Origin of the sequence: Bradyrhizobium macuxiense (genome assembly GCF_007993935.1) — a bacterium.
Lineage (GTDB): Bacteria > Pseudomonadota > Alphaproteobacteria > Rhizobiales > Xanthobacteraceae > Bradyrhizobium > Bradyrhizobium macuxiense_A.
The window spans coordinates 114,526-171,989 of record NZ_VITY01000010.1 but is presented as its reverse complement, the minus strand read 5'-3'; the positions used below and the strand labels follow the sequence as shown (position 1 = coordinate 171,989).

The window sequence follows — 57,464 nt, the reverse complement described above, 5'->3', positions numbered from 1 at the left end:
CGCGACCAACATCGCGAGCTCGGTCGAGCAGCAGAGCGCGGCAACGCAGGAGATCGCGCGCAGCGTGCAGAACGTCGCGCAAGGCACCCAGGAAGCGGCATCCAGCGTCACCCAGGTCAATCGCGGCGCGACCGAGACGGGCGCCGCCTCCGAAGAGGTGCTGAATTCGGCCCGCTCGCTGTCGGTCGAAAGCTCGCGGTTGCGCGAGGAGCTCGACCGCTTCATGGCGAACATCCGCGCGGCGTAAGCTCGCCGCGCTACGCAATCTCAGCTCCGTCGTCCTGGCGAAAGCCAGGACCCATACGCTGCGGCCCTCGAAAGGGGCAAGCGGCGAGTTGTCCCTACACCAATAGACAGTAGTGGTAATGGGTCCTGGCTTTCGCCAGGACGACGGCAGTCGGGACGACAAAATCAGTCGCGCCCGAACTGATGCTTCAATTCGGCCTTGGCGCGCTCCAGCCGTGACCGTTCGGTCTTCGGCAGCGTCTTGCCGGCGCGGTTGATGTAGAAGGTCAGCATCGACAGCGCGGAACGATAGGCGCCGCTCTTGCGCCGCGTGCTGTGCTCGGCGGATTGTTTCAGCGAGGCCGCGATCTTCTTCGCACTGGTTTGCTTGAACACGCCGCGCTTGAGGTCGAGCGCGTCGCTCTCTTTTGTCACCCGTTGCGACCAGCGCTTCGAGGTTTTTGTCTTCGCTCCACGCTTGCGGCGTGCGGTGCTCGTGGATCGCGCGGTCGATTTTCGTGCCGATTTTCTCGCCGTCTTGCGGGTTGCTTTCTTGTGTGCGGCCATCGATAGCTCCGTGGATTTTCAGCCGAGAACAGTCCGCCGCGGTCGCGGTTCCTATCCCGCATTGCGGGAACCCTTGCCGGCCTGCGGCGTTGACATCGCGTGGCGGGCACTCCGTTTGCCGCAATCCTGGGAGGGAGAACCTTGGAACGCACCGTTCCGGGGATTTTCTCATTGGTCCAATCTGATGAATTTGCAGCAGACACAGGTAAGCTCTGCGACTACGGCGGGCAGGACGGCGTCGCTGGATGCAGGGAATGACGACCGCATCATCGAGACCTCGATCCCGGTCCGGCTCGACAATCTCAGCTGGAGCGGTTTTCACACCCGCGTCGTGCTGGCGCTCGGCATCACCTGGATTCTCGACGGGCTCGAAGTGACGCTGGCCGGCGCGTTGTCGGGTGCGCTGAAGGAGAGCTCGACAATGAGCTTCTCCAACGCAGATGTCGGGCTCGCCAGCAGCGCCTATCTCGCCGGCGCCGTGCTCGGCGCGCTCGGCTTCGGCTGGCTCACCGACCGGATCGGCCGCAAGAAGCTGTTCTTCATCACACTCGCGGTGTATCTCTCGGCGACGGCTGCGACCGCGCTGTCGTGGAATATCGCAAGCTATGCGCTGTTTCGTTTCCTTACCGGCGCCGGCATCGGCGGCGAATACACCGCGATCAATTCGACTATCCAGGAGCTGGTGCCGGCGCGCTATCGCGGCTGGACCGATCTCGTCATCAACGGCAGCTTCTGGATCGGTGCGGCGATCGGTGCGGTGAGCGCGATCGTGCTGCTCGATCCCGCGTTCCTTGCGCCTGACCATGGCTGGCGGATTGCTTACTTCACCGGCGCGGTCCTCGGCCTCGTCGTGCTGTTGATGCGGATGTGGATCCCGGAAAGCCCGCGCTGGCTGATGATCCATGGCCGTCCCGACGAGGCCCACAAGATCGTCGCCGGTATCGAGACTTCCGTGCTCGGCCACGAACAGTCGAGTGAAGACTTTGACAAGATCAAGCTTCGGATGCGCGATCACACGCCGCTGCGCGAGGTCGCGGTGACGCTGTTCTCCACCTACCGGCAGCGCTCGCTGGTCGGGCTGACGCTGATGGCCGCGCAGGCATTCTTCTACAATGCGATCTTCTTCACCTTCGCGCTGATCCTGACCGATTTCTTCGGTATCGCCGCCAGCAATGTCGGCTGGTACATCCTCCCCTTCGCCGCCGGCAACTTCCTCGGGCCGCTGCTGCTCGGCCGCCTGTTCGACACGCTGGGCCGCCGCACCATGATCGTGCTGACCTACGCCGTGTCGGGCGTGCTGCTCGCGTTGTCCGGCTATCTGTTCTCGATCGGCGTGTTCAGTGCGCAGACCCAGACCATCGCCTGGATGGTGATCTTCTTCTTCGCTTCGCCTGCGGCAAGCGCCGCCTATCTCACCGTCAGCGAGACGTTTCCGCTGGAGGTCCGCGCGCTTGCCATCGCCGTCTTCTATGCCGTCGGCACCGGCATCGGCGGCGTGATTGGACCGGCGCTGTTCGGCGTGCTGATCGACACCGGATCGCGCAACAGCGTCTTCGCCGGCTACCTCCTGGGGTCGGCACTCATGTTGGTCGCCGCAGCCGTCGCATGGCGCTATGCCGTCGCGGCCGAGCGAAAATCGCTCGAATCCGTCGCGCGGCCTTTGGCATTTGTGGAGTAGACTATGACGAAGCATGACGTAGCTGAAATGCCCCTGGATGATGACATCACCCCTGACGCGACGACCGGCAGCGTGCCGGCGCCGGCGTCGCTGATTCCGCCGCTGGATCGGACCGCGGTGCTGCTCGACATCGACGGCACCCTGCTCGATCTCGCACCGACCCCGCGCGAGGTGTGGGTGCCGCCGGAGCTCGCGACCACGCTGAGGCAACTGCATGAGCGCACGGGCGGCGCGCTGGCGCTCGTCAGCGGGCGCTCGCTCAATGACATCGACCTGATCTTCGCACCGGAAGTATTCCCCGCGATCGGCGGCCATGGCGCCGAGATGCGGCTGCAGCCGGATAGCGAGGCGGTCGCCGCGCACGCGCCGCCGCTCGACAAGGAATTGAAGCGGCGCCTTGCCGCGATCGCAAAGCTCAGCCCCGGCATTCTGCTCGAAGACAAGGGTTACTCGCTGGCGCTGCATTATCGGCTAGCGCCGCAAGCAGAGAAGGCGATCTATGAAGCGGTGTCGCTGATCCGCGCCGAGTTGCCGAACGCGCCGATCGAGGTGCTGCCGGGCAAGAGTGTCTGCGAGATCAAGCATTCCGGCTTCACCAAGGCAACCGGCGTGCTCGAGCTGATGACGCATGAGCCGTTCAGGGGACGCCGTCCGTTCTTCATCGGCGACGACGTCACCGACGAGACGGTGTTCGCGATCATGCCTGACTATGAGGGGCTCGCATTCTCCGTTGGGCGTCGTGCGACCGGTGTCGCCGGACATTTCGACGGGCCGAGCGATGTGCGCGCGTTTCTCGCGCGGCTGCTCGAAGATGATAGGGACGCGAGTCTGTCCTAACGAGTCACTTTCATTGCAGCCGAATCGAATGCGGTGCTTTTGCGTCGCGTGCGCGATCTCGCGCGCATTTTTCTTTTCGCGAGTTCCCGCGAGTTCCGCAGGTGTTTGCCAGAATTTGGTTTCAATTGGGAGATTTTTTGATCCGGAACCATCTTGATGAATGGTTGTTAATACGCGAGTTGACCAACAGGAGGGGACCTGGTGAACCTCGTCGTCGTATCGAACCGCGTCTCGCGCGGAAAACCCAATGAACCCATGACGGGGGGGCTTGCAGCGGCATTGTTGCCGGTGGTGGAGAAGACAGGGGCAATATGGGTTGGTTCCAGCGGACGGGTCCGCGACGGGAACCTGAAGGAACCTTTTGCAGAGGTCGAAGCTCTCGGTGCAGGTGCGCTGGCGATGCTCGATCTGCCGGCCGCGCATTATGGCGGCTACTATGAAGGCTTTGCCAATTCGGCGCTGTGGCCCGCGATGCATTCGCGCGCCGATCTGATTCGTGCCTCGCACGAGGATTACACGAGCTACCGCGAAGTGAACGCGTTCATGGCGCGGGCGCTGCTGCGCTTCCGCAAGCCGGATTCCGTGTTCTGGATCCAGGACTATCATTTCCTCGCGCTCGGCGCGGAGCTGCGCGATCTCGGCGTCACGCAGCCGATCGGCTTCTTCCTGCACACGCCGTGGCCGGCGCGCGCGGTGATCGCAGGCGTGCCCAATCATCGTGAGCTGATCGAGGCGATGCTGTCCTATGACCTGATCGGCTTCCAGACCGATGAGGACTGCGACAACTTCCTGAGCTATGTGCAGCACGATCTCGATTTCGAGGTGCGCGACGGCGTGATCAATTCGCCGTTCGGCCGCACCCGCGCCGCGGTGTTTCCGATCGGCATCGATCCCGACAAGTTCGCGCAGCAGGCCACCAAGGCGATGACGCATCCCGACGTGATGCGGCTGCGGCGCAGCCTCAACGGCGAGAAGCTTGCGATCGGCGTCGACCGGCTCGACTATTCCAAGGGTCTGGTCAACCGCATCAAGGCGTTCGACAAGATGTGGACGCTGCACCCGACGCTGAAGCGTTCGGTGTCGCTGCTGCAGATCGCAACGCCCTCGCGCGGCGCGATCGAGGCCTATGGCAATCTCGCGAGCGAGGTGGCGAAACTCGTCACCGACGTCAACGGCGTGCATGGCGAGGTGGACTGGACGCCGATCCGCTATCTCAACAAGGGCTTTGGCCAAGGCGTGCTCGCGGGGCTCTATCGCACCGCGCAGGTCGGCGTGGTGACGCCGCTGCAGGACGGCATGAACCTCGTCGCCAAGGAATATGTCGCCGCGCAGAATCCGGCCGATCCCGGCGTGCTGGTGCTGTCGAAATTCGCAGGCGCGGCGAACGAGCTCGACGCCGCACTGCTGGTCAATCCGCACGACATCGACGGCATGGCGCGCACGCTGGCGACCGCGCTCGCGATGCCGCTGACCGAGCGGCGGATGCGCTGGGAAGCGATGATGGAGAAGCTCAACAGCGGCACCATCCAGCAATGGTTCGCCGATTTCATCGAGGCGCTGCAGGATACGCACAATGCGGGTGCCGCGGCGCTGCCGGAGCCACCAACCCTGTGGCCGCGCCGCACGGCGGATTTTGCCGCGCGCTATCACTGAGCGAGCGCCGGGTCGCGATCGCATCGCAGGATGGGCGTGTCAGCGGCTGTCCTGCGCGCTGCATCGTCGGCTGCCGTCCGTTCACCTGTCAGACAGCTTGCTCGGTGCCATCGAGCTAGGCGATGACGTCGGAGTGCGCGCTCAACCCTTCACGCGAGCCGTCCTGGCGAAAGCCAGGACCCATAACCACCGTGTCGGATTGTGAAAGGGATCGCGGCCCCGGCGTCGCGTAGCAGCGACCGGCTGGGGTAATGGGTCCTGGCTTTCGCCAGGACGACGCCGAATGCGTCGCGCTGGTGACTGATAGATCAGCATTCCCGTGACAGGTGTAACCGGAGCAGTCCGGCTTTCACTACGGAGCATTCGGCCGCATCGCCTGATTTGTGCCTGCCTCTGGCCGGCCACCCTCCAAAATCGAACAAATAAGACCGCGAGGCGGCCGGGCACGGCCGCGACCAGCGCGGATTTACCCAATATTTTCAATCAATTGGGGAAATTTCGCGCTCCGGCCCCGCGCTCCCTTGCAAAATCCGCCTCAGCCCTTCAAGAGAGGCCTCCCGGAGAGATGGCCGAGTGGCTTAAGGCGCACGCTTGGAAAGCGTGTGTGCGGGAAACCGTACCGTGGGTTCGAATCCCACTCTCTCCGCCATAAGAATTGATTCTATTATATTTTTTTGGTTCTTCGCCCTCGCATTAGCTCCTCATCCACGCCCTTTCCTTCGTTTCTCTCGCCATCAGGTACAGCGCGCAGATCAATTGGCACAGATCGAACCGATGCGCGTCGTAAGATCGGATATCGGGGCGAGCAAAGCGGACTCTCGGCGCGGCCCAAGCGGGCGCAAGAGACAAACTGTGCCCGCACAAGGGTCGCGGCTACTGAAGACCGATGTTTGGCTCGGCCACGGCTCCGCCGCGATGAGTTCAGCAGGCCCAAGAACTGCCTCGCTACTCGGTTGCGACTTGTGTTGGCCAGAGCGCCTCCGAACGCTTGGTGCGTAATTCGAGCAGTCCGAGCAGAATGTCGTCTCGCTCGGCCTCAAGCTCTCCGATGGTCCGCGGTCCGACTTCGGCGTACACGCTGTCGATGAGCTTCCTTTGTACCGCGGGAGTCATCTCGGGGGACCCTAGGGTCTTCCACCAGGCTGTCATCGGTCCAGTGAACTGCTCGAGGAATTGCTCGATGCCGCCCGGACCACCGCCGAGATGATTGAGCATCATGTTGCCCATGATACCCCAGCGCAGGCCAGGCCCCCAGCACAGGGCGGTGTCGACGTCGGCGGCGCTGACGATCCCCTCGGCAACGAGGTGATAGACCTCGCGCCCAAGCGCCGCTTGCAAGCGATTCGCAACATGTCCCGGCATTTCCTTGTTGAGGCGCACCGGTCGCTGTCCGATCGATGCATAAAATTCCGCGGCGCGCCGGATCGTCTCTTCGGAGGTCTTGGCTCCGCCGACGATTTCCACCAGCGGAATCAGGTGCGGCGGATTGAACGGATGGGCGATGACACAACGCTCGGGGTAGGATACGGCGCCCTTTTGGATTTCGCTCATTGTGAGTCCCGACGAGCTCGATGCGATGATCACGCCGGGCGGCAGCAGCTCGTCGAACTGTGCATAAAGCTTCTGCTTGAAATCAATCCGCTCGGGGCCATTCTCCTGCACGAGATCAACGCCGGCGAGCGCTTCGGCGAGATCCGCGGTGAACTTGAGATTGGTTTGCGACGCTCTGGCCGAGAGGCCCAATCGCTTGAGAGCTGGCCAGGCTGTCTCGACGAACTTGCGGAGCGACGCTTCAGCGTTCGGCGCGATGTCCGTCGCGACGACGTGCAGTCCCCTCGCCAGAAACAGCGCGGTCCAGCTCGCGCCGATCACGCCCGTACCGAAGATGGCGACGCGGTTAATGGGGTTAGCGTTGGTCATGTTATTTTCTCCACTGTTTGGTCGGACTTCGGCGCACGAGACGCCGTTTAAGATCGAGAAAATTGCACTGCCCGCCTAATCAACCGCAGCCGGCTGAAGCTGCACGTCGTCGCGTCGGTGCGGACCGCGAGGTCCGTAGTCGAGTTCGGCGCCCTTGTTGCTGCTGACGATGACCGGAGCGAGAGCATCGCCGGAGTCCATGATCGATTCGACGAAGATCATCGTATCGTTAGGCGCACGAAGGGCATCCTGCAGGTCACCGCAAGTCTTGACGACGAACGAGCGTGCGGAAGTGTCAGGACAGAGCACCTTGGGTAGAGCGGCATAGGCCCAGTTGGCGACGTCGTTGTAGGACTCGGTCTTGCCGAGATAGCCGCGTTCGATGGTGTACCCGCCGTTGTTGATCAGGAAGATCACCGGCTTGTGGTCGTGGCGCAGAATGGTCGATAGCTCCTGCGCCGTGACCTGGAAAGAGCCGTCGCCAAGGAACAGCAGGTGACGACGGTGCGGCGCCGCCGTGAGTGCGCCGAGCAAGGCTCCGACCGAGTAGCCGATTGATCCCCAGTTGATCGAGCCGATGAAAGTGCAATCGGCCGGAAGCTTCAGGCCGAGAAGAACGAATGACGTCCCATTGTCGACGTACAGGACGTCCCCAGGCCGCAGATAGCTCTGGATGGCCTGCCAGTAGGCAGCCTGAGAGAGCTTGGCGGAGCCGTAGGCCTGCTTGCCTTCCATCGCTGGGGCAGCGTCACGTGGAGCGCGGCTCGCGACTGACGGAACCGCGTCGATGACGCCGCGCAGGACTTCCTTGAGCGTCACCGCCTGATAGTTGTCATTGCCTACATCGACCGAATGGCCGCGCGCTTGGATCGTACCGGCAGGCAACACGGCGGTGAAGTCGCCGGTCGTCACCTCGATCGGTCGATAGCCGATCGAGAGCAGGCAGTCGCTGCCCTCGATTGCCTCGCGGACTCCCGGCGCGCTTGCCTCGCCGCCGTAGATGCCGAGGTAATGAGGGAACGTCTCGTCGATCACAGCCTTTGCTGCGTTGACGACGGCCACCGGAGCCCGCAACTTGTCGGCCAGCTCCATCAGCTCGGGCGCGACGCCGAACCGGTCCGCGTCGGCGTCGATGAGGATCGCCGGAGACGTGGCGGCGGCCAATCGCCCCGCGACAGCGGTGATGCACGAGCGCAGCCGTTCAGGATCACTCGGCGGCTCGGACAGCACGAGCGGAGCTGTGGGAACCTCGATATCGAGGTAGGCGATGTCGGACGGCAACTCCATGTACACCGGAAGCTTCTCCCGCCATGCGGTGAGGATCAGCCGATCGATCTCGGTCGCCGCGTTGCGTGGGGTGAGCCTCGTCCGCGCAACGGTCACCGGCGCGTAGGCATCGAGGAAGTGATCGAAAGTCCCGTCAGCCATCGTGTGATGCATTCCGAGCCCACGGTCGATGGAGCGGAGCGGTATCGATCCGCAGATACAGATGACCGGCACGTGCTCGCTGTATGAGCCACCGATGCCATTGATTGCACTCAGCGCCCCAACGCCGTTCGTCACCAGCAGCGCGCCCAGACCGTTGAGCCGTGCATAACCATCCGCCGCATAGGACGCGTTCAACTCGCCGGTCGTGCCGATCCATTCCAGCGGGCCGGCGTCGTAGAGCTGCTGCAACAGCGGCAGATTGTAGTCGCCGGGCACACCGAACAAATGTCGGATGCCGGCCTCTCCAAGACGACGAAGCAGGAAGTCACCGATTGTCATGCGCAGGGTAGGGATGCTGGACATTGCTTTTCTCCTTGAGTTGCTGATGTTGGTGGAATCGGGGCCTCATGACGGATTAGGAATGCAGCCAGGCCGCGCCGGATCTCCGCCGAACAATCCCGCAAAGCTCCGCTGAAGGTCGGCGCTCGCCCTCTGAAGCCGCGTTTTGCTCTCGTCGTCCTTGCCGTCACGGATCGTGACCGTCGCGGTCAGGCCGGACACCAGCGGCACGCCGGGCGGAACCTTGTCGATCACGATGCGAACCGGTACTCGCTGCGCGAGACGCACCCAGGTGTAAACAGGATCGACGTTGGGCAAGCCTTGCGTAGCGGCCGTAGCATTGGACACGCTGACACCGCGCGTCACTGTTGCGATGTGACCGATGATCGGCGCCGAGTAACCCATCAGCTTCGCCTCGGCGCGGTCACCCACGCATAGTCGGGCCAGCTTTGTCTCCTCGAAATAGCCGTCGATCCAGAAGCTGTCTGTGTCGACAATTGAGATATTGCTGGTCCCCTGTACCGCGTAGTTTCCCACCCGGAGCAAGAGGTTGGTCACGTATCCGTCCACCGGGCTGCGCACCTCGGTGCGCTGCAGGTTGATCTCCGCCTGCTTCACCTGCTCCTGAGCCGAGTCAACGACGGCTGCCGCCTGGACGGCATTTGCCTGATAGGTCTGCTTCTCCTCAGTGCTTACCGCAAGATCGGTCAAGCGCTGCCGTCGCTCGGACTGCAAATTTTTGACGTCCCGATCAGCCATCTTTTGCTGGAGCGACGCCTTGTAAGCGCGCAGCGCGACCTGGAAGTCGAAGGGCTCGATGACATAAAGAATATCGCCCTTGCGAACGAATTGATTGTCGACGACCCGAATCTCCGCGATCTGACCGGAAATCTGCGGTGCCACGTTCGCGACTTGAACGCGCACGCTGCCATCACGCGTCCAGGGCGCGGCATTGTACAAATCCCAGGCCATGACTGCTCCTAGCACTGCACCAGTCGCGATACTGGCGGTCGCCAATCCGCGAAGCAGGAGCCGCATCGCTCGTGAGCCGTTGGCTCTTCGCCGCGGCACCGATTTTGTTGGAGGCGAGGCGGTCTGTTCGTCGTCCGGACAACCTTCCGAGACTCTTCGCGCGAACTCGCTTGCTCCTCGATCCGACACCGGCGAAAAGCGCCCGACGCGTGACCGCGCCTCATCTTCAACAGCCTCATCACGAACCATCGCATCCATGGCACTCTCCTCTAGAACAACAGCAGCAACAGGCACAGGATCGTCACAAAGAGACTGAGCTGTGCGATCGGAACGTGACTGAAAATCTTCGCGAACCCTGCAACAGTCAGCAGCGGTCGAAGAACCACGAGAACAGCAATGGCTGCCACCAGGTAGGTTACGAAGGGTGCGAACAGAACGCCTCCGACGACCAACTCTCCGAAGGTGTGTGCCATCAGGTTGCCTCCCGAGACGAAGCGTCGACGAGTTGCGTCGGTTCCGCGTTGCAGCGCCGTAGCATTGCCGATTGGTCGAAGCAGGAGAGCAGTTCTGCGAGACCGCGGCTGTCCTGCGCTCCGTCAGCAGAAAGAAATTGTCCGATGCGCGATGCGTCGCGGAACATTGCTTCCTCCGGACTTTCGCTGTTCCCGTTGTCAGCCCCCAGCGCGCCACGAGCTTCGCTGAGCAGCCGCATCCTCTGTTTGTCATCGGAGACGGGCGGAATGAGCATCTGTGCCGCCAGCAGGACCGCTGCGGCCGCAATGACAAAGAGAGACGTGAAAAGGAACGCCTCAGGGTTGTATGACTGGGGATTGCTAGGCGCGAGGATCGTCGGGATGGCGATGAGATTGATGCGGCCAATTCCCGACCAAACCGGATTTTCCGAGGTAGTGAGAAGAGCCGCACCGATCATGAAAGGAGCCAGCGCGATCGTCAGTACCGGAAAGCCGTCGGCGCCGTCGAGCACGATGAACTCGAGTATGCCTGCCAGCACGACCGCGATCGGCGCGCCCAGAAGCGCTATCGCGGTGTAACCGCGTGGGTTGGGCGTCGTAACGCCCAGTGCACCGATCGCGGCGACTAGGTACAACGACGCGCTTGCCGCGGACCAGCCGGCCCAGACAAAGAACATCGAGGCAATTGCAAACCACAGAACGGCGCGCACGGCAGTTTCGGCCGCAATTCCATAAGAGCGGTACAAGGGGACGCGCTGTGATCGTGATGGCCATCTCGTCGACCGCAGGGCTAACAAATCCCGACAAACGTCGTCGTCCCGCCGCAGCAACTCTCGCATTTTCGATGCGGAAGCGTCGGTCTCGACATCGGCGGAAGCGGTATTCAAGGCTCGGGCTGCTTGCAATTCAGCGACGAGGTTGACGGCAGCGCTGCGGGCGGCGGCGCTGCTGACGGGACCGCTACTCGACTCGATAGCGACGCTTGCTATGTCAGGTCTGAGCCCAACGATGTCCCGCACCAGGGTCAGGAAGGTCGCTAAGTTGTCCCTATCGCCACGGAAGGCAGCGCTTGCGTAATCGCGCACGCGACGATGAATTGCTGTCAATTGCGTGGCAAGTCGCGGATGCCGGTCGGGAGCGGATAGCAATACATTTACGACGGCTATCGAGATGATGCCGATCGCAATCGCCGCGCCACGCTCCATGCCAGCGTCGAACACGCGCTGCGGACTGTCGATCTGCTGTATCGCGACGTTTGCAACGGTGTAGCCGGTCAGCACGGCTGCATAGGCGCGATAACCATCCAGAAGTTTTGCCGCAAAGACGCAAAGGCCGAGCCACACTGCAGACGCCGCCAGCATCAGATCTCTTGTCTGCGAGAAGAGCCCGGTGATCGCGACTGAGGCTATCACCCCCACAACGGTGCCGGTCATTCGAAAGGCAGCTTTTTCTAATGCTTGACCGCGGGTCGGCTCCGCGAGAATGGCGACCGTCACTGCCGCCGTGAACGGCGCTTCGAGCTGCAGCCAGAAGCTTACAAACAACGCCAGGATGATGGCCAGCCAAACGCGGATGGCGAAGGTCCATGAGCTAATTGGAATACACGACATGCCGATCTCAACTCGGTTTGCGGAGGATGAAGGCAAACAGGACTACGAAGAGTTCTTCGCCGAGATCGTCGTTGACGTGCAGAATCCAGCGGCGCCAATCCTCACGACTTCGTGCGGTCGTGAGCGAGCGCACGACCGAGGCCGCGCGATCACGTGCCTTTCCAAGGTCTTCCACAATGGCGCCGCAGCGATCGATCAGCACCTCGTTGGCATTGGAGCAATGGAAATATACCTGCGTCATCTTCGGCCTCCTTCAAAAGAGACGGTTAGCGACGAGGCGGCAGAGCCGCAGATATCTTCGAGCGACAGCTGGAACTCGTAGCGGCGGGGACACCCGCAAGTAGGTCCAAGCCGCTATGAGGAAAAAGATCATCTGTACACCTACAGTCCCTTCGTGGATTTACACGTAGAGAATGCGGGCGACCGAGGACTGCCGCATCTGTCAGATGACCAGTCCGATGGCAGACAGGATCAGGTTGGCGGGCCGTTGGCCGTGGAGAGGATGGTCCCCAGGCCGGACCGGGAGGTGATCCCGGTCTTGGAAAAGATGTGATGCAAATGATAACCGACGGTGCGGTGTGACAGATACAGTCTTGCTCCGATCACCTTGTTCGAAAGCCCTTGAGCCGCGAGTTGGGCGATGTGCAACTCTTGCGGAGTCAGCCTCTCCCAAATTTGCCCGGTTCGGCGATGGCTGGTTTCGCCGGCTGCTCGCAACTCCTCCCGCGCGCGATCGCTCCAGGGCGAAGCGCCGAGCGCGTCGAAAATGCCGCGAGCCTCGCGCAGTGGAGCCCGCGCATCGGCGGGCCTGCGCTGCCGGCGCAGCCACACGCCGTAGCCGAGCAGGAGGCGCCCGCGCAGGAAAGGCCAATTCTTTGCAGCCGGGCCAAGGCCCTGCAAAAAGAAGCCTTCCGCATCCTCATTGGCCGCGACCAGCGCCTTGCTGTAGGACAACATTGTCTTGACCCACGGCACCGGCCTCGGGGTCGAGACGCGCTCGATCTCATCGATCACGGTACGCGCAGCTTGCGAGCGATTGGAGTAGACCGCCGCCTCTACGAAATCGGCGAGCGCAAAGAACTGCAGACCGAAGTTGAAGGCGGGATCGGCTGGCACAAACAGGCGGCGAAGGTGCTCTAATGCCTCCAAATGCCGGCCGGCGCCGATGGCGGCTATGCCTCGCGCCAACTGCAGAAGCGCTGGCAAGAAACTGGCGCCGGTTGATAAAACCAGGCGCTCCGCTTGAGCCGCGTGCGCCTCGGATTGTTCGAGTTCGCCTTGCATGCCCGCCAGCCTCGCCTTCACGATCGTGGCCGCCGCGGCCCATAAGGCGCCTCGACCTCTTCGGCAAGGCGGACTGCTTCTTCGGCCTCTCTCATTGCTCCCACCCAATCGCCCACTTCCATTTCGGACCAGGCTTGAGCAAAGAGCACACGCGGGAGGTTGCCAATGCGGGCTTGTTTGCGCAGCTCTGCGTTGGATTCGGCGAGAAAGCTTACACCGAGATCGAACGCGCCGATGATGTTTGCAGCGCTCCCCAGGATGCGCCCAATATGGGGGTCGCCGAGTCTTCCTGCGGAAAGCGCTTGCAGCTTCACGTACACCTCGCCGCCTTGTTGAAGCGGCTCTACATAGGCGGATATTGCAATCAAGCGAGGGTCGAGTTCCGGCAACTCCAGTTGGCTTGCCGCGGCGAGGACGCTAGCGCGAACGTCGCTGCTCGCGTTGCTCCACAAACAGCGTTGCGCCGCTCGCACGAGAAGACTGCTTGCCAGATCCTTCGCGCCAGCGCCGTGTGCCTGATCGGCAAACCCGATCAGGGCGGAGATCTTCCTGGGATCATTGGCCATCTGAGGCTCGCCTACTTCGCGACACCACCCGACCCGAGCGGCGCTCAGTCTATCCGACCCATCCACCTCGGCCCCCCGCAACAGATGCTCGACCAGAGTTGGCCGCCCGAGATCAACTGCTGCAAATTCGGCGGCCCGCAAAAGTCGCTCCCTTCTCGCCTTTTTCGTGCTGCTCAGCTTTGCCGCGATCTGGAGGATTTCGACGACCGTCGTGAGCGCGCCCCGCCGCAGCACACGAGTTGCCATGAGATCGTGTTCCACGGCCAGTTCATCATCCGGGCCGATGGTCGCTGCCGCGCGATGCCAAAGCCGGCGATCCTGATCTTCGATGATCGCCGCGAGCGCGGCATGAACCTTTTTGCGTGTTGCAACGTCGGTTACTTGATGAATTGCGGATCGCACAAGCGGGTGCCGAAACCGTACCTCTGTTGCATCGAACTCGATCAGCCTTGCCGAGATGGCGGGCGCGAATACGTCAACTCCGATGCTCCCATCCAGCAGCACTTCACTGGCGCGCATGATTTCGTGGGGGGACGTCCCATCGTTTTCCGCGGCTACGGACAGGAGTGTGCGTGTAACATCGGGAAGTTCGGACAAGCGACTGCAAAAGGCGCGTTCCAGGCGCTCCGTCAACGGAAGCCACCGGCCCTCACCGTGATCGGCCGCCTGTATTGCGCGCGGCAACTCCACTAGGGCCAGCGGATTGCCGGCAGCTTCTCTCAGGAAGCGGCAGTGGAGGTCCCTGGAGAGGCCGGGCGCCTGGAGGTCCAGCAAGCGTGCCGCATCGACATTGCCGAGAGGCGGAACGACGTGGCGCAAAGTGCCAGCATCTCCAAACGGGAGATCGAAGCCCTCTCGTACTGCCAGGAGCAGAACTATGGGATCCGAACTCAATCGCCTGGAGACGAAGGACAGCACGTCGCGGGTCGCCTCATCGAGCCACTGGGCGTCGTCAGCGATGAGCAAGATAGGCTTGTGACCCGCACCCTCCGTCAGAAGCGAAAGTGTCGCCAGAGCGACCAGCCAAATATCCGGCGATGCAGCGGCATCATCGCTCATGCGAAAGGCGTTCAGCAGAGCAGACCGCTGGCGAGAAGCCAAGGACTTCGCCTGTTTCATGAGCGGGCGTAGCGCCTGCTCAAGTCCAGCGAACGCAATATGAACTTCAGCCAGGACGCCCGTCATGCCGAGCACGGTGATGCCGCACTCGCGTGCCCGGCTTTTCGCCTCGTCTAGAATCGCTGACTTTCCGATCCCGGTTGCCCCGCTGACAACGAGATTCGAGCCACCCTGGTCGATACGATCGAGAAGTTGATCGATCAGGGCGATTTCTGTTTCTCGCCCCTGCAAAGATGTCGATCGCGGGACGCCCTCGCGCTGCTTTGGCCGCGGTAACGCAGTCTTTTTCAGCCGTTTCGCCATCCTGCGTCCGTGGCGCTTCGCCATGGGGATTTCCAGCCGGAACTCTGATCACAGCGTATCATGCGGCGCCGCCGGCGGACATTGCCCGGTCGGCGGCCGCGTTCAGATCGACGGAAGATCGCGCAGAGGGCTTGGGGCGCGGCGGCGCGCGGGATGGGCTAATTGCTGGTAGCCAGGACCGTGGGTTGCTGCCCGTCGGAAGGAAAAACGCCTTATACATCAATGGGGATTGACTGAAACTCTCTCCGCCATTTCTACGCTACAGCTCTCTCCAGTATCCGGTTGTCCGAATCTGCTGCGAGACGACCGAAGAATTCCGCGATTTTGCGCTAATTCCTCGCGCGAGCTGTAGGTTTTTCGCCGTGGGTTCGGAGGACGGTTCTTCCGCCACTATACTACTCCCCCAGCATCTCCTTGTTCGAAGCGACAGCAAAAACAATGGGCAGCGCGGCAGGGCCCTTGTGGCTACATCCACGCTTTTAGTCCTAGTCCTTGCGCAAACCGTGGGTTTGACCGTGGGTTCGGAGGACGGATTCACGAGGGAGTAAGCGAGCAGACGCGCCAGACAGTTCAAACCGCTTGACGTCGGACTCAAAATTCGGCTTCGCAGATTCTGCACCAAATTGAAGGGCGTAACGAACGGTGCACCGAACGCGCGAATTCTAGCGGAGGTAGGCAGCACCTCAGCTGCGCGAGGAGAAAGTCATTGAGTGCGGGCGCACGCTGAGGGGAGCCGTGTCCGATGCGGTCAAACAGCTTCACCTCTCGACGTGTCCATCCAGGATCGGGCCGAATAACTCCCACCACTCGCCGGTGAAGCGCATCATTCGGAACTGCTCGATCGGATAAAAGTCCGTCGTGCTGGTCTTGATACGAATGCCGGGAACGAGCGTATCGATCTCAAAGTCAAGGTCGGTCACTACCTTCATGACGTTTTCACGCGTGACATTGTCGCCGCAACGCTTGAGCACCTCGACGAGCGCGCTCGACGCGTTGAAGGCGACCATCGGACCGCCCTCAGAACGATCTGCTTCGGGATAGTATCTTGCCATGAAGGTCCGAAAGCGCTGCATGCCTGGCTGACCATCCCACTGCGGATCCGTGACATCCATCTGAAAACCCGCGCTGAGAATGCCTTTGGCGTTGTCAAGCCCAGCGGGTCTCAGCACTGCTCCAACGGAAACCGATATATTCGTCAAGATATGGATGGGGTGCCAATTGAGCTCGGCAATCTTCTTGATTGCCTGCGCTGCAAATTTCGACGTCGCGATATTGAGGAAGATGTCGGGATTAGCGGTCTTGATCGCGACGACTAGCGAGTCCACCGTTGGCGTACTGGTTTCGTAGGGCGTACTGGCAATGACCATCCTGTCGTACTTGTCCCGCAGCACGTCCTTCAATCCCGCCATGTAGTCCCTTCCGAAATCATCGTTCTGATAGAGGATGCCGATTTTAGCATTGGGATATTGCTCGAGAATATATGTTGCATAGACCCGTGCTTCTGCGCGGTAGTTGGGCTGCAAGCCAATCGTCCAGGGAAAATGCTCGGGTTCACCCCAGCGCGAGGCGCCGCTCAAAACGAAGAGTTGCGGCACGCGCATCGTATTCATGTACTTTTGAATGGCGGCATTGGACGCAGTACCAAGTGGCGCAAAGACCAGAAGCACTTCATCGCTCTCGACCAACCTTCGTGCCTGCTCCACGGCCTTTGGCGGACTGTAACCGTCATCATAGGAGATGAAGTTGATCTTGCGGCCGTTGATGCCGCCGTTATCGTTAATCATGCGAAAGTAAGCGCTCATGGTCTTGCCGATGATGCCATAGGCCGAAGCTGGACCGCTGTATGGCATGATGTTGCCGATCTTGATCTCGGTGTCGCTCACGCCGGGACCGTATAGCTTCTGCGCAGATGCGCTGCCTACAAACAACATGAGTGCACCGGATAATATCGCCAATTGTCTGATGATAAGGGCCATTTGGCTTCCTTTGGCAGTTACAGAGTATTCCGGGGAATCAAGCGGAGGCAGCCATCAGCGCCGTTACCCGACCGACGATCCGGGGATCGCGCAGAGCGCTGGACGGCTTCACGAGGTGGATCACCTCGCTCATGATCTGATGCACTGCGGCATCCTCGCTCGCGAGGCGCTGCAGGGCCGCATTGAAACTCATTCGCTCGCTGAAGTCATGCGGGCGCTGCCCGCGTGTCTTCTCATAGATGAAGTCGCTCTCCGCCGTCGCCCACGGCGCATCCAGAAGGCCCTGTATCGCTGCGAAGAAAGATCGCGCGAGTCCCTTGAGCGGTTGCGCATCCAAGGCCCGCGCTTCAATCAGCCGTTTCAGGACAGCGGCTTCCTGCGCGGCTACGCTCATGCCCTGGCCAGACGCGGGATTGAAGCGGCAGATCGCATCGCCGAGCGGCAGCAGACGATCCGGAAAACGCTCAAGGACCTCGAATCGCCGGCGAATGCTGCACGGAAAGACAAATCGGTGGATTGGACCGATGGGCACGGCATCCTTGATCGCGGCATAAATCGTCTGCGTCCGCAACGTCCTGACCGATGCGATGAAGTCCCCGACGTTTTCAGGTACGGCTGCGCCATGCATATGGTTGACATGGACTTGCCAGCAGTTGTTCTCGATTGGAATAAGCAAACCGCCGCGGCCGCTCTGGGGGGCGGGCCGGTGTAGCACGGCGCGCCAATCAGGGGGCGCCCGAGGCGGAATCTCGAACATCGCGGTTGCATAGCGCAGGTCGATGCCGATTTCCGTTTCTTCCGGCGGCGGCGCGCCGATCCTGTTCAGCAAATCCAGCGTCAGCGCGCCGCGCGACGACGCGTCGACGACCAAGTCAGCCGCGAGCTCGTGGCTCTGTCCGCCCTCGCGTTCGTAGCGTACGCCCGCCACCGCGTCCTTGCCGGGCGCTTCCAGAAACCTTGTGACACGGCAACGTGGGTTCAGCGCGATGTTGCCCACTCGCTGGACACGGCGCCTCGCCACGAATTCCAGAAGCGGCCGCGTCATGTTGAGACAGTCGAATCCGAGATCGCGCCGCGGAAACGGATCAAAGCCTGGCAATTCGAGACGAAATTGAGAGCCGACCCGCACCCGAACGGCCCCAGCGCGCTCAACCTCCGTTTCAAAATCCGGCAAGAGCTCGTTCAGCGCGTCGAGGCCGCCTCTAAGTAGGACGTGGACTTGTCGTGCTTGGGGCGTGCCACTGCGGGCGACCGGCGCTGACGGCAGCGCGTCACGCTCCAGCACGGTGACGGTGTCGAAGAACGACGACAGGGCTTTCGCGGCAGCGAGCCCCGCCATGCCGGCTCCGACAACGATTGCGTGCCGGCCGATTGGTCTTGACATGTTCATTGCCTGCCAAATTGCGCCGAACCTTCACCGGTAACGAACTTGCGCCGTCACGGCCAAGCGGTCTTGGACAGGAGGGAAGACGGGCTTGGACTAAAGTGCCCTGTTTGCTAGACTGTACAGATCGGTCCACGTGCTCTTGCAGCCGGACGGCAGATGGTGACGTTGACGCCAGACTACAAAGTCGTTCGGTTCTCGAGCCGCGCCTTGCCGGAAGAGGGACGAGGCAAAACGCTCGAAGAGCTGCATGAGCGCGGCCTCCTGCCGACCAGATTTGTTCGCTATGGCAACGCTGTGCCGAGGGTTGATCTTGTCAATCGCATAATGCCGGCGCTTCGCATCCTGACGGCTAGTTGTACGAGCATCCGCCGCGAGGGTGTGCGGCAAGAAGGTGACCTCGTCTATCTCTGTATGACCCTGACCGGGACGACCGTGGGAAGCCGGAGGGGGCGGGAGATAGTTCTCAGTGACGGGGACGCCGTGCTGATGACGAACGAGGAGGCCAGCTGGACCATGACCTCGCCCTCGTCCGCCAACATCGCCGGAATACGCGTGCCCCGATCTGCAATTGCGCCGCTTGTTCCCAAGCTCGGAAATATAACGATGCGACGCATCGCGAGGGACACCAGCGGGCTGAGACTCCTGAGCAAATATCTCGACATCGTAGCCGACGATGAGGCGTTAGCGACACCCGCCTCGCAGCGCCTTATCATCAGCCACTTCTATGATCTCGTCGCGCTGGCGCTTGGGGCAAGCGGCGACGCCACGGCGCTTGCCGTGGACAGAACGGTGGGCGCGGTCCGGCTGGCCGCCATCAAGGCCGATATCATTGCCAACCTCGATGACGGCAACCTGAACGCGACGATAGTCGCGACCCGCAATCGCATGACGGTGCGCTATCTGCACAAGCTGTTCGAGAGCGAGGGCGTCACCTACTCGGAGTTCGTACTCGGCCAGCGCTTGGTGCGTGCCTTTGGAATTTTGAGGAACCCGCTGCATTCGCGCCGCGCGATCAGCACGATCGCATTCGAACTCGGCTTCAATGACCTCTCGTACTTCAATAGGGCGTTTCGCCGGCGCTACCACGCGACACCATCCGAGATCAGGAATGGTACGGGGGCGAAATAGGATCGTCCTCGAGACCGCCTCGCCTTGCGCGCGAACCGCACCAGTTTCGGAGTTTGGGCGGGGATTGTCGGATGGTTGATGTCCGCTCCCGCTCATAAGCGCCGCGCGGCGGGGGCCGGGCCAAGGCGTTGCGATCCGGATCGCCGTGATCCAAGCTCCAAAACTGGGCGATCGAATCATGCGCTACGAACTCGCCGACTATGAATCGACCGCCATTATGCCGATGCCGCCGACAACGCGTTCAACTAATCGCAACGGTCGGTTTGCAGGCCACCGCTTATTCGCCGCGGCGCGCCTTACTACGCCGTGTTACGTGTCCATGCGAAACCGAGCCTGAGACGGTGTTACTATAGGTAAGCGACCATTTGGTTGCGTACGCGTTGTCGTAGACAAACCGCATTTCATGCGTAGCCCAAACGGTAGGTTTTGCTTTCAGAAATTCGAAAATGCGTTATCCTTCAATAAGGGTTGACTGACACTCTCTCCGCCATCTGCACGATCCGACATTCCGCTCGGACAATGCGAGCGGCAGCTTCGTGCCTTGAGGCCGGATGTTCAAATCCGGCCGTCGCTGGCTACGTCAAATCATCTGACCATGAGAAATCGGCCGGGAGCGGTTTGGCTCTGGCCGGGAATGTTCGATGCGGCCCGTGCACGGGATCGCGCCGGCGGTATCACCGTTCGGGCCTCGCGGCCCGTTCTCACGCATTCGCTGCGCTGTCGCGAATGACCTCGAACGGCAGGGCGGGGACGTTGTATTCGGAGATATCCAGCTTCCAGACATGCTGGTCGTCCGTGCCGCCGGCCGGCGCAAATCCGAGCTTCTTGTACAGGTCGCGCACCATCCCGTTCTTGGCGGTGGGGAGGTAGCTTCCCTCCAGCGTGTCGACGCCGTTCAAACGGCAGTGGCGGACGAGCTCGGCGATGATGGCTTCCTCGACTCGTCTGCCGAGGACCCGGCAGCTCATCAACCAGGTGTCGATATCGAAGGTCGCGTCCTTCTTTCGCGCAATGACGACGCCAATCACCCCGTTGTCACCGAAGCGGTCGCGCAGCCTGATCTGGAAGGTCAGGCAATCCGGCGAGCGCGACATGGTCTCGACTTCGGAATGCGTGTAGCGACGCGTCGTCAGGTTGAACTGATTGGTCTTGTTGATGAGCTGCGCGATCCGCCCCAGATTGACGGCATCGAACGCGTGGAATTCGATCGTCATGCCGAGCGAGGTCAGGAATTCGTCCATGTCGCGGGACTTCGCCGACAGCTCCGCACGTTGCGCATTTGCCTGATATTGGTCGCCGCGCTGACGATCCTCTTCGGAAAACGTGACGGCTTCGAAATAGCCCGCGTTCAGCAGCGTGCGCGCATAGAGCGAAGGATCGGCGGGCAGCTCGGGCACGGCCACCATCGGCAACGCCTTTCGCACCTGGCTTCGCTCGGCGGGGTTGTCATCGAGCAGCACGAGGGAATCCAGCCCGATATTCAGCGTCTTGGCGATGGCCTCGATATTGGTCGCCTTGTCGCTCCAATTGGCTTGAAAGACCGCAATGTGGTCCAGCTTCAGCGTCATCTCGGGATGTTCGCGGAAGGGCTGTCGTGCGACCTCATCGGTATTCTTCGACGATACCGCCAGGATGACGCCGCGATCGCGCAGCTGAAGCGCGGTCCGCTGGATCTCGGTGAAGGCTTCTCCCACCCCATCGCCCTGTCCGAGAACGATCCCTTCCAGTCCGTCGTCGCCGATCGTGCCGCCCCAGAGCGTGTTATCGAGATCAAGCACGAGGCATTTGCGGGCGTTGCCGCGGATCGCGCCAAGCAGGCGTCCGACATATTCAACGTAGATCGGCACCATCGTTTGCGCGAAGGGCAGCTTGTAGAGATTCCACTGGACGGGATTGTGCCAGTTCTGGGTTCCGATCGATTCCGCCAGGGCGGCGACATCGAGGATGTAGTCACCGCGCTTCGCGGCGAGCTCGCGAAGCCCGTCGTTGAAATCCTGGATCTGGCGGCGCAACGACATCGACACCTGCGCGTCCATGCTTCCGAACAGCGGTTGCGGCGGGCAGGCAACGGTCTGAAAGATGACCGGCACCCCGGCGCCACGCTCGAGGCCTTCGCGGATCATCCCCACATAGTCGAGCGCGGACTGGTCCGACGAATTGCCGCCGGCGCTGTTGAAGGGCAGCCCGTGGAAATCGAGCGCGAGCAGAACGGCGTCGGGCTTGGCGGCGTTGATCGTGGAGGACGCATCGAGTGCTTCCTGCGCCACCTGATCGTAGTCGGCCTGGGTCACGCGGAGCAAGACGCCATGGCGCGCGGCGCCGGCGGCAAGGGCAGGGGCGAACAGGCAGGTTGTGCCGTTGCCGAGCAACCCAAGATGAAACCCGCGAAGCGGCGACAGCGCTTTCGTCTTGGTTCGCGCGCGTTCGATGGTCTTCGAAAGGCGCGTGAGCTGATCCGTATTGAGGGCCTTGGTGGCGAGCCCGACGATCTCGGCGCCATCAGGTGCATCGGAGGCATCAAGCGCGTTGCAGAGTGATTTGAAATCCGCGGGGGGCGCTTCTAACCAGGGTAGTTCTTGAAGCTGAAACGTCATGGCGTTTTGACCCAGGATGGTGTCATTCGTCTAGAAGTTTGGATCCGGCGGTGCCGCTGGCGATCAACTTCTCACCCGCATACACCCGAAACTTCAGGCTGACGGTATGGGTGGATTGCGACACGTGAGTGAGTTCGCCGTTGAAAGTCGCTTCCTCGTCGATATAGAGCGGCTTATTGAAGTCAATCCGCCAGCTCGTTGCCAGCCCAAGGTCGCCCGGCAAATGCATACCGACCAGATGCGAAAGCCTGGCGACGGTGAGCGCGCCGTAGACGACGGGGCCCGAGAACCCGCGGCTTCGCGCGAATTCGGCATCGATATGAATGCGGCTCGAATCTCCCGACAGCTTTCGGAAGGTATCCATCTCACTTTGGCCGATCCGGAACGGAAGCGAGACGGTCATGCCCTCCTTGAGCTCGCTCCAGACCAGCACTCGTGGCTGTTCGCTCAACGCGACGCCCTTTGACGGATGACGTTGACGAATTCGCCGACGTTCTTCAGGGCGGCAACCTCGCCGGTCGAGAACTGGATCTTGAACTCCACCTCGACAGCGACGACCAGCCGGATATTGCTGAGGCTGTCCCACGCCGGCACTTCCGCCGCGGTCATTTCCGGATGGGGCGTTAGCGTGTCGTCGTCGAAGACGTCCCGGAAAATCGGCGTGAGGCGGGAATAGATTTCCTCGTCAGTCATCACAATCATCCCACGATTTGGGTAAGCCGGCAGCGCCGAAATGGCCAAGCAAGTGCCGTAAAATTCGTATTTTCGGCGCGAGGACTAGCAGATGGCACCGGCATTCACAAGGCTCCCTCACCGTCTCCCGATCATGGCGTCCAGGCGCGGGCCAAGTTCCGCGCTCAGCTGGCCGTAGCCGGCCTTATCGAGATGAACGTGATCGAGGAATTCGGACGCCGGAAGGGTCGCGAGCGGCCCAACGTAAACTCGGTCCGGAGGCTGCGGCGTGATGATCTGCACGAGTTGAGCCTGCAGCTCGGCAAATTTTTGCTGCGGAAGCAGGTCTGGCAATACCTTCGGATTCTCGGTCGCGTAGAAGATCAGCGTGGGCTGTTTTGCCTCAGACACGCGCCGCAGCGTCCGTTCGAGGGCTTGTCGTTGCGGGTTGTCGGGAGCGAGGTCGATCTTTTCGTACCGTGACCGCGCCCGCATCAGGAGCACGATATCGTCGAGGTCGTCGCCCTTGGCCCCTGACGAGCCTTGCAGCCATTTGTCCGCGGCATCTCGCAGGCCGACCAGGAAGTTGAAGGGGCTGCCGTCGAACCACAGGGCCTGGAGAAAGTCGCGCGACCGGTACAGAAACCACCAATTGACCAGTGCGTCGTGGCTCCATCGCGCGATCCCGCCAACTCCCTGGCCGGTGGAATAGGTGCCGTTGGCATCGACGGACAGGGTGTCCAGCCAGACACGGGTTCTGCTTTCGCCTTCCCGATCGAAGTCACGGGAGAAGGAGCGCAGGCTCAGATCGAACACGATGACATCGGGCTTTGTGGGCAGAACGATGCGTACAAGGTTCTCAAGATCGGTCGGAAGCGTCCCGTTCATGCCGAAATTGGCGACATATACCTTTTGACCGGGATGCTTTTCGGCAAGCCAGTTCTGCAACTGGCTCGACAAGGTATGCGATTGCCAGGCGGTATCGCCCTTGTCCCGCATGGCGCGACCGAAGATCAGGGAGTCGCCCAGAACGGCGACCTTCAGTCCGTCGAACTTTCGAAACTCTTCGAGCTTGGTGTAGAGCGCCGCCGGCGACTGGACGTCGATCGTCCTTCGAAAGATGCCGCTGGCCGGCGCGGCGATCCGCAAGGCAACATCCAGACAGGCCAGCACCGCGACCAGCACAGCCACCGTCACAGCGAGGCGCGAGAGAACGTCGCGCCCCCGGGGTCCCTTGGTTTTTGCAGGCTCGACCATCAGCGTTCAGAAGTTCTGGTAAACGAACAGCGCCTGGCCGGTGTTCGACAGCAGCACGATGATGGCGATCTTCGCCGCCAGCCAGACAATCCTGAGAATGTCGTCGCGTCCCAATGTCATCGATACAGCCCCAGCATTTTACCGTAGATCGCGCCCCACTCCGAGTAGGACTTGAGCCAAAGGATCAGTGTTGTCGACACGAACGCGTAAACGAGAAAGCGACGGAGATAGATCGAGGGCCCGGTGACGGCCGGCCCCTTCTTGACGCCGACATATTTGCGGAAAAGCTGGCTCGCGACCAGCGCGCCGCCGTGAACCGTGCCGAACGCCAGAAAGCCCCACGTCACCCCATGCCACAGCGCGATCAGGATCATCGAGGCGAAGTACACGGCCGATATCAAGGCAAACTGGATGCGGCGCGGCGCCTTCTTGATGACGATGAAGTTGAGCGGCGTGAAGACGTAATCCCTGACCAGCGTGCTGAGCGAGATATGCCACCGATTCCAGAATTCCTGGATCGTCGTTGAATCGAACGGCCGATTGAAGTTCTCGATCAGCCGGAAGCCCATCAGCGAGGCCGTCCCGATCACGATGTCGCAATAGCCGCTAAAATCGAGGTAGATGAGGCCGAGCTGGGCCAGCGCCCCCACCCACAACATCGGCCCCGACATCTGTGCGGCGTTGTCGAACGAGAAGATGCCGAACGCCGACAGGTTGTCGGCCAGGACGAACTTCTTGATCATTCCGTTGGCGATGCGGTGAAGCGCAGGGATGACCGCCTTGGTATCGAAGACAGGGGATGCCAACTGCAGCTCGAAGCTTCGATAGCGCTCGATCGGTCCGGCCAGCAATGCAGGAAAAAACAGGACATAGGTGCAGAATCGAAGGAAGCTCGGCCTTTCGATGAACTCCACCTCCATCAGGTAGCTGACGCAGCGGAACACCATGTAGGAGATGCCGATGATGTGGACCGGCATGTAGTGGAACGGGTTGGCCGCCCCCAGCAATCGGGGGTCTCGCGCCAGGAACAGGAAGATCCAGAGCAATGCGACGGCGAGCAGCTGCGCTTCCATGGTGAAGCGCGCGCCGCGTTGCTTGCGAAACAGGCCGATCCCGTATGAAACGGCAAGGAAGCCGGCCAGCACGATGATCGACGCCGGATCGAATCCGAAGCTGATGAAGAATGCGAAGCTCAGCAGCAGCAGGGCGACATTGCGCGCCATCTGCAGGTTGACGGCGCAGCAGATAATGACGGCTGCTGCCGAGATGTACAAAAACTCGAAGCTGTTCAGGGAAGGCCCGCCGACGACGGCGGCTGCTGATTGGAAAAGCATGGCATCCCTTCTCGGCGCAGCGAGTCCCTAGCCGGGCCGACGTCCAACAGCCACGCAATTGATCGTCAGGCGGTCCTTCAAGCACCGCTCGAGGCCGTACCCCGTCATCGGGAACAATTGGTTCTTCTCGATCTCGAATCCCGCCGCCTTCATCAGGTCGGTCATCTCCGACGGCTTGTCGATCAGGTAGAGATGATCGGGAGCGGGACTGTTGGCGGGCATGTTCACCAGGATCCGTCCGCCGGGCTTCAGATAGCGGATGAGGGATCGCAGCGCCTTGAGCGGGTCCTCGAGATGCTCCAGCAGCTCGCTCACGACGATGCTGTCGAAGCTGTCGCGCTGATCGGGAGCGTCGAACATGTCCTGGCGGACCAGCTCGACTTCATCGCTGACGCCGATCACTTCCAGGGTGCGCCGCGTGGCCGCGATGGCGCCTTCGCTGACGTCCCACCCGACGATCGAGCCGGATCGGGAATCCGTCGCCGTCAGGTAGAGCAGCGCGCCGTGGCCTGGCCCCACCTCGAGATGACGATATCCTTCCGGGAGCATCGGCAGATACTGGCTTCGATAGAAGGTCAGCGCGCCGGCGTGGTTGTGCCAGAACACGCCCGACAGCAGCAGCCCGTTCATGTATTTTTCCATGACGTCGGGCTTCGAATAGACGTCGCGAACCGCCTCGCTGAACTTGGAGCGCTCGTAGCGCCCATGACGCCGGAAGAACAATTCGGCTTCCAGGATCATGTTCTCGCAGAAATACCGGTAGTCGTGGCAGATCTTGTCGATGGTCCCGAAGTGATGGAGCGCGATCTTGGTGACGAGCTCCGACGATGCCTCGGTGTCGCGCATGACCTCGAGCGACCTGTTGCCGAGGCTGGTTGCCAAGGTGGGCTCGTGCTGGGGCCACGCCGCGATCTGTCGCTCAACCAGTGCCGAGAGGTAGGGGTACGCGGCAATGTCGATCTCTGCGATTTTCGACCGTCGCACGATGTTCGTGGAACCCGTCACCCTGACCACCCTTTGGTTGAAATTATCGCCCTTCTGACACAGCCGGGCTTGTCCGTGCAAGGCCTTGAACAGCGATAATTCTTCCCGGCAGCAGGGCCGGAGGGCATCCCGGCAAGGCCGGGCGGAGCCGTTGGCCAATTGATAACTTGACGAAGCCAAAAAGCTCAGCCAGATAGCCGCGAGGTCAAGGGCCAGAAACATGAAAAGCCGCTTCCCAAGCGCATTTGGTCTGCTGCGCCAGGCCGTCATCATGGGGACATTGTCGCTGGCAGGAATTTCCTCCGCCTTCGCGGCTGCCGCGCCACTTGTAGTAGAGAAGGACCATCGGGTGGCCGCGGCCAAGGACACCCATCTCATTCTCGTGTTGGACTTGAAGCCGAACCTCGGCGATTTGCGAAAATCCGGCGCTGAGGCGTCCGATCTGGTCCGGGCGACAGCCGCCAGCTATGCCAAGGATTATCTTGCGCAGCCGGAGTTCAGCTCGAGCCTGAAAGTCGTGGTCTATCTGATCTCGGTCGAAAGCATGGATGAGTACAACCGCGCCAAATTCGACGGCATGAAGCGGTATGGCACCATCGCTTTCGAGAAAAAGGGCGACGAGGTCGTGCTGACCGAAGACAAGCTCTCCTTTACCCCGTAGTCCTCTTAGCCCATAGGCCTTCAGGTCTTTCCCTGGGACATCGCCTGCTCAACATGACGAGTTCGAAGCTTATAAGAACGGCTGCTGGGATCATCTTGGTCGTCGCAATTTGCGGCGGCATCGCGGCAACGGTCGAGAAGACGCGCCGGTACATCAATCAGCGAATTGATCGCATGTTGGCCGAACGCACCCCGCCGAAGCCGGAAATTCCGCCTCCGCCTCCACCGCCGCCCGCTCCAGTGCAATCGTCCTTCGACAAGAAGGCACAGATCGAACTTCAGCAACTGTCCGCGCGCGTCACGACGCTGGAGGCGTTGCTGGCCGGCGCCGGAGGCACGCTCGTCGACCATGCCCCGGTTGCGAGTGATTATCGCGGGCAGGGCGCGCCGGTTTTTGCGATGCTTGATGCCGTGGGGCCCTATCGCAAGAACGGGCTTTTCGAGATCTACGGCGGTAATTTCCGCGAAAGACGCCCCGGCCCGATCAGCGTCAGCGAGGCGGATTTCGAGATCACCCATGGACAGGCATGGCTGATCTGGTCTCCCGACTTCACGCCGGCGAAGGACGCGACCCATCTCCAGATCAAGTTCGCTGCGCCTCCGACGACGGGCAAGTTGACCGTCGGATTCGTTCTCGATGACGGACAGTCCCTGTCCTGGGTATTGGACCTGGCCGCCAAGAGCGCGGAGCCGGCAGGTCTGCTGCCGCCGATCCTGCCCGATGACATCGTCACACGCGCCAACAACGCGCAGGTGGTCGGAGATATCAAGCTGGCCGGAAATCAGGTAACCGTCCCGCTGCCTCCCAGCCTCGTCCTCAACCTGAGAAGCGGCCGGACCAAGGCGATTTCGCAATGGTTCGTGAAGGTCGATGGTGCGGCCGGAACGACGATGCGCTTCCAGACGCTTGCTCTGGTTCGGCCGGCGCCCAAGGCGACCAGCACTGGTGTCGCGTTGGCGGGCAAGGTTGTCGGGGGCGACATTGCCCCGAACACGTCGATCGAATTGCTGGAGGAATCGGGCGCCACGAAGAAGAGTGTGCTCGCGGCCGACGGCAGCTTCGCCTTCACCGCAGTCGATCCGACGAAGCCGGTGTCCCTGCGCCTGCGACGCGAAGAGTTCGAGCATTCCGCGACACTCGGCCGATGGTTCGTTCCATCATACGATCGCGACGACCTCGTCATCGACGTGCGTCCGATCTACGTCAACGAGGACGGCCATGCTCCCGATTCGGCCCGCGCAAAATTCAATGGCGCCCGCAAGCCGTCTCCCTACGCAGCGTTCTACGAACCGCATAGCCGCCAATACTGGCCGGGTGCCGGCACGGTCCAGGAGTACGACTCGACCACGTTCGTGAACAATCAGGGGTACGTCGATCGAGACCGCTTCTTCGACAATCCCGACAACTGCGTCCGTCTCGCCAGCACGGGTGGCAGCGACATGGTTGCCCTGCAAGTTCGCCCCTTCGAAAAGGTCAATATTATTCTCGAGGAAAGTCTCGGCGTCGCCCTGCATCGATGTGTCGAGGTGATCTCCGCTGCGACCGACAATGGCGACATCGGTACGAACTATCCGAGAATTCGAGACTATACGTCGAAGTTCGGCGTTCAGGCCACGTTGGTATCGATGCTTGCGGGGCTGGTCTCCCAGGTCAGCCCGACGATGCTGCACGACGGATTGGGATTCGATCCGGAGAACAGCGCCATTCCGAATTTCCTCCACGATGCGAGCGGCGCCTTGACCTTCAGGACGGCTTCGCCGGTGTTCTCCGTCTTCATGGCCAAGCCGACGTACCCGGAATACGTCAAGGGAATCCCGTTCGGCGAGACGCTGCGGGTGCCCTTCGATGTCATGCCGCAACCCGGCAAGGAAGCATTCCAGTACTGGACCGAAATCGTCTCCTATATCGAGAAGCATCATCCCGGTCAGAATTTCATATTCCATACCGGCGTAGACCAGGCGCAGTGCCGTAAGAATTGTGAGTCGACGCTGACCCTGGCCGACGGCACTAAAGTTGCCGCGGGCGCAAAGGGCTTCGTCAGGAACGTGACCGAGTACTGCGCCAAGAATGGGTACACCTGCGTGAACCCCAATTTCTCCGATAGATATGGCGAAGTGCCGCGGCTGCTGACGTTTCAATTCGACGGGCATTACTCGAAACTTGGACATCAATGGCTCGCGGAGGAGCTGACGGCGCCATTGGCCAAGATCCTGTCCGATACGTCGAGATGAAAAAGGCCGGCGCCTATCTGCTTGCTCTGCGCGTGATTGTCGCGCTCGGGTGCTGTGCGCTCGGCTCGGCATCAGCGCTTGCTGACGCGGGGAAACCGGATGATCCGGTTCGCGTGTTGCCGTATCCGTTTTCGCATATCGTCAGTTTTGCCGCGGATGCCGACGCGCTTCGTCCCTGGCATGGCGCGGCCATTCATCGTTTCTTCAACGAAGAACTTGGCCTGACGATATCGGATTCGCTTTGGCCGCAAGGCGGCGAGGGGCGCTCGGCCTTTTTTGTCGGACCGGGGCAGTTGAACCGGTTTCCCTCCGGCATTGGCTCCGAACCCACTTTTGCCCTGCTTTTGCGAGAGTGGCATCGCGGAAACATCGATCATTTCCACAGCTGGCACGAAGACAGTCCATTACCTTTTCGAACGGAGATCCAGCCACCGCATTCGCTGTCGGCGGCACGATCGAGCCTGGATATGACTGCATCTTCTGTCGGTCTGCCTGCTCAGCCAAGTCGTAACGTCAGATTCTACTTCTCCGCGGCTCCGCCTGCGGACCTTTCGATCATGCTGCACGATCGCCAAGGCCGCTCGGCCATTTTTGGTCCAGGAGACATTGCTCGCGGACAGGACATTCAGTTTGAAGTCGGATCGCTGGGCTGGATCGTCGAGGTGATCGTGCCGGTGCAGTCCGATGGCGTGACGCAGATCGTCAATCCGATGGCGATCGACCGGATTGATTTTATCGCGCCTTCCTGCGCTGCCGGCTGTCCCGCTTCCCTCACCAGAGTGGAGCGCGATCACTTCAGCCGGTACACGGTGCTGTCCGAAATCCCGTGGCTGGAAGCCTGGAACGTTCGCCCGGCCATACTGACGTCCCACGGCGGCAACACGCTTGTTCAGGACTTCGGCGTTCCGGGACAGTCTTCGAAGTTTGTCGCATTCGACAACCCCGCGCTCGTCGATACGCATGAGGCGCTTGCAGACCGGAAGCAGAGCCATGCCTACCATTCCGATCTTTTGAGAAAGCTTGGAGTGCTCGCGGTCTGGTCCTATTTTGCTGCCGATGCGAAGGACTTGTTCGTCGCGCCTGATGGACCCGAAGTCCAGCACGGTCTGCTACCGCTCACATCGACCTACGAGAAGCTCTACAATCTACCTCGTGCGCATCCGCCCGCGTTCGACACCAGCAGCGAAGACAAGTTTGATGCGTCGGCGCGAACCTTGCTCGCGGATATTCCCGAGGTCGAGAGGAAGGAGCTCTATTGCGGACCGAGCTGCAACGTGTCCCAGGGCAACGCGCTCGCGATGCTGATCGCCTCTCACCTCGAGTCGATCAACCGCGGCAAGAAGGTGAAGGGGCTGATCTACACCCATTTCGGCTCCGAAGAAGGAACTCAGGTCTTTCGAGCCTCGGTGGAGGAGCCGGTGACGCCGGCCGTTCGGAAATGGATGCGACGGTTTGCAAACTACGTCTACGACTTCGACGGCTCGATCGGTGTCAATCGACGCATCTGGTCACCGCCGGCGAACACGTGGGTTCGCTACCAGGTGATGCATTCCAACATCGCCTCTCACCTTGCAATCGACAAATCCGCGATCTCGATCACGCCCTGGACTGATCCGGTCACGCAAACGACCTGGCCCGATATGCGCGCCGGGACGCGAGACCTGCACGGGCTCACGGTGTACGTTCCCGATCCTGAACATGCCTCCGTGAAGATCGGCGGGAAAGAGACGCAATCATTCACCCGCAACCCGCCCGATGAAACCGGCAAGACGTCGATCACATTGGTCGACGATCAGGTGCCGACCCCGATCATCGGCCAGGTTTCCCTGAAGGACCGCGCAGGCATCGAAGCCATATCGGGACAATTCACCGACGCCTCGGCGGCCAGTCCCTATGTCAGCCTTGCAACCGAGAAATCCGGCGACGCCAGCGCCGCTATCAAGCCGTGGCGGCTCGACCTGTGGAACACGAGCCACCTGCAGCTCGCGGTTCGCAAACGCTGTTCAGACAAGAATGCGGAGAGCTGCCTTGGATCCCGTTTCAAGATCGAATTGCTGATGGAGGACGGCGGCACGGTTTCCATTCGGGAGGATCAGCCCGCGGATGGACATCTGTCGTCCAGCGCGTGGTCCGTCCCGCGGGTGGAGAAGCTCGATACGTGGGTATCGCACACGCTCGATGTGGCGCAGTTGGTCTGGCCTAAATTCATCGACGAGAGTGACGACTGGCGTCGTCCTCCCCTCCCGATCGGGAAGGTCAAGGAGGTGAGGGTATCGCTGACGAACGCGCCTGCGGGCACGACGCTCGATGTACAAAATTTCAGGGCCTTGCGGCCCTCCGGGAACGGTCAGGCCGCTGATGGCACCAAGCTGATCGCGGGCCGTGTCACCTTGGACGGCTCGATGCCGGTGCCGGGCGTGCAAGTTCGAGCCGCGACGGGACCCGGACACGTCATCTCCACCGCGACCGATCAAGATGGGTATTACTTCTTCCCCCGACAGCCGAATGGGCAGATCGTGAGCATCCGCGCTCAACTGGGCTCGCGGCAGTGCTTCCCATGGCAGGGGCGTCGCATCGAGATCAGCAAGGACGAGGCTGAGCTCGACATCGAGCTCGGGCAAAGCCTGCAACTCGCGCGGCCTGCATCCGGTACCGCCGGCCTTGCCGAACAGGCTTGCGAAGCGGCGCCGGGCGTTGTGGCGCAGCAGCAGTAACCGGCGTACCGACGGGCGCCTGCTCACGCCGACGGAACGCGAACACTGTCAACTGCCTGACGCCGCTCCTGAACTCCGCTTAACGCTTGCTTAGGCGCGGCGAAGCTACCCTGCCAGGCGGGATTGCGGGAACCAGCGGATGTCAGTCGTCGAGAACGCGCCAGATCAAACGCTGCCCGCGGCGGCGCGTTCGGTCGATGACACGCGCCTGCTGCCGTTGCTCAGCGTGGCGACGCTGCTGGTGTCCGCGCTGCTGTTGTTTCTGATTCAGCCGATGTTCGCGAAGATGGTGCTGCCGAAGCTCGGCGGCGCGCCTTCGGTCTGGTCGGTGGCGATGGTGTTCTTCCAGGCCGTTCTGCTTGCCGGCTATGCCTATGCCCATCTGCTCGGCCGCTTGCTCGGGCCGCAGCGCGCGGGGCTGGTCCATCTGCTTCTGCTCGCTGTCACGGCGATGACCCTGCCGATCGCGATCGCGCCGAATTGGGGTGCACCGCCGGCGGATGGAACGGCGCTGTGGCTGTTTGGGCTGTTCGCTGCGTCGATCGGCCTGCCGTTCTTCACGTTGTCGGCCAGCGCACCCTTGCTGCAGAGCTGGTTCGCCGCGAGCGGCCATCGCGAGGCCAGCAATCCCTACGTGCTCTATGCCGCCTCGAATCTCGGCTCGTTCGCGGCGCTGTTTGCTTATCCCGCGGTCGTCGAACCGCTGCTGACGCTGAAAATGCAGGCGAGCGCCTGGTCGGTCGGCTTCGCGGTCCTCGCGCTCCTCGTCACGGCGGTCGCCTTCGTGCTCGGACGAGGCAATGGCGTTGCGGGCACAGCGCCGCCGCCGCAGACATCGATCGTCAGCGCAACCGACCGGCTGCGCTGGATCGCGCTTGCGGCCGTTCCATCCGGGCTGGTCATCGCGGTGACCGCGCATCTGACGACCGACGTCGCGGCAACGCCGTTTCTGTGGGTCATTCCGCTGGCGCTTTATCTGTTCACCTTCGTCGTCGTGTTCCGCGATCGGCCGTGGATCAGCCATGCGACCGTGGTGCGGCTCGTGCCGTTCGCCGTGGCTCCGCTTGCGATCAGTCTCGTCGGCGCCAAGGTGTTCTGGTTCACGACGATCGTGCTCCACCTCGTGGTGTTCACGCTGCTGACGCTGCTCTGCCATGGCGAGCTCTATGCCCGCCGCCCGCACCCGGAGCGGCTGACGGAGTTCTTCCTGTGCACCTCGTTCGGCGGCGTGCTGGGCGGCGCCTTCGCGGGATTGCTGGCGCCACAGATTTTTTCCGGCAACTACGAATATCCGATCCTGATCGCGCTCGCGTTGCTGGCGCTGCCCGGCATGTTTGCAGGTAGCGCGCGCCAGACGCTGGTGAAGGCATCACCATGGCTGGCGGTGGCGATCGCGCTTGCCATGGTCTGGTACGCGACCCAGTTGCGGCTGCCGGCTGCCTTCGAGCTGCCATTCAGCGCCCTGCTGGTCGTGCTGACGGCCTGCATGCTCTTGCTGCGGCAGCGGCCGGTGGCCTTCGCCGGGCTTGCGGTCACCGGCCTGCTGCTGACGACGTTGTGGCGTCCCGGCATGGCCCCGATCGAGACCGCGCGCAGCTTCTTCGGTGTCCATACGGTGGTCGATCTTGCCGACGGCAGCGCGCGGCTGCTGTTCCACGGCAACACGATGCATGGCGCCGAACGGTTGCGTAACGCGGATAGCACGCCGGTCGCGGGAGCGCCCGAGCCGCAGAGCTATTATTATCCCGGCAGCCCGCTGGCCGAAGGGATCGCGGCGGCACGTGGCGCCAAAGATCGCTTCAAGGACGGCTTCGAGCGGGTTGCGGTCGTCGGTCTCGGGACCGGCTCGCTCGCCTGTTATCTTCGCGGCAGAGAGAGCTGGACCTTCTTCGAGATCGATCCCGAGGTGATCCGGATCGCGAGCAATCCCGCATTCTTCACCTTCCTCTCGCGCTGCGCGCCGAAGGCCAGGCTCGTGCTCGGCGATGCGCGTCTGACGTTGCAGGCCTCATCCGATCGCTACGACCTGATCGTGCTGGACGCCTTCTCATCCGATGGCATTCCCGTCCATTTGCTGACGCGTGAAGCGATTGCCGGCTATCTGTCGAAGCTGACGCCGCACGGCAGCATTCTCGTGCACATCTCCAACCGTCATCTCGATCTGGCGCCGATCCTGGCCAATGTCGCGCGCTCCGAGGGGTTGATCGCGCTGTTCAAGGAAGGGCATCCCGCCGGCGACGTCATGACCACGCTCAGGACAGCGTCCCGGGTGGTCATGCTGGCACGCACGCCCGAGGATGCCGGCGAGGCGGCACGGCATTGGACCGCCATGTCGCCGGATCCGGCCGGCGCATTCTGGACGGACGACTACTCGAATCTCCTTGGCCCCATGCTGCGGGCGAAGTTCGGCTCCTGAGCGCGCATAGACGACGCGCGCGGCTGTCTTCCACGGTCATTCCCCGCTGCGGCGCGCCCGGATTGGCTAAAGGAGTGTTAAGCGCGAGGTTCGATTTTCGTCGATCGCGCAGAGCTGACATTAAATTGTCATGCCGTAGGAATCGGAGGAGCTTGCCACGAGCGGCGTGAGGACAACATGACGGCCTTCATCCCTTGGAAGGCGGAAGTTGGAATATCCTCGCAAATGAGGCCGGCACTGGATGAGTGCCGAGGCCGCCAGGACGGTCTCCTGAAGCGCTTTGCGCGCGACCGCTCCGGCAGTTACGCGATCATCATCGCCTTGCTGATGCCAGTCCTGGTCGGGACCGCAGGATTAGGCACCGAGGTCGCGTGGTGGTTCTACAAGCACAAGAACATGATGAGTGCGGCCGACTCGGCGGCTGTCAGTGCAGCCACCGCCGGCACCAATCTCGTGACCGAGGCCAACGCCGTCACGACGTTCTACGGCTATGCGAACGGGATCGGCAACGTCACCGTCACCGTGAACCAGCCTCCGTCCTCGGGAAGCTTCACCTCCAGCACCCAGGCGGTCGAAGTCATCATCAGCCAGCCGCAAGCGCGGCTGTTGTCGGCGTTGTTCGGCTCCGGGGCGGTGCCGGTCACGGCTCGCGCCGTCGCACTCGGCAATGTCGGAACGGGCTGTGTGCTGGCGCTCGACCCGACCGCCAATCCGGCCGTGACCGTGAAAGGCAACACCCAGCTCAACCTGATCAATTGCAATCTCTATGACGATTCCAACGGCAGCTCGGCGCTCAATGTCAGCGGAACGGCAACGATATCCGCGGCGATGGTTGGTGTGGTCGGCGGGGTCTCCGGCACCAGCAGCATCACGGCGACCAACGGCATTCGGACCGGCATCAGGGCGATCGGCGATCCCTATGCCAACGTCACGCCCACGATGCCGACATGGTGCGACTACTCGAACAAGTTCAACGTGAAGGGGACGACGACCCTCAGTCCGGGCAGCTATTGCGGCGACATCTCGGTCGCCGCCGGTGCGACGCTGACGTTCAATCCCGGGATCTACTATTTCAACGGCGCGAACCTGTCGGTGGCCGGCAATGCCACGATCACGGGAACGGGCGTCACCCTGGTGTTTACCGGCTCGAGCGGCAACTGGGGCTCGGCGACGATCGGGAGCAACGCCAATGTCAGCCTCACGGCGCCGACCAGCGGAACGACCGCGGGAATCGCGATCTATGGCGACCGCAGGATGCCGGTCGGCAGCAGCTTCAACCTGACGGGCGGCGGTACCCAAAATTTGCAGGGCGCGGTCTACCTGCCGAAGGCGGCGCTGAGCTTCAGCGGCGGCAACGGCACAAGCACGACATGTACGCAAATCATTGCAGATACGATCTCGATCGTCGGAAATTCTAATGTTCAGGTCAATTGCGCTGCCATGGGCGGCAATGCCATCGGTACGGCGACAGCGCAGCTTGTTGAGTAAGCTGGAGCGATACGATGAAACCGGGCAGGACAGGTGGTGAGCGCCGCTCTCGACGGCGTGGCTTATTTCTCCGTCGCAGGTTCGGAGATGACGCACGCGGTGTGGCGGCAATCGAATTCGGCGTCCTGGTCCCGCTGCTTTCGCTGATGGTCGTTTCCGTGACCGATATCGGCCTTGCGATCTACCGCAAGATGCAGGTGGAGGGATCGTCGCAGGCGGGCGTGGAATATGCCATCGCGCATGGGTTCGACGCCAATGCGATCTCGACGGCCGTGGCAGCTGCGACCAACTCCAGTGCGATCAGTGCCTCGCCTGTTCCGATCAAGTTCTGCGGCTGCGCGACCAGTTCGGGCGTCACCAGCATGACCTGCGGCGGAACATGTCCCGGAGGCGGAATGGCGGGTACATACACCATCGTCTCCGCGCAAGGCAGCTACTCGACGATCATCAACTATCAGATCGTTCCGAACAGCTATGTCATCAGCACGCAGTCCACGGCGAGGCTGCAGTGAAACGCGCATTCTGGCCCGACCGGAGCGGGGCGTCGGCACTTGAATTCGGCCTGATCGCGCCGCTGTTCTTCGCGTTCCTGTTCGGCGTGATCGAGTTCGGGCTGCTGATGTGGACGCAGGTCGGAATGCAGCACGCGGTGGCGGTCACGGCGCGATGCGCGAGCGTCAATCCCGCGCTTTGTCCTACCGACAACCCGAGCGCAATCGCCGCTTACGCCACCCAGCAGGCGTTTGGACTGAGCTTGCCGTCCTCGACGTTCAGCTACAGCGCCGCGGCGTGCGGCAGCCAGGTGAGTGCAAATTATCAATTCCAGTTTCCCCAGATCCTCAATCTGGCTCCGTTCACGCTGACGGCGGCGGCCTGCTTCCCCGCCTAGAGCATGATCCGAAAAAATCGGCGCCCCGTGGGGCGCCGATTGGTAGGCCGGGTCGACCGGCCTGCCCAGTCACGATGAGCCGAGGCAGGACTTCGGTGCGTTGCGCCGCGGCGGTCAGAACCGCTCCGCGCCTTCATTCAACTTCAGGGCCTCGACGCCCTCGTCGCGAACCGCCTGCAGGCTGCGCGGATCGAGGTCGAGCGCACGGAGGATCGTCGGTGCGATCTGGGTCGTGAAGGCGGTCTCCTCGTTCGTCCGCGCATGCTTGATGCGAGGCGAGGAGAGCAGCAGCAGGACATTGCGATCGTCCTTGGAGAAGCCGCCATGCTCGGCAAGCTTGCTGCCGCCGGTGCAGATCACGCCATGATCGGTGATGGCGATGAAGTCCGGCACCCGGCTGTTGTGGAACGGATCTTCGTAGAGCTTGGTCAGCTCGTCGCGGTCGAGCAGCTTCTGGATATGCAGATCGGCGGCGTGGGCCAGAATGTAGGCCTTGGCGTCGGCATAATAGGGATTGCCGGTCGCCGGATTGGTCGCCTGCTGCAGTTCCGGCGACAGCCAGACCAGCGCCGCGTCGTCGCAGATCTCGAAGCCGTTGGCGCCGAAACCGGGCGTGTTGCTGTACAGCGCATCCGAGATCGCCACGCGTTCCGCGAGGTTGATCGGCGACTGGCCGTGCTTGGCGCTGATGATGATCAGCGTCGAATCGTAGAGGTTCTGCGCCTTGAGCTCGTTGACGAATTTGCCGAGCGCATCGTCCACGAACTGGAGTTGCTGCGTGAGCGCATTGCCGGGCGTCGCGTTGGCGTCGGCATAACCGCCGACCAGCGACTTGTCGGTATCGGCGTTGCCGGCCTTGGCGAGCTTCTGGCCGACGCTGACCGCCTGGAAGTTCATGCCGAAGATCGCGGGGACGCCTTGATGCTGGGTTCGCGTGCCGTTGTAGCCGTCGATCCAGTTCAACACCGCCTGCACTTTCAGCGAGTCGTATGAACGGACACCGACAAAGCTCTTGGTGTAGTCGTCGCCGGGCTTGGCGCCGGCGTCGATCGTGTCCTGCGCGTTGATCTCCGGCGTAAAGAGCTCGTCGAGGCCTTTGCCCGACGGGCCCGCCAGGTCCTCATAGGCCGGATGCTTGTCGGACCAGGCCGTGTGCATTCCGGCCTGCTTGATGACTTCGAAGATCGTGTTGGTGCGCACGTAGTCGTGCGGATAGACCGGAACGCACTGGCCGTTCACCAGCTTGCGCTGCATGTGGTCCGGATCGAGCTGCGTGTAGACCTGACCGAGCGTGCCGCCGGCCGTGTAATCGGCGACCAATCCGCTGGAGTAATCGAAGGTCTTGTCGAGCGCTTCGAAGTTGGTGAGTTCGGTGCCTGCCGGGCCCACGCAACCCGGGTCCGGAAGATTCTGGCTGGTATAGAAGGCCTTGGCCGGATACTCGGTGCGGTCATAGCTGTCGTCATAGAACAGGCCGCCGCCCTTCGGCGTCGCGCCGGTGACCTGCGCGAGCATGCCCGGATAGCTGTCGGACGGAGCGGTGGTGTAGGCGTTCGGATAGACGACGCCCTTGCCGGTGAGCTGGGCGAAGTTGCCGCCGGGACGGCTTTCGACCCAACGCTTCAAATCGACGGCGTGCATGCCGTCGACGCTGATCAGCAAGACGTGCTTGTAGCCATGTCGCTGCGAATGCCCGTTGTCATCATCCGCTTGCGCGGCTGCGACGCCGCAGGCAAGCATGGCCGCCGCGATCGCGGCAGTCGACAAGACATAGTCACGAAAGCCTCTCATGAGTCGCCCCTCTCTATTTCCGTCAGGATTGGAATGGCCAGCACTGGCCGCGACAACTTGTCGCGGCCAGTTGACGGAGGGATGACGCTTTCGTGCGAGTTCGATGACTGAGGCCGAGATGACCGGCATCCAGGGGTGGCTACGCGCAGGCCGGGCGACGCGACGCAGTGATTGGCTTTTGCCGTTCGCTCGCCAAATGACGCGTGGCCGCGCGTGTCACCCAGCCGAACCGCTGTCGGTTGGAACTGCGGTCGACGCGTGAACCAAGGCTTTGAGGACCTCTGCGGGCTTCACATTGGTGAAGGCCGGTAAGAGGTTGGGATCCATCGGCAGGATGAAGTCTTCATCGTGGTCCTGATGTCGGACCCACAATCCGGCAAAGCAAATCGCGGGAGCGAGCAGCAGCAGCGGCTCACCAGGTTTGTGATCGTTCCTATCGGATGAGATCGCGCGGCGCACGGACGGCGCCTGAAGCGCTTTGATAAAGCCGGTTACGTATGGTCCCTCATTCAGTTCGGCCAACCGATAGCCGCCCTCGTCGGTGAAGACGGCATGAGCCGCAGCGATCGGCTCAAGAACAGTCTTGTCATAGATAAGAAAGCGCCAGCCGAGGATGGTGGCTACGGAACCGAGCGCAGGCAGCTCAATCTTCGCTGCAGGCTTGGCCGCGCACCGGTCAGACTTGGCCAGACGGCGCAAGGTGCTCAACGGCAGCAACGCCATGCGATGCGGTGCGCAAAGCTCGAGGTCTTCGCGATGATTGCGATGCGCGAAGCTGAGCTTGGGCGTCGCGAATCCCCGCATGCGCGCTCGATTGGCCATGCCGGCAAGTACGGCGTCGCGGGCGTCGTCGGGAAAGTCAGCTGCTGAAATCGCCATGCGTCGCCCTCTTGGTGGTGTAGTATGTGTCCGTCCAGGTGCCGCAATTGATATAGCCGCGCGGAAATTGCGCGGCGTTGATATCCGAGAGGCCCCACCAAGGGTCCGCAATCGCCAGGCCGTAGTCGTCTTGCACGGGCAAGTCGACCGCTGGCTCATCGGCGTAACCCTTGATCGTGACAAGATGGGCCCCGCCGCCATTCCAGACGATGCGCACGCAAAGCGGGCGTCTGCCTCCGATCTCGTCCTGGGTCTCTCGCAGGGACGCAGAACGGCGCGCGGTCCATTTCCTGAAATGGCCAACGCGGAACAGCGAGGACATCAGGTAGCCGTAGACATTGCAGGTATCCTTGTCGGCCACGCAGCAATCAGTTCGGCCCAGCTGTCCGTTCGCAATGTCGCATTGGGTCACCCTGCTGGAGGGACGATAGAAATGGGCGATGCTGGCCGCGACGGCGGCCCAGCACCAGTTTGTCTTTTCCTGATGCTCGTTCTTGAAGTCGAGCAGCCGCCATCTCGATCGCCTGAACGGGGGCAGTCTGATCGGGACGCATGTCGCGCCCACGAGAGAAGCGATTTCGTCTGCTGCCGGTGTCACGATCGTTTCCCCCGCTTCTTCTTGGAGGTCGAACGTCCGGACGGCAGGACCAGTGTACCGGCCTTGCCGGGCTCACGTTTGGCCTCAGCCAACACCGCCTTGAATGTCGGGCATTCCTTGAGGATCTCGAAAGCCTGATGGGCAATCACCTTTCCGGCGTGGGTATCGCTCGGGTAATGGACGCCTGCCACCTCTCGATTGCGCCCAATGCGATCGGCCAGCGCGACGAGCATCCGTCTGGTGTGTCGAGGATGGATATCCGCGAGCGCCAGAGCGATCAGGTGACTTTCGAGCGAATGCGCGCTCGGAAACGAGGCGTGCCCCGGCGAATTGATCAAGGGAACGAGCGCAGGACATATCTGTTGCGGCCGAGCTCGATTGAACCGGAGCTTGAAGTCGATTGCCACCATTTGGGCAACCCGGATCGCCATCTCGATGATCTTGAGCGAGCTCGGATGTGACCACGGCGACATCATCAAGACTTCGGCAAAATAGCCGCGCAGTCGCGTATTCTGATCGAGAATTTCACCGATCAGGCGAGGGCGCTCATCGCGCGCCATTGCGGCCAACTGATCGATCTCGGCAAAAATATCGGCATGACGATGTGGCGGATCCGGAGCTTGAATGGAGCGGCGCCAATCCGTTTGGCCGAACTCAGCCAGCGCGATCACGCCAAAAAGGTCGGGCTCCCATCCCGACCAGGGGAAAACCACGTTGAAATTGAGGTCTTTCTCGCAGATTTCACCGCCCAGCGGATCGAAGATCAGGAAAGGTGCGCCCTGTGCTGGTGGCGAACCCATATAGGCTCCGCCGGCGCCGTAACTTTGACCGCCGCCTCCCCCGCCATCCCCGCCGCCGTCGCCGCCACCGTCCCCGCCGCCATCAAATACATGAAACTGCATTGCAACCTCCCAGCTCCAATAATCATCTTGTCAATCAGGCACTCCAAATTCAGACAGGAAGTCCGGCGGCTTCCAGCCGTTGCACGTAAAGTGAAGCTTGCTCCGCCTTGAAAGGGCAACGCGGCGCGTAATGAGACACAGTGAATTGCGGCAGAACCGATCGATGATGCGTTGCCAACAGCGCGGCGTCCTCATGCCGGCCGACGGCCACGAGGCTCGCCGCTGCGATCCGGATCGCGTTTCCGTATCGGGGATTGAGGCTGAGTGCCTTTCGCGACCAGCGAATGGCCTCCTCATAGGTGCCGTTCAAATAATGATTTTGGCCGAGCCGCGAAAAACTCGTGAAGGCTTGTTGATCCAGCGGGGACAGCCGGATGGCGCGTTCGGCTCGTTCGATTCCCGACGCTGGCTTGCCGATGAAGCCGTATGTTGCGCTGCTGAACATCCATGCCCAGGGATTGTTTGGCGATGCGGCAAGCGCACGGTCAAAGCAGTCGAGGGCCGTGTCAAAGTCAAAATGGAAAGCGCTCCGCGCGTGCCCCTGCAGTGAAAGGGCAAGCGCGTCGGATGGATCTCGTTCGATGGCGCAATTCGAGAGCCGGATGATCTCGGCGATCTCGGCGTTGGGATCGGTCGACCGGCCCTCGGCGATGTTCAGCATGTGCCAGCGCGCTGAGAACGCATATGGCGCCGCATAGCCGTCGTCCTCTTCGCGCGCCCGCTCCAGCAGCGTCCGCGCCATCGAAAAGCTGGCGAAGTCCAATTTGTAGAGCAGATCAAGCGCGCGCAGAAAATAATCGTACGAGTTGAGATTGTGCGGACGCTTCCGCAGCGCGCGCTTCACCTCGGCCTGGCGCACGTGTGTCGAGATGCGGCCGACGATCATGAGGGCGATTTCGTCCTGCACGCCGAAGATATGCTCGATATCGGTTTCGTATTTCTCTGCCCATATGACCGATGCCGTCGACAAGTCACCGAGCTCGACAGAGAGCCGGATTCGATCGCCGGCGCGGCGAATGCTGCCACTGAGCAGATACCGCACGCCAAGTCGTTCGCCGGCCACTGTTCCGTAGTCGACGGCGCGGCGATCGATCATCATGGTCGAGCCGCGGGCAACGACCAAAAGATGCTTGATATTGCTGAGCGTCGCGATGATGTCGTCGACGAAGCCCTCGGCGAAATAGTTGTCGCCGGGATCGTCCGAAAGACTGACGAGCGGCAGGACGGCGATCGAGGGCAATTTTGCCCGCCTGGAAGGCGAGCGCGCGAACCCGACTGCCGCGCCGCGGTCCACCCCCGGCAATCGCAGCGAGAACGCGGGGACAGCTCGGGTCAGGTTCTTCAGCCGAAGGTCGCCGAGACTGTCGAATTTCAGGTCTCCGGCGCCATCAAGATTGTCGAGCACGGCCGACGACACCACGATCCCGTCTGCCGGCGCCGTCGTCTGAAGACGCGCGGCGATATTGACCGCGCTTCCGTAGACGTCGTCGAGATCGAAGATGACGGGCTCCCAATGGATGCCGATTCGAAATGCGATGCGGCGCTCGGGAGAGTGCTGGCTCTCCCGGGAGAGGATTTCCTGCTGCAGCTCGGTCGCGCATTCGACCGCATCCAGCGGGCTCTCGAAGACCGCGAGAAAACCGTCGCCGGTGTTCTTCACGATTTCACCGCGATGGGAGACGATGGTCGGATCGGTGACTTCGACCCGGAGAGTGCGATAGCGTTGATGGGTTTCGAGCTCGGCCGCTTCCATCAGTCGGGTGTAGCCAACCACGTCAGCCGCAAGGACCGCGCGACAAGCCCGCTCAAAGGGAGGCAGCACTTGAGGGGACAACACAGGGTCAGTGTGCACTGCCATGCCCGCTTATACCGTCGCGCTATAACCTTCCATGTACGTTAGCATGCGGAAACGACCCTGTCGCCACCGGGGCGGGACTGATCGGTGAGCGCCGCCGACCGCCACAAAAAGGGGCAGGCAAGAGGCTGTTTGTACAGATGATGGCTATCAGCCCACGCCCATATCCGGGCCTTGGCTATCGACTTCCTCCGTAGATGGCCAAGCGCTCAGTACCAGGATGGTACGGGGGTGAGAATTGCTGGTCGGCACTATGCAAATCGGGCCAGCTCCCGCAAATGCCGTTCGATCGCGGCGTCGACGTCGTCCGGGTGATCCACCTGGGGCAGGTGCCCGGCACCGGCAGAGATCGCGAGGGCTGGAGCTTCCAGGCAAGCGGCTCTATGACAGCATGAGGGGGAACGCGCATGCCCAGTATGTCTCGCCGGCCATTCCTGCAATTTGCACTCGGTGCTGCGACGCTGCCGCTTGCATCACTAGGTGCGCGCGCCGAAACCATGGCGCGCCCGATCACCATGATCGTGCCGTTCGCCGCCGGCGGGCCGACCGATGTGCTGGCGCGGATCGTCGCCGAATACATGCGCAACGCGGTGGGTCATCCCGTCATCATCGAGAATGTCACCGGCGCTTCCGGCACCGTTGCGGGGCTGCGCGCCTCGCGCGCGGCGCCGGACGGCACCACGATCACGATCGGGCACTGGGGCACGCATTGCCTCAATGGCGCGATCTATCAGCTGCAGTACGATGTTCGGGAGTTCGCGCCGATCGCGCTGATCGCGAGCGGGCCGCAGCTCATCATCGGCCGGCCCGACCTGCCGGCGAAGAATCTGAAAGAGCTGATTGCCTGGCTCAAGACCAATGGCGACAAGGCCACGGCGGGCACCGCGGGCCCGGGTTCGGGCGCGCATGTCGCCGGCGTGTTCTTCCAGCAGTTGACGGCTACGGACTTCTCCTTCGTGCCGTATCGCGGCGCCGGCCCTGCGCTGAACGATCTGATGGCCGGGCATATCGACATCATGTTCGATCAGGCTTCCAACTCGCTGCCGCAGGTGAAGAGCGGAACTGTGAAGTCGTTCGCGGTGACGGCGTCATCGCGGCTTGCATCGGCTCCCGATATTCCGACCGTCGATGAAGCGGGATTGCCGGGCCTCTACATTGCCTATTGGCACGGTATCTGGGCGCCGAAGGGCACACCCGCCGATATCGTGTCTGTTCTGTCGAAGGCGGTGATGGCTGCGCTCGCCGAGCCCGCCGTCCGGCAGCGCTTCGCCGAACTCGGGCAGGAGATCCCGCCGCCGGACAAACAGGGCCCCGCCGCGCTGCGCGATCATCAGACCGCCGAGATCGAGAAATGGTGGCCGATCGTCAAGTCGGCCAACATCAAGGCGGATTAAGTTCCAACTGCGACGCTCCAGCAAGCTTCAACGCGGCGCGAATGGCAGGCACCCTGCCGTTTTCGGACTTTCGATGTAGGTCGAAGGTTAGGCGCCGCTGTCATGCCAACGTCACCGGCGTTCGGAAAAACGTTGCCGCTGCTAACGAGAGCATCGAGCACGCGAGACCTCTCGCGTTTCCACGGAGATCAGCATGAAATTCGTCAAATCGATCGTGGCCGCCGGTCTGGTGGTCATGGCTACGCCCAGCTTCGCAGCCGACATCACCGGTGCCGGCTCGACCTTCATCTTCCCCGTCCTGTCCAAGTGGGCCGACGCCTACAAGAAGGATTCAGGCAGCGGTGTGAATTACCAATCGATCGGTTCGGGTGCCGGCATCAAGCAGATCGAAGCCAACACCGTGACTTTCGGGGCGACCGACGCGCCGCTGAAGTCCGACCAACTGCAGAAGGACGGCCTTGCGCAGTGGCCGATGATCATGGGCGCGATCGTTCCGGTGGTGAACCTCGAAGGCGTGAAGGCCGGCGATCTGGTGCTCGACGGTCCGACGCTTGCCAACATTTTCCTCGGCAAGATCACCAAGTGGGATGACGCGGCGATCAAGAAGCTCAACCCGAAGGCCAAGCTGCCGTCGGAGGCGATCTCGGTCGTCCATCGCGCCGACGGTTCGGGAACGACCTTCAACTTCACCGACTATCTGAGCAAGGTCAGCCCGGACTGGAAGAGCAAGATCGGTTCCGGCACTGCGGTCGAATGGCCGATTGGCGTCGGCGCCAAGGGTAATGAAGGCGTCGCGGGCAACATCGCGCAGGCCAAGAACTCGATCGGTTATGTCGAGTATGCCTATGCCAAGCAGAACAAGCTGACCTACACCGCGCTGGTCAACAAGGCCGGCAAGACCATCCAGCCGACCAACGAAGCATTCCAGGCTGCCGCCTCGAACGCCGACTGGACCAACGCGCCCGGCTACTACCTGATCCTGACCGACCAGCCCGGCGACAAGTCCTGGCCGATCGTCGCCTCGACGTTCATCCTGTTGCACAAGGACGGGACTGATAAGGCGGCCTCCAAGGAAGCGCTCAAGTTCTTCAAGTTCGCTTTCGACAAGGGTGCCAAGAGCGCCGAGGAGCTCGACTACATCCCGATGCCCGACAGCGTCGTGAAGCAGATCGAGAAGACCTGGGCCGCCGACGTGAAGAGCTGAGACGCTCCTTTCCAGTACGCGCAATTGCAGCAGCCGGCGTCGATCGACGCCGGCTCTTTTGTTTGGGCTCAGCGGCCGTCGAGCCGCGGCGCTGGCACGAGAAGGTCTTGCCGGGGCGGAATGCGCTCCGGATCGAATCTAGCCCTTTGACTTGAAAGAGAATTTTCGCCGAACGTTTCGACCGGCGGGGACCTTGAACAGCGCATCGGAGGCCATATATGTACGATCGAACATATAGAGACAGCAATGATCGATACCAGCAAGACGGCGACTGCGCCGGTCGCCCGGCCCAAAGGGCGGCGCAGCAAGGACATGCCCGACGGCCGCCAGGCGCTGCTGATTGCGGCGACTGAGGCCTTTGCGGCCCAAGGCTTCGACGGCGCCGACCTGCGCAGCGTCGCTGCGGCGGCGGGCGTCGCGCCGAATCTCGTGCGGGTCCATTTCGGCAACAAGGCCGCGCTGTGGGAGGCCTGCCTCGACCGCGTCGTCGTTCTCGCGATGCCCGTGATGGCCGAGGTGCATGCGATCGCGACCGACACGACCCGGCCGCTCGGCGACCGGCTGCGCGATCTCATCATCACGGTCGCAACGTTCTACGCCGCGCATCCGCAGATGAGGAATTTCGTGGTTCGCCATGGCGCCGAAGCGCCCGAGCGCTCCACGCTGGTGACTGAGAAGCTGCTGCGTCCAGCCTATGAGAGCGCGCGCGAGCTGTTCCAGGCCGGCATCGCCGCAGGCATCATCCGCAGCAGCCATCCGGCACTGTTCTTTGCCTTGCTCAATGCGGCTCTCAACCAGCCGCCGGCTTTCCCGATGCTGCTCGGCCGGTTCGCGCCCGAGATCGATCCCGCAACGGCGTGGACCGAGCTGCTCGACACCACGATCGCAACGCTTCTGCACCTTCCGCCGTCACAGGCCGCCGCCGAACGCGCCGCCAGCGACGGCCGCAAGCCGGCGTCGTGACATCCGGTCTCGACCACCCCTTCAACCTTCCAGTGAGAGAGTGATCCATGAAACTTCGTCTTGCCCTCGTCGTTCTCGGCGCAACCATCGTGCCCGTTTTTGCCCAGTCCGGGCCGAACGAATCGATGCAGCGCCAGGCCTGCATGGGCGACGCCGTCCGCCTGTGTGGCGCCTACATTCCGGATCGCGGCCGGATCAGGGATTGTATGGCCGCGCAGGTCGAGCAGCTCAGCCCGTCATGCCGCGCGGTGTTCGATGCGTCCGTGCAGGCCGAGCGTTCGCCGTCGGCCCGGCGTTGATCCGCGACGTCCGGTCCTGCCACAGACATCCTACGTCATGGCAGGGCCGGCAGCTTGCAAGTTCGGCATTGGAAATCGCTGCCGCGCTCGTCGGTGCGGATCTCGAAATCCTCCGAGACCTTCAGAATCCGATTGCGGAAAGGGGCGGTCTCGAACAGCTCGGCGTGCCCCGTGCGTCGGCATTTTGGGCACCGCAGAATCTCAGTCCAACTGGGGTTGGTCATGATGTTGTGGCCCGGCCAGCGCGCGCCGGAATGATAGCGCGATTGGGCCCAATTGACTTTGATCCAGCGCAAAAACGAGCCCGCCGGCCCGAGCTGATGGTGCCGAAGAGCCGCCTGTCCCAAATCAGTGAAAACCCTGACGCTCGTTAACCCTTGGTTAACCATGCGGGTCGATTGTTAACCATTCGACAAGACAACCGAGTCAGGGGCGATGGACGCAACTCAACAGGTCGCACGTCAGCAGGTCCGCATGCGCGGCCGTTCCTATGTTGCGTTCGTTTTCTCGCCCGTCGTTCCGGTCGTGTCCTGGCTCGCCGAGATCGACGCGACGCTTGGGAAGTCGCCGGGCTTCTTCAGCGGCAAGCCTGTCGTGCTCGACCTCTCGGCGGTCGATCTTAGCCAGGCTGCGATCGCGCATCTGATCGGCAGCCTCGCCGAACGCAACATCCGCATCCTCGGCATCGAAGGGGTCGACGAATCGAAGCTCGGCGCCAACATGCCGCCGCTGCTGACCGGCGGCCGCGCCTGCGCGATCACCCATGTCGAGCCGAAGACGCCGCCGGCGCCGGAAAAAAACAAAGACAAGACCAAGCTGCCGTCGCTGCTGCTGGAGAGCCCGGTTCGTTCCGGCCAGTCGATCGTGTTTGCCGAGGGCGACGTCACCGTGCTCGGCTCGGTCGGCTCCGGCGCCGAGATCGTCGCCGGCGGCTCGATTCATGTCTACGGCACGCTGCGCGGCCGCGCGATGGCCGGCATCAACGGCAATTCGGCGGCCCGGATATTCTGCCAGAAGATCGAGGCTGAGCTGCTCGCGATCGACGGCTACTACCAGACCGCAGATGAAATCGCCGACAGCTTGCGCAACCGGCCCGCCCAGGCGTGGCTTGAGGGCGAAATGCTGCGCATCACACCATTGAACTGACCGACTGACTACAAGGAGAGAGAGAATGGCCAAGGTATTGGTCGTGACGTCTGGGAAGGGCGGGGTCGGCAAGACGACCTCAACCGCCGCGCTTGGCGCGGCGCTTGCGCAAATGGGCCAGAACGTCGTCGTCATCGATTTCGATGTCGGCCTGCGTAACCTCGATTTGGTGATGGGCGCGGAACGGCGGGTCGTGTTCGACCTGATCAACGTGGTGCAGGGCGTCGCCAAGCTGCCGCAGGCCCTGATCCGCGACAAGCGGCTGGAGAACCTCTGGCTGCTGCCGGCGTCGCAGACCCGCGACAAGGACGCGCTGACCGAAGAGGGCGTCAAGCGCGTGATCGCCGACCTCAAGACCAAGTTCGACTGGATCCTGTGCGACAGCCCGGCCGGCATCGAACGCGGCGCGACGCTCGCGATGCGCTACGCCGATGAGGCCATCATCGTCACCAATCCGGAAGTGTCGTCGGTCCGCGACTCCGACCGCATCATCGGCATGCTGGACTCCAAGACGGTCCGCGCCGAGCGCGGCGAGCGGGTCGAGAAGCATCTTCTGGTCACCCGCTATGACGCCGGCCGCGCCGCGCGCGGCGAGATGCTCTCGATCGACGATATCCTTGAGATCCTTGCGACGCCGCTGCTCGGCATCGTCCCGGAAAGCCAGGACGTGCTGCGCGCCTCGAATGTCGGCTGCCCGGTCACGCTGAACGCTGCAAGCAGCGCGCCGGCGCGGGCCTATACCGACGCGGTGCGGCGCCTGATGGGGGAGCAGGTCGAGATGACCGTGCCGGTCGAGCGCAAGGGGCTGATGGACCGGCTGCTGCGACGGAGGGCGGCATGATGAACGTAATGCGGCTGTTCGGCGGCCGCGCTGCATCGGCGCCCGTCGCGCGGGAGCGGTTGCAGATCCTGCTTTCGCATGAGCGTGGCCGGAATGGTGCGCCTGATCTTCTGGAGACGCTGCGCTCGGAAATCCTCAGCGTGGTGTCCAAGCATATCGACGTCGATCCCGACAAGGTCGTGGTCCGGATGGATCGCGGCAAGTTCGTCTCGATGCTCGAGGTCGACATCGAGGTTCCCAACGGCGTGCAACGATCAAAGATGGTGGCAGCCACATGACGGCAGATAGTGACAGTCACATTGCCTGGCAGCGCGCGCAGCTGAAGAAGCTGCGTGCGGCGCTGAAGCAGATCGAGGTTGATCAGATCGGCAAGGCCAATTGCGGCCGCGCGACGCAGATGACGATCGACGAATTGCAGCGCAAGATCGGCGAGTCCGGCCGTTGCATCGCGGAGTACGAGCGCCGCACCCGCCGCCCGCTGGCGACGGATCTCGGCAGCCTCGCCAGCGTCAGCTGGACGCACTGGAACGCCAATTTGCCGATGGCCAAGGCGCCGCGCCATCGGGCATGAGTCGCAGCACCGCTAACGGCTCCGTCATTGCGAGCGAAGTGAAGCAATCCATCCCTCCGCATATGCGGAACGATGGATTGCTTCGTCGCTGTCGCTCCTCGCAATGACGTGGATAGCGTGGTTCGCGCAACTATCAAGGCAACTTGCAGCTGGCAGCCGAGAACTACAGCAAAAACGCCAGCGCCGTCTCGCACTGGTCCTCGACCTTGAGCGTCAGCAGCTCGTCGGCGCGGGTGCGGCCGAGATTGACGGCGGCGATCGGCAGGCCGCGCTGCTCGGCCATCCGGACGAAGCGAAGGCCGGAATAGACCATCAGCGAGGATCCGACCACGAGCAGGGCGTCGGCCTGCTCGAGATGCGCCTGCGCTGATGCAACCGTGTCGCGCGGCACGTTCTCGCCGAAGAACACCACATCGGGTTTCAGCACGCCGCCGCAGACTTCGCAGGCCGGCACCACGAATGACGAAAAATCCTGCTCGAGATCGGTGTCGCCGTCGGGCGCGTCAGTGGCATCGAGCGTGAGCCAGGCGGGGTTCAGTCGCGCCAGCTTGCCCTGAAACTGCTCGCGCGGCATCGTGGCGCCGCAGCCGAGGCAGCGCACCACGTCGAGCCGGCCGTGCAGGTCGATCACGCGCTGACTGCCCGCGGCCTGGTGCAGGCGGTCGACATTCTGGGTCAGGAGCAGCTCGCAGCGCCCTTGCTGCTCGAGTTTCGCCAGTGCGCGATGCGCACCGTTCGGCGCCGCGCGGCCGAACCGGCGCCAGCCGACCATGCTGCGCGCCCAGTAGCGCTGCCGCGTCGCCGCCTCGCCCAAAAAGGCCTGGATGGTGACCGGCCGGGTCCGCTTCCAATTGCCGTCGCTGTCGCGATAGTCGGGGATGCCGGAATTGGTGCTGCAGCCGGCCCCGGTCAGGACAAACAGACGCTGGTGGCCGGCGACGAAATCCTCGAGGGCGGGGTGCTGCATGGCAGCACATCTAGTGCGGCGCGCGCGGCTGCGCCAGATGTGGGGTCTGACGGGCGCGGACCTTTCGTTCGGCCTCTGCGTTGACGGCATGGCACGTCCGACGGAGTGATCGATGCGACCAAGATTGATTGTCCTGCTATGCGGATTGGCGTCCCTGCCGCTCTCGCCGTCCTTTGGCCAGGACGCAGACGTATCGGGCGAGCAGGCGTTCAACAATTCCTGTCGCACCTGCCACACCGTCAAGGACGGCGACAACCGCGCCGGCCCGAACCTGCACAACATCGTCGGCCGCAAGGCCGGATCGGTGGCGAATTTTCGCTATTCCGAGGCGATGAAGTCATCCGACATCGTCTGGGATGAGCGCACGCTGCTGCGCTTCATCGAGGATCCCGAAGCCGTGGTGTCGGGCAACGGCATGAAGCCGTACACCGGCGTGCGCTCGGCGGAGGATCGCGCCAAGATCGTGGCGTTCCTGAAATCCCCGGGCAAGTGAGCGGCAGCGGAAGCAGGCCTCACCGTGCCGGCACGACGAAGACCTGGCCGGGATAGATCAAATTGGGATTGCGGATCTGCTGCTGGTTTGCCCGATAGATCACCGCATAACGCTGCCCGGCGCCGAATGCGCGCTGGCTGATCCGCCACAGACTGTCGCCGCGGGCAACCGTCGTCGTCGTGATCTTTGGCACGACCACGGCGGAGGGTGAGCTCGATGCATCGGTGGCCGTCGCCGCCGCGAGCCGCGGCGCGGTCGCACCCGCACGGCCGGACGAGGCCAGGATCGATGCGGTCGTCGTCGCGTCCGGAACGTTGAACGGCACCTCGGCGCGCGCGCGGACCTTGCCGGACCCGGGGTCGACCTCGTCAAGCCGGACCTGATAGTTGCCGGCCGCGACGCCCTTGTTGATCGTGACCGAGAGGTGCCCCGCCGCGTCGGCGGTGGCGGAGGTGATCAAGCTGCCGTTGAGATAGAGCCTGACGGTCGCGCCGGGCGCGGCCTGCCCGCTGACATGGAGCATGCCGCCCGGCTCGGTCTCGACCGCCTCGACCGCCACTTTCCCGGCGGCCGGCGGCGTCGCCGCGGGTTGCGATAGCACCCGGACCGGCTTGTCCGGCGCCATCAGCGCCACCATCGGCCGCTCCCTTGCCGCAGCCTCGAGCGCCACGGCCACGCTCTGTTTGGAGGCCACCTGCTTGCCGTCGCGCGTCATGCGCAGGGTCAGGTCATGGTTTCCCGGCGGGAGCGGGCGCGGCACCATGACGAACTGGCCGGCCTTGTCCGCGACGGCGCGATCGTGCACCTCGCCGTTGCGAAGCAGTTCCACTGTCGCGCCCGGTGCTGCCCTACCGGCGACAACAGTCTCGCCGGTCGGCTCGACGTTGACGACGTCGAATTCCGGCACCGCGTTGTCGCCCGGCACCGGCGACGGTGCTGCCAGCGCGCTGGCCAGGGCCGCGGTCTCGCCTTGCGCCTTCGCGAGCGCGGTCTTGTCCTGATTCTTGTCTTGATTCTTGTCTTGGCCTTGCGCGGGAGCTGCCGGCGCGGATGGTGCCGTGGCCATCAAAGGCGTGTTCGTGCCGAGGATTTGCTGGGTTCGGTGGATGCCGAAGATGAGCGCCGCCGTGCCGCCGGCGGCAAGGGCCAGCAACGGAATCACCAGTCGCATCGCCGTGGCGTTCATGATGTCATCCGCGGATGCCCCCGCGCGTCCGCGCGCGACCCCGCGGCCCCGTGGGGATTTCGGCAGAGACTGCGCCGCTTTGCGCCGGCCATCAAGTCGGATGAAAGGATTACTTCTCTCGGGCAGCCCGGCCGGCCCGGCAGCTCTCCGTCACTCCGCGACGGTGACGGCAAGCGCTGCAGCGCCCACAAGAACGAGGCTGACCGCCCAGACCGTCTCCAGATTGAACCAGCTCCGCGCGACGAATTTGACGCCGAAATAGCGATAGACCAGCCATGCCAGCAGGCCGCCGGCGCCGAGCATGGCGGCGGTGTGGACCAGCGCGACCAAAAGCGCCATCGCAAGGTTTTGGTCGATCACGCGCTGCGCCGCCGTGTGGCCGTCCTGCGCTGCCGATGTCGCGCAGAGGCCGAGATAGATCGGCAGCAGCATCAGGCCCGCGCCATGGGCAATCGCCACCGCGAACGACCAGAGCGCCAATCTGGTTGGCGGTATCCGGGCCAGCACGCGCGGATGGCGGCGATTGATGAGACGCATGAGGCCGAAGCCGATGATGATGATGGCGGCCGCGATCTGGATCGGGCGCTGCCATTCCGCCAGCGCGATCAGCAGTGCAAACGGCAGCAGCACGAGCAGCATCGCCGCGAGGTGGCCGGTCGACAGCGGCAGCAGCGCGCCGATGACGGCGCGCTGGGATTTTTCCATCAGGCCCGCGGAAACCGCGAGCGGCCAGCCCATGCCCGGGTTGATCCCGTGATAGAGGCCGCTTGCGATGATCGCGAGCCAGAGCCAGATGGTCGTCGTATCGACGTCGCTCAATTCCATACCGACGGATAGCAGAACGAATCCGTCGAACAGTCGCCGCCCTCGAGGCGGATCTGATGCGGGCGATAGCCCTCCGGGAAATCGACGAAATAGTCCTTGGCGAGCTCCAGCCCGCCGTTCGCGCCGACATTGGCCATGACTTCGGCGCCCGGCATGCCGTCGGGATAGAACTGGTCGTCCCAGGTCGAATACAGCGAGTTGGTCCAGTACACCCGCTTGCCGTCGCGGCTGATCTCGACCATCTGCGGGCCTCCGGCAAACGCCTTGCCGTTCGGATGCGGCGTGCGGCGGGCGATGCCGCCGATATGGACCGACCCGGCAAGCTTCGGCTTCCTCGGATCGCGGACGTCGTATTGGCGCATCTCGCCGGTACCCCAGCAGGAGACGTAGAGGAAGCGGTCGTCCATCGACAGGTCGATGTCGGTCACCAGCGGCGGCACGGCGCCGAACCCCTGCAACAGCGGCGGCAGCTTTTCCTTCGGCGCCGGCTCGGGCGGGATGGTCGCGGTCTTCTCGGCGTGGAATTTTCCGCCCTCACGCCACCAGGTCCAGATCGAGGCTTCGAGGTTGGTGGTGTCGACGACGACGCCGACAAAGCCATATTCACGGATCGGATCATGCGCGGGCCTGACCTCGAGCGCCATCTGGTGATTGGCGCCGAGGTCGATGGTCTGCACGTTGCGCCGCGCCCGCAGATCCCAGAAATGCAGCCGGTGACCGTATTTGTTCGACAGCAGGTCCTCGGCGACGATGCCGTTCTCGAATTGCGGCGGCAGCGCCCACTCGCTGGTCACCATGTAGTCGCGCGGCAGATTCCACCAGAAATCATAGTGCAGCGTCTGCGGCCCGCGGTCGATCTCCCAGCGGCCGAGCACGTCGAAGGTCTCGCAATCCATGATGAAGATGCCGGGCGGGCCCTGCGTACCGTCCTTGCCGCTGCCGCCGAGGGTGGAGACATAAATGCCATCGGGCCCGCAATGAATGGTGTGCGGCCGCGAGTAGCCGGTCTTCTTGAACACTTCCTCCGGCTCGATGATCTTGTGGATCTTGGCCTCGAGCGGCGAGGGTTTTGTGTCGATGATGTAGATGCGCGACGACCGCAGGCCCGGGATGATGAGATAGCGTCGCTCGATGAAGGCGTGTCCGGTGAGCGGCGACAATGCGGAGGAGCAAGCGTTCCAGCCGAAGTGATGGAACTCGTCGCCCTTGTTCGGCATCGTCACGGTGTGGACGATCTTGCCGTAGGTCTTCGAACCCGGCTTGACGTCGATCACCGCGAGTGCGTCGGGCTTCTTGAAGTCGGGGCTGAGCAGCAGCGTATAGGCGAACTGCTCCGGCGGCGCCTCCATCGCAAGCTTTGGCGAGGCGTGAAACGTGGGGTCGGGTCGCATCGTCATGACGTACTCCCGGTTTTATTGGCTTGTTACCAACGTCGGGCCGTTCGCAGCGTTGCAATGGTCTGAATGGGGCGGCCTGGCACTCCGCTGGACGCGAGGTTGGCTGCGGGCAGCTTACGGCATCATGCGCCTCCCGGAAACACGCGCGCATCCCCATCGGCTGTGGCGTTCTGCCACGAATTCGTGAGCCGTATCACAGATGGACTTGCGGGTGGCTCGGCTCTCGCCGCGCCGTCGGCCCCATGTCCGCAAGTTGTGAAGCGAGACCGCTGCCGCTCGTGGTATATGCCTTGCGCGAGTTGGTCACTGGCAGGGGCGGACTATGCAGGCAGTCGATCGCGTCGTTGGGCTTTCGTCACGGATCAGGGCTGCGGCGCTAGGCGCAGCCATCCTGCTCGCATCCGCCTATTCCGGCGCGGCCAACGGGCAGAGCCCCGAGCCGGTCTGGCCGACAGCTCAGTGGGAAACCTCGACGCCGGAGCAGCAGGGCATGGATTCGGCTGCGCTGGCCAAGCTGGTGGCGAACGGCACCACGCGCAGCTTCGACAGCCTGCTGGTGACGCGCCATGGCCGCATCGTGCTCGATGCCTATTACGCGCCCTTTACCGCCGACATGCCGCACGCGATCAACTCCTCCACCAAGGCGGTGGTCGCGACGCTGCTCGCGATGGCCTACAAGGATGGTCTCTTGGATCGTCTCGACCATCCCATGCTGGATTTCTTTTCCGATCGCAACATCGCTGATGTCGACGAGCGCAAGAAATCCATCACGGTCCAGCATCTGCTCAACATGACGTCGGGCCTCGACTGGGACGAGGGGTTTGAAGGCGGGCGGGAGCAGTCGCTGCGCGACATGGGAAAGAGCCCGGACTGGGTCCAGTTCATTCTGGACCGCCCGATGGCGCATGCGCCGGGCGAGACCTTCTATTACAACAGCGGCGGCTCGCATCTGCTGTCCGCGATCGTCAGCAAGCTCACCGGCAAGAACACCGCCGACTTTGCCGAGGAGCGGCTGTTCGGCCCGCTCGGCATTAACAGGCCGTTCTGGCGGCGCGATCCGCAAAGGCTGCCGATCGGCGGGTTTGGCCTGATGATGCGGCCGCGCGACATGGCGAAGATCGGCTATCTCTATCTGCGCAACGGCGAGTGGGCGGGCAAGCAGCTGCTGCCGGCCGATTTCCTCGATGCCGTCAACCACGCCAGCATCGACATGCATTCGCGGTTCGATCCCTCGCGGCGCTACGCCAACCAGTTCTGGGCGATTCCCGACAAGCACATCTACATGACGGTCGGCTATCACTGCCAGGTCGTCATGGTGTTGCCGGAGCGGGATATCGTCGCCGTCATGACGGCGAACAATTTCTGTTCGTTCGGCAAGCTCGCCGACGAGATTTCCGCTGCCGTCAAATCCGATCAGGCTCTGCCGGCCGATGCGGCCGCGACCGAACAATTGGCGAAGGCGATCGCGGACGTCTCCATCGAGAGGCCGACGCAGGTCGGCGCGACGCCTGCGACTGCATCTGCGATTTCGGGCCGGACCTACAAATTCCCCGACAATGACCTCGGCATCAAGACGCTGACGCTGTTCCTGGCTGACGAGAACCCGCGCTACGTCGTGGAGACCAACGCGGGCGATCCTGCACGGCGTCACTTCGACGGACCGATCGGTCTCGGCGGCCTCTATCGCAAAAGTGCTCCGACCTTTCTCGGCGTGCGCGCCGTCAAGGGCGCGTGGACGGACGAGCGAACCCTTGTCGTCGACCTCCAATATGTCGGGCTCGGCGACGCCTGGACCTGGACGCTCACCTATGACGGCGACAAGGTCGCGCTGCGCGGCAAGGCGAGGGACGGACGCGAGGGCGCTGCGGAAGGCGCGGCGGGCGGTTAAGGCGCGACGGGAAACCTTGGCTCGCTCGCATCGGCTCAGAACTCCAGCGCCGCATTGTCCACCACCTCCTTCATCACGAAGAAGGTGCGGGTCTGCCGGACGCCGGGCAGCGCGATCAGCTGGTCGCCGTGGATGCGATTGAAATCCTCCATGTCGCCGGCGCGGATCTTGAGGAAGTAGTCGAAGTCGCCGGCAACGAGGTGGCAGTCGAGCACGCATTTGAGTTTCGCCACCGCCTGCTCGAAGCTCGCAAAGCTTTCCGGCGTCGAGCGGTCGAGCACGACGCCGACCATGACGAGCGTGCCCTTGCCGAGCTTGCGCGGCGCCACCATGGCGCGGACGCTGCTGACGTAACCCTCGTCGAACAGCGCCTGGGTGCGGCGATGGCAGGTCGCGGGGCTGACGCCGACCTGATCGGCCAGCTCGGCATTGCTGAGCCGGCCGTTCTTCTGCAGCAATCTCAACATCTTGAGGTCGATGCGGTCGAGCCGGAAGGGCATGGAAGAATCTCTCACTATTAGTCAATCTTCTGAGAGAAAACATATCATCTGATGCAAATCAGGCAATCTTCGACAGCTAATCGGATCGAGTTAGAGAGCACCTTTCGCATCAGCGGTGATAGGAGTCGCCGCCGTTCCAGACCACCAAAGAGGATGCCAGCATGCTGGAGAAGTTCGCGCGCTATCCGCTCACATTCGGGCCGACCGCCATCGAGAAGCTCGATCGGCTGTCAAAGCATCTCGGCGGCAAGGTCGAGCTCTACGCCAAGCGCGAGGATTGCAACTCCGGGCTCGCCTATGGCGGCAACAAGCTGCGCAAGCTCGAATATATCATCCCCGACGCGATCGCCTCCAACGCCGACACGCTGGTCTCGATCGGCGGCGTGCAGTCCAACCACACCCGCATGGTTGCAGCCGTTGCGGCCAAGATCGGCATGAAGTGTCGGCTGGTGCAGGAAAGCTGGGTGCCGCATGAGGACGCCGTCTATGACCGCGTCGGCAACATCCTGCTGTCGCGCGTGATGGGCGCCGATGTGCGCCTGGTCGACGAAGGTTTCGACATCGGCATCCGCAAGAGCTGGGAGCAGGCGATCGAGGAAGTGAAGGCCGCTGGCGGCAAGCCTTACGCCATTCCGGCCGGCGCCTCCGTGCACAAATATGGCGGTCTCGGCTATGTCGGCTTCGCCGAAGAGGTGCGCGCGCAGGAGCGCCAGCTCGGCGTCAAGTTCGACTACATCGTCGTCTGCACGGTGACCGGCTCGACCCATGCCGGCATGCTGGTCGGCTTCGCCGCCGATGGACGTGCGCGCAACGTGATCGGCATCGACGGCTCGTTCACGCCTGATCAGACCAAGGCGCAGGTGCTGTCGATCGCGCAGAACACCGCAAAGCTGGTCGAGCTTGGCCGCGACATCGTCGAGGATGATGTCGTGCTGATCGAGGACTACGCCTATCCCGCCTATGGCGTGCCGTCGGAGGAGACCAAGGAGGCGATCCGCCTCAGCGCGCGGCTCGAAGGCATGATCACCGACCCCGTCTACGAGGGGAAGTCGATGCAGGG

51 protein-coding genes and 1 tRNA gene (2 of these 52 only partly in view) are annotated in these 57,464 nt (G+C 62.6%); 24 read left to right on the top strand and 28 right to left on the bottom strand.

What is annotated here, in order from left to right; genetic code table 11:
• On the top strand, window positions 1-247 hold the 3' portion of the coding sequence (locus tag FBZ93_RS25815) for a methyl-accepting chemotaxis protein (protein ID WP_146989668.1). 1,787 nt of this gene lie to the left of the window's left edge; the window shows 247 of its 2,034 coding nt (coding positions 1,788-2,034); its start codon lies beyond the left edge, outside the window; the stop codon is at window positions 245-247.
• A 164-nt stretch (window positions 248-411) separates the two neighbouring features.
• Here FBZ93_RS25815 and FBZ93_RS25810 read toward each other — a convergent pair whose 3' ends face one another.
• Window positions 412-792: a DUF3175 domain-containing protein gene (locus FBZ93_RS25810; RefSeq protein WP_146989666.1), complete on the bottom strand. Its 381-nt coding sequence runs from the start codon at window positions 790-792 to the stop codon at window positions 412-414.
• A gap of 184 nt (window positions 793-976) precedes the next feature.
• On the opposite strand from FBZ93_RS25810, the gene FBZ93_RS25805 reads away from it, so the two are divergent.
• From FBZ93_RS25805 to FBZ93_RS25790, 4 genes are all read left to right on the top strand, one after another.
• Entirely contained in the window at window positions 977-2,470 is a 1,494-nt protein-coding gene (locus tag FBZ93_RS25805) for an MFS transporter (protein ID WP_246667644.1), read from the top strand.
• Window positions 2,471-2,497: 27 nt separating this feature from the next.
• Window positions 2,498-3,307 carry a trehalose-phosphatase gene (gene otsB, locus FBZ93_RS25800; protein WP_246667653.1) on the top strand — a complete coding sequence of 270 codons (810 nt, stop codon included), beginning with the start codon at window positions 2,498-2,500 and terminating at the stop codon, window positions 3,305-3,307.
• 201 nt (window positions 3,308-3,508) lie between these two features.
• Window positions 3,509-4,960: a trehalose-6-phosphate synthase gene (locus tag FBZ93_RS25795; protein WP_146989662.1), complete on the top strand. Its 1,452-nt coding sequence runs from the start codon at window positions 3,509-3,511 to the stop codon at window positions 4,958-4,960.
• A gap of 559 nt (window positions 4,961-5,519) precedes the next feature.
• Window positions 5,520-5,609, top strand: a tRNA-Ser gene (locus tag FBZ93_RS25790).
• 296 nt (window positions 5,610-5,905) lie between these two features.
• Here the strand turns inward: FBZ93_RS25790 and FBZ93_RS25785 are convergent.
• The 10 genes from FBZ93_RS25785 to FBZ93_RS25745 all read right to left on the bottom strand — a co-directional run bounded on the left by FBZ93_RS25785 (window position 5,906) and on the right by FBZ93_RS25745 (window position 18,334).
• Window positions 5,906-6,880 (bottom strand): 3-hydroxyacyl-CoA dehydrogenase NAD-binding domain-containing protein, encoded by a 975-nt coding sequence (locus FBZ93_RS25785; protein ID WP_146989660.1) that lies wholly within the window; start codon window positions 6,878-6,880, stop codon window positions 5,906-5,908.
• A 75-nt stretch (window positions 6,881-6,955) separates the two neighbouring features.
• Window positions 6,956-8,671 (bottom strand): alpha-keto acid decarboxylase family protein, encoded by a 1,716-nt coding sequence (locus FBZ93_RS25780; RefSeq protein WP_146989658.1) that lies wholly within the window; start codon window positions 8,669-8,671, stop codon window positions 6,956-6,958.
• Between the two features lie 42 nt (window positions 8,672-8,713).
• Window positions 8,714-9,877: an efflux RND transporter periplasmic adaptor subunit gene (locus tag FBZ93_RS25775; RefSeq protein WP_146989656.1), complete on the bottom strand. Its 1,164-nt coding sequence runs from the start codon at window positions 9,875-9,877 to the stop codon at window positions 8,714-8,716.
• An 11-nt stretch (window positions 9,878-9,888) separates the two neighbouring features.
• Complete coding sequence (locus FBZ93_RS25770; RefSeq protein ID WP_146989654.1) at window positions 9,889-10,092, bottom strand: DUF1656 domain-containing protein; 204 nt, start codon at window positions 10,090-10,092, stop codon at window positions 9,889-9,891.
• The gene (locus tag FBZ93_RS25765) at window positions 10,092-11,702 is read right to left on the bottom strand and encodes an FUSC family protein (RefSeq protein ID WP_146989652.1); all 1,611 of its coding nucleotides are present in this window, start codon (window positions 11,700-11,702) and stop codon (window positions 10,092-10,094) included. Before FBZ93_RS25765 ends, FBZ93_RS25770 begins: the two co-directional genes overlap by 1 nt.
• A gap of 7 nt (window positions 11,703-11,709) precedes the next feature.
• Window positions 11,710-11,943, bottom strand: a complete 234-nt coding sequence (locus FBZ93_RS25760) for a DUF6894 family protein (RefSeq protein WP_146989650.1) — start codon at window positions 11,941-11,943, stop codon at window positions 11,710-11,712.
• Between the two features lie 230 nt (window positions 11,944-12,173).
• On the bottom strand, window positions 12,174-12,986 hold the full coding sequence (locus FBZ93_RS41375) for a helix-turn-helix transcriptional regulator (RefSeq protein ID WP_246667643.1): 813 nt from the start codon (window positions 12,984-12,986) through the stop codon (window positions 12,174-12,176).
• A gap of 17 nt (window positions 12,987-13,003) precedes the next feature.
• Window positions 13,004-14,974, bottom strand: coding sequence for an AAA family ATPase (locus tag FBZ93_RS25755; protein WP_246667642.1), 1,971 nt, complete (start codon window positions 14,972-14,974; stop codon window positions 13,004-13,006).
• A 758-nt stretch (window positions 14,975-15,732) separates the two neighbouring features.
• Window positions 15,733-16,950, bottom strand: coding sequence for an ABC transporter substrate-binding protein (locus tag FBZ93_RS25750; RefSeq protein ID WP_146989648.1), 1,218 nt, complete (start codon window positions 16,948-16,950; stop codon window positions 15,733-15,735).
• 37 nt (window positions 16,951-16,987) lie between these two features.
• Window positions 16,988-18,334 (bottom strand): FAD-dependent monooxygenase, encoded by a 1,347-nt coding sequence (locus FBZ93_RS25745; RefSeq protein WP_283810840.1) that lies wholly within the window; start codon window positions 18,332-18,334, stop codon window positions 16,988-16,990.
• 159 nt (window positions 18,335-18,493) lie between these two features.
• Here FBZ93_RS25745 and FBZ93_RS25740 point away from each other — a divergent pair, with 159 nt between their 5' ends.
• Entirely contained in the window at window positions 18,494-19,465 is a 972-nt protein-coding gene (locus FBZ93_RS25740; protein ID WP_146989645.1) for a helix-turn-helix domain-containing protein, read from the top strand.
• Between the two features lie 701 nt (window positions 19,466-20,166).
• Here FBZ93_RS25740 and FBZ93_RS25735 read toward each other — a convergent pair.
• The 6 genes from FBZ93_RS25735 to FBZ93_RS25710 form a co-directional block, all read right to left on the bottom strand.
• A complete protein-coding gene (locus FBZ93_RS25735; protein ID WP_146989643.1) occupies window positions 20,167-22,059 on the bottom strand; it encodes an HAD-IIIC family phosphatase in 1,893 nt (630 codons plus the stop codon).
• A 22-nt stretch (window positions 22,060-22,081) separates the two neighbouring features.
• A complete protein-coding gene (locus FBZ93_RS25730) occupies window positions 22,082-22,510 on the bottom strand; it encodes a MaoC/PaaZ C-terminal domain-containing protein (RefSeq protein ID WP_146989641.1) in 429 nt (142 codons plus the stop codon).
• Window positions 22,507-22,752: an acyl carrier protein gene (locus FBZ93_RS25725; protein ID WP_050630179.1), complete on the bottom strand. Its 246-nt coding sequence runs from the start codon at window positions 22,750-22,752 to the stop codon at window positions 22,507-22,509. The genes FBZ93_RS25730 and FBZ93_RS25725 overlap by 4 nt, the downstream gene beginning before the upstream one ends.
• A gap of 117 nt (window positions 22,753-22,869) precedes the next feature.
• Window positions 22,870-23,988, bottom strand: coding sequence for a hypothetical protein (locus FBZ93_RS25720; protein WP_146989639.1), 1,119 nt, complete (start codon window positions 23,986-23,988; stop codon window positions 22,870-22,872).
• A gap of 116 nt (window positions 23,989-24,104) precedes the next feature.
• Entirely contained in the window at window positions 24,105-25,322 is a 1,218-nt protein-coding gene (locus FBZ93_RS25715) for an MBOAT family O-acyltransferase (protein ID WP_146989637.1), read from the bottom strand.
• Window positions 25,323-25,349: 27 nt separating this feature from the next.
• On the bottom strand, window positions 25,350-26,669 hold the full coding sequence (locus FBZ93_RS25710) for a class I SAM-dependent methyltransferase (RefSeq protein WP_167529215.1): 1,320 nt from the start codon (window positions 26,667-26,669) through the stop codon (window positions 25,350-25,352).
• Between FBZ93_RS25710 and FBZ93_RS25705 the strand changes: the two genes are divergently transcribed.
• From FBZ93_RS25705 to FBZ93_RS25675, 7 genes are all read left to right on the top strand, one after another.
• The gene (locus tag FBZ93_RS25705) at window positions 26,656-26,967 is read left to right on the top strand and encodes a hypothetical protein (RefSeq protein WP_146989633.1); all 312 of its coding nucleotides are present in this window, start codon (window positions 26,656-26,658) and stop codon (window positions 26,965-26,967) included. The two genes, FBZ93_RS25710 and FBZ93_RS25705, sit on opposite strands and share 14 nt — an antisense overlap.
• A 95-nt stretch (window positions 26,968-27,062) precedes the next feature.
• Window positions 27,063-29,198 carry a hypothetical protein gene (locus FBZ93_RS25700; protein WP_208764056.1) on the top strand — a complete coding sequence of 712 codons (2,136 nt, stop codon included), beginning with the start codon at window positions 27,063-27,065 and terminating at the stop codon, window positions 29,196-29,198.
• Window positions 29,195-31,912, top strand: a complete 2,718-nt coding sequence (locus FBZ93_RS25695; RefSeq protein ID WP_146989629.1) for a carboxypeptidase-like regulatory domain-containing protein — start codon at window positions 29,195-29,197, stop codon at window positions 31,910-31,912. Before FBZ93_RS25700 ends, FBZ93_RS25695 begins: the two co-directional genes overlap by 4 nt.
• Window positions 31,913-32,051: 139 nt before the next feature.
• Window positions 32,052-34,328: a fused MFS/spermidine synthase gene (locus FBZ93_RS25690; protein ID WP_146989627.1), complete on the top strand. Its 2,277-nt coding sequence runs from the start codon at window positions 32,052-32,054 to the stop codon at window positions 34,326-34,328.
• A gap of 225 nt (window positions 34,329-34,553) precedes the next feature.
• The gene (locus FBZ93_RS25685; protein WP_146989625.1) at window positions 34,554-35,816 is read left to right on the top strand and encodes a TadE/TadG family type IV pilus assembly protein; all 1,263 of its coding nucleotides are present in this window, start codon (window positions 34,554-34,556) and stop codon (window positions 35,814-35,816) included.
• A 101-nt stretch (window positions 35,817-35,917) separates the two neighbouring features.
• A complete protein-coding gene (locus tag FBZ93_RS25680; protein ID WP_246667641.1) occupies window positions 35,918-36,328 on the top strand; it encodes a TadE/TadG family type IV pilus assembly protein in 411 nt (136 codons plus the stop codon).
• Window positions 36,325-36,705 (top strand): TadE/TadG family type IV pilus assembly protein, encoded by a 381-nt coding sequence (locus FBZ93_RS25675; RefSeq protein ID WP_146989621.1) that lies wholly within the window; start codon window positions 36,325-36,327, stop codon window positions 36,703-36,705. Before FBZ93_RS25680 ends, FBZ93_RS25675 begins: the two co-directional genes overlap by 4 nt.
• 114 nt (window positions 36,706-36,819) lie before the next feature.
• Here the strand turns inward: FBZ93_RS25675 and FBZ93_RS25670 are convergent, their stop codons facing one another.
• The 5 genes from FBZ93_RS25670 to FBZ93_RS25650 form a co-directional block, all read right to left on the bottom strand.
• A complete protein-coding gene (locus FBZ93_RS25670) occupies window positions 36,820-38,496 on the bottom strand; it encodes an alkaline phosphatase family protein (protein WP_146989619.1) in 1,677 nt (558 codons plus the stop codon).
• Between the two features lie 216 nt (window positions 38,497-38,712).
• Window positions 38,713-39,375, bottom strand: a complete 663-nt coding sequence (locus FBZ93_RS25665; RefSeq protein WP_146989617.1) for a hypothetical protein — start codon at window positions 39,373-39,375, stop codon at window positions 38,713-38,715.
• A complete protein-coding gene (locus FBZ93_RS25660; protein ID WP_167529214.1) occupies window positions 39,356-39,973 on the bottom strand; it encodes a papain-like cysteine protease family protein in 618 nt (205 codons plus the stop codon). The genes FBZ93_RS25665 and FBZ93_RS25660 overlap by 20 nt, the downstream gene beginning before the upstream one ends.
• On the bottom strand, window positions 39,970-40,875 hold the full coding sequence (locus FBZ93_RS25655; protein ID WP_146989613.1) for a phosphatase PAP2 family protein: 906 nt from the start codon (window positions 40,873-40,875) through the stop codon (window positions 39,970-39,972). The genes FBZ93_RS25660 and FBZ93_RS25655 overlap by 4 nt, the downstream gene beginning before the upstream one ends.
• 49 nt (window positions 40,876-40,924) lie before the next feature.
• Window positions 40,925-42,733: an adenylate/guanylate cyclase domain-containing protein gene (locus FBZ93_RS25650; protein ID WP_146989611.1), complete on the bottom strand. Its 1,809-nt coding sequence runs from the start codon at window positions 42,731-42,733 to the stop codon at window positions 40,925-40,927.
• Between the two features lie 413 nt (window positions 42,734-43,146).
• On the opposite strand from FBZ93_RS25650, the gene FBZ93_RS25645 reads away from it, so the two are divergent.
• From FBZ93_RS25645 to FBZ93_RS25630, 4 genes are all read left to right on the top strand, one after another.
• Window positions 43,147-44,124 carry a tripartite tricarboxylate transporter substrate-binding protein gene (locus FBZ93_RS25645; RefSeq protein ID WP_167529222.1) on the top strand — a complete coding sequence of 326 codons (978 nt, stop codon included), beginning with the start codon at window positions 43,147-43,149 and terminating at the stop codon, window positions 44,122-44,124.
• Between the two features lie 193 nt (window positions 44,125-44,317).
• Window positions 44,318-45,328, top strand: coding sequence for a phosphate ABC transporter substrate-binding protein PstS (pstS, locus tag FBZ93_RS25640; protein ID WP_146989607.1), 1,011 nt, complete (start codon window positions 44,318-44,320; stop codon window positions 45,326-45,328).
• 246 nt (window positions 45,329-45,574) lie between these two features.
• The gene (locus FBZ93_RS25635) at window positions 45,575-46,291 is read left to right on the top strand and encodes a TetR/AcrR family transcriptional regulator (RefSeq protein WP_246667640.1); all 717 of its coding nucleotides are present in this window, start codon (window positions 45,575-45,577) and stop codon (window positions 46,289-46,291) included.
• Between the two features lie 47 nt (window positions 46,292-46,338).
• The gene (locus tag FBZ93_RS25630) at window positions 46,339-46,590 is read left to right on the top strand and encodes a hypothetical protein (protein WP_146989605.1); all 252 of its coding nucleotides are present in this window, start codon (window positions 46,339-46,341) and stop codon (window positions 46,588-46,590) included.
• A 35-nt stretch (window positions 46,591-46,625) separates the two neighbouring features.
• On the opposite strand, the gene FBZ93_RS25625 is transcribed toward FBZ93_RS25630, so the two are convergent.
• Entirely contained in the window at window positions 46,626-46,979 is a 354-nt protein-coding gene (locus tag FBZ93_RS25625) for a hypothetical protein (protein ID WP_146989603.1), read from the bottom strand.
• 46 nt (window positions 46,980-47,025) lie between these two features.
• Between FBZ93_RS25625 and minC the strand changes: the two genes are divergently transcribed.
• The 4 genes from minC to FBZ93_RS25605 are packed head-to-tail and all read left to right on the top strand — an operon-like array spanning window position 47,026 to window position 49,148.
• A complete protein-coding gene (minC, locus tag FBZ93_RS25620) occupies window positions 47,026-47,736 on the top strand; it encodes a septum site-determining protein MinC (RefSeq protein WP_146989601.1) in 711 nt (236 codons plus the stop codon).
• Between the two features lie 25 nt (window positions 47,737-47,761).
• Window positions 47,762-48,577: a septum site-determining protein MinD gene (gene minD, locus FBZ93_RS25615; RefSeq protein ID WP_050419827.1), complete on the top strand. Its 816-nt coding sequence runs from the start codon at window positions 47,762-47,764 to the stop codon at window positions 48,575-48,577.
• The gene (gene minE, locus FBZ93_RS25610; protein WP_050419828.1) at window positions 48,577-48,855 is read left to right on the top strand and encodes a cell division topological specificity factor MinE; all 279 of its coding nucleotides are present in this window, start codon (window positions 48,577-48,579) and stop codon (window positions 48,853-48,855) included. Before minD ends, minE begins: the two co-directional genes overlap by 1 nt.
• A complete protein-coding gene (locus FBZ93_RS25605; RefSeq protein WP_050419829.1) occupies window positions 48,852-49,148 on the top strand; it encodes a hypothetical protein in 297 nt (98 codons plus the stop codon). Before minE ends, FBZ93_RS25605 begins: the two co-directional genes overlap by 4 nt.
• 163 nt (window positions 49,149-49,311) lie before the next feature.
• Here the strand turns inward: FBZ93_RS25605 and FBZ93_RS25600 are convergent, their stop codons facing one another.
• The gene (locus FBZ93_RS25600) at window positions 49,312-50,205 is read right to left on the bottom strand and encodes an NAD-dependent protein deacetylase (RefSeq protein ID WP_283810839.1); all 894 of its coding nucleotides are present in this window, start codon (window positions 50,203-50,205) and stop codon (window positions 49,312-49,314) included.
• 22 nt (window positions 50,206-50,227) lie between these two features.
• Here FBZ93_RS25600 and FBZ93_RS25595 point away from each other — a divergent pair, with 22 nt between their 5' ends.
• Complete coding sequence (locus tag FBZ93_RS25595; RefSeq protein WP_146989597.1) at window positions 50,228-50,608, top strand: c-type cytochrome; 381 nt, start codon at window positions 50,228-50,230, stop codon at window positions 50,606-50,608.
• 19 nt (window positions 50,609-50,627) lie between these two features.
• On the opposite strand, the gene FBZ93_RS25590 is transcribed toward FBZ93_RS25595, so the two are convergent.
• From FBZ93_RS25590 to FBZ93_RS25580, 3 genes are all read right to left on the bottom strand, one after another.
• Window positions 50,628-51,794 (bottom strand): LysM peptidoglycan-binding domain-containing protein, encoded by a 1,167-nt coding sequence (locus FBZ93_RS25590; protein ID WP_146989595.1) that lies wholly within the window; start codon window positions 51,792-51,794, stop codon window positions 50,628-50,630.
• A 150-nt stretch (window positions 51,795-51,944) separates the two neighbouring features.
• Window positions 51,945-52,619 carry a hypothetical protein gene (locus FBZ93_RS25585; RefSeq protein ID WP_146989593.1) on the bottom strand — a complete coding sequence of 225 codons (675 nt, stop codon included), beginning with the start codon at window positions 52,617-52,619 and terminating at the stop codon, window positions 51,945-51,947.
• Entirely contained in the window at window positions 52,610-54,016 is a 1,407-nt protein-coding gene (locus FBZ93_RS25580) for a selenium-binding protein SBP56-related protein (RefSeq protein WP_146989592.1), read from the bottom strand. The genes FBZ93_RS25585 and FBZ93_RS25580 overlap by 10 nt, the downstream gene beginning before the upstream one ends.
• Before the next feature lie 322 nt (window positions 54,017-54,338).
• Here FBZ93_RS25580 and FBZ93_RS25575 point away from each other — a divergent pair, with 322 nt between their 5' ends.
• Entirely contained in the window at window positions 54,339-55,904 is a 1,566-nt protein-coding gene (locus FBZ93_RS25575) for a serine hydrolase domain-containing protein (protein WP_146989590.1), read from the top strand.
• 35 nt (window positions 55,905-55,939) lie between these two features.
• Here FBZ93_RS25575 and FBZ93_RS25570 read toward each other — a convergent pair whose 3' ends face one another.
• Window positions 55,940-56,404 (bottom strand): Lrp/AsnC family transcriptional regulator, encoded by a 465-nt coding sequence (locus FBZ93_RS25570; protein ID WP_146989588.1) that lies wholly within the window; start codon window positions 56,402-56,404, stop codon window positions 55,940-55,942.
• A 161-nt stretch (window positions 56,405-56,565) separates the two neighbouring features.
• On the opposite strand from FBZ93_RS25570, the gene FBZ93_RS25565 reads away from it, so the two are divergent.
• Window positions 56,566-57,464 carry the 5' portion of a 1-aminocyclopropane-1-carboxylate deaminase gene (locus FBZ93_RS25565; RefSeq protein WP_146989586.1) on the top strand. 115 nt of this gene lie beyond the right edge of the window, so 899 of the gene's 1,014 nt are visible here — the first part of the coding sequence; its start codon is at window positions 56,566-56,568; its stop codon lies off the right edge, out of view.

Coding starts and splice junctions, on each gene's coding strand:
- FBZ93_RS25810 (WP_146989666.1), bottom strand. CDS start 792: ATGGCCGCACACAAGAAAGCAACCCGCAAGACGGCGAGAAAATCGGCA.
- FBZ93_RS25805 (WP_246667644.1), top strand. CDS start 977: ATGAATTTGCAGCAGACACAGGTAAGCTCTGCGACTACGGCGGGCAGG.
- otsB (WP_246667653.1), top strand. CDS start 2,498: ATGCCCCTGGATGATGACATCACCCCTGACGCGACGACCGGCAGCGTG.
- FBZ93_RS25785 (WP_146989660.1), bottom strand. CDS start 6,880: ATGACCAACGCTAACCCCATTAACCGCGTCGCCATCTTCGGTACGGGC.
- FBZ93_RS25780 (WP_146989658.1), bottom strand. CDS start 8,671: ATGTCCAGCATCCCTACCCTGCGCATGACAATCGGTGACTTCCTGCTT.
- FBZ93_RS25775 (WP_146989656.1), bottom strand. CDS start 9,877: ATGGATGCGATGGTTCGTGATGAGGCTGTTGAAGATGAGGCGCGGTCA.
- FBZ93_RS25770 (WP_146989654.1), bottom strand. CDS start 10,092: ATGGCACACACCTTCGGAGAGTTGGTCGTCGGAGGCGTTCTGTTCGCA.
- FBZ93_RS25765 (WP_146989652.1), bottom strand. CDS start 11,702: ATGTCGTGTATTCCAATTAGCTCATGGACCTTCGCCATCCGCGTTTGG.
- FBZ93_RS25760 (WP_146989650.1), bottom strand. CDS start 11,943: ATGACGCAGGTATATTTCCATTGCTCCAATGCCAACGAGGTGCTGATC.
- FBZ93_RS41375 (WP_246667643.1), bottom strand. CDS start 12,986: ATGCAAGGCGAACTCGAACAATCCGAGGCGCACGCGGCTCAAGCGGAG.
- FBZ93_RS25755 (WP_246667642.1), bottom strand. CDS start 14,974: ATGGCGAAACGGCTGAAAAAGACTGCGTTACCGCGGCCAAAGCAGCGC.
- FBZ93_RS25750 (WP_146989648.1), bottom strand. CDS start 16,950: ATGGCCCTTATCATCAGACAATTGGCGATATTATCCGGTGCACTCATG.
- FBZ93_RS25745 (WP_283810840.1), bottom strand. CDS start 18,334: ATGTCAAGACCAATCGGCCGGCACGCAATCGTTGTCGGAGCCGGCATG.
- FBZ93_RS25740 (WP_146989645.1), top strand. CDS start 18,494: ATGGTGACGTTGACGCCAGACTACAAAGTCGTTCGGTTCTCGAGCCGC.
- FBZ93_RS25735 (WP_146989643.1), bottom strand. CDS start 22,059: ATGACGTTTCAGCTTCAAGAACTACCCTGGTTAGAAGCGCCCCCCGCG.
- FBZ93_RS25725 (WP_050630179.1), bottom strand. CDS start 22,752: ATGACTGACGAGGAAATCTATTCCCGCCTCACGCCGATTTTCCGGGAC.
- FBZ93_RS25720 (WP_146989639.1), bottom strand. CDS start 23,988: ATGGTCGAGCCTGCAAAAACCAAGGGACCCCGGGGGCGCGACGTTCTC.
- FBZ93_RS25715 (WP_146989637.1), bottom strand. CDS start 25,322: ATGCTTTTCCAATCAGCAGCCGCCGTCGTCGGCGGGCCTTCCCTGAAC.
- FBZ93_RS25695 (WP_146989629.1), top strand. CDS start 29,195: ATGAAAAAGGCCGGCGCCTATCTGCTTGCTCTGCGCGTGATTGTCGCG.
- FBZ93_RS25690 (WP_146989627.1), top strand. CDS start 32,052: ATGTCAGTCGTCGAGAACGCGCCAGATCAAACGCTGCCCGCGGCGGCG.
- FBZ93_RS25685 (WP_146989625.1), top strand. CDS start 34,554: ATGAGGCCGGCACTGGATGAGTGCCGAGGCCGCCAGGACGGTCTCCTG.
- FBZ93_RS25670 (WP_146989619.1), bottom strand. CDS start 38,496: ATGAGAGGCTTTCGTGACTATGTCTTGTCGACTGCCGCGATCGCGGCG.
- FBZ93_RS25665 (WP_146989617.1), bottom strand. CDS start 39,375: ATGGCGATTTCAGCAGCTGACTTTCCCGACGACGCCCGCGACGCCGTA.
- FBZ93_RS25655 (WP_146989613.1), bottom strand. CDS start 40,875: ATGCAGTTTCATGTATTTGATGGCGGCGGGGACGGTGGCGGCGACGGC.
- FBZ93_RS25650 (WP_146989611.1), bottom strand. CDS start 42,733: ATGGCAGTGCACACTGACCCTGTGTTGTCCCCTCAAGTGCTGCCTCCC.
- FBZ93_RS25645 (WP_167529222.1), top strand. CDS start 43,147: ATGTCTCGCCGGCCATTCCTGCAATTTGCACTCGGTGCTGCGACGCTG.
- pstS (WP_146989607.1), top strand. CDS start 44,318: ATGAAATTCGTCAAATCGATCGTGGCCGCCGGTCTGGTGGTCATGGCT.
- FBZ93_RS25635 (WP_246667640.1), top strand. CDS start 45,575: ATGATCGATACCAGCAAGACGGCGACTGCGCCGGTCGCCCGGCCCAAA.
- FBZ93_RS25630 (WP_146989605.1), top strand. CDS start 46,339: ATGAAACTTCGTCTTGCCCTCGTCGTTCTCGGCGCAACCATCGTGCCC.
- FBZ93_RS25625 (WP_146989603.1), bottom strand. CDS start 46,979: ATGGTTAACCAAGGGTTAACGAGCGTCAGGGTTTTCACTGATTTGGGA.
- minC (WP_146989601.1), top strand. CDS start 47,026: ATGGACGCAACTCAACAGGTCGCACGTCAGCAGGTCCGCATGCGCGGC.
- minD (WP_050419827.1), top strand. CDS start 47,762: ATGGCCAAGGTATTGGTCGTGACGTCTGGGAAGGGCGGGGTCGGCAAG.
- minE (WP_050419828.1), top strand. CDS start 48,577: ATGAACGTAATGCGGCTGTTCGGCGGCCGCGCTGCATCGGCGCCCGTC.
- FBZ93_RS25605 (WP_050419829.1), top strand. CDS start 48,852: ATGACGGCAGATAGTGACAGTCACATTGCCTGGCAGCGCGCGCAGCTG.
- FBZ93_RS25600 (WP_283810839.1), bottom strand. CDS start 50,205: ATGCCGTCAACGCAGAGGCCGAACGAAAGGTCCGCGCCCGTCAGACCC.
- FBZ93_RS25595 (WP_146989597.1), top strand. CDS start 50,228: ATGCGACCAAGATTGATTGTCCTGCTATGCGGATTGGCGTCCCTGCCG.
- FBZ93_RS25590 (WP_146989595.1), bottom strand. CDS start 51,794: ATGAACGCCACGGCGATGCGACTGGTGATTCCGTTGCTGGCCCTTGCC.
- FBZ93_RS25585 (WP_146989593.1), bottom strand. CDS start 52,619: ATGGAATTGAGCGACGTCGATACGACGACCATCTGGCTCTGGCTCGCG.
- FBZ93_RS25580 (WP_146989592.1), bottom strand. CDS start 54,016: ATGACGATGCGACCCGACCCCACGTTTCACGCCTCGCCAAAGCTTGCG.
- FBZ93_RS25575 (WP_146989590.1), top strand. CDS start 54,339: ATGCAGGCAGTCGATCGCGTCGTTGGGCTTTCGTCACGGATCAGGGCT.
- FBZ93_RS25570 (WP_146989588.1), bottom strand. CDS start 56,404: ATGCCCTTCCGGCTCGACCGCATCGACCTCAAGATGTTGAGATTGCTG.